Source organism: Frateuria sp. GZRR35 (genome assembly GCF_051900415.1).
GTDB lineage: Bacteria > Pseudomonadota > Gammaproteobacteria > Xanthomonadales > Rhodanobacteraceae > Frateuria_A.
Genome location: NZ_JBHZGL010000004.1, coordinates 1 through 57,671, shown reverse-complemented (window position 1 = coordinate 57,671; position 57,671 = coordinate 1). Strand labels below are relative to the sequence as shown.

The following is a 57,671-nucleotide window of genomic DNA, read 5'->3' as shown; positions in this document are numbered from 1 at the left end:
GTTAGCCCTTGGAGATGCTCCAGCGCGTGCCCTGCGCGCCGTCTTCGATCGCCACGCCCATGTCGGCCAGCTCGTTGCGGATGGCGTCGGCGCGAGCGAAGTCGCGGGCCGCGCGGGCAGAGCGGCGCTCCTCCAGCAAGGCTTCGACGCGGGCTGCATCCACGACATCGTCGCCGGGCTTGAACCATGCCTCCGGCTCCTGCTGGAGCAGGCCGAGCAGCGCGCCACCGCCGAGCAGCGCAGCCTTGGCGTCGGCACTGCCGTTCTGCCGCGCCGCGTCGGCGAGCAGGGCCAGTTCGGCCAGCGCCTGCGGGGTGTTGAGGTCATCGCATAGCGCCGCTTCCACCCGCACGGGTACCGGCAGCTCGCCCTCGACGCGCACGTCGGCCAGGTCGCGCAGCACGCGGTACCAGCCGTCCAGCGTACTCACTGCCTGCGTGAGCGCGGCGTCGGACCAGTCCAGCGGCTGCCGGTAATGGCCGCGCAGCAGCAACAGGCGCAGCGCCTCGGGCGGGTGACGCTTGAGCAGTTCGTGCACCAGCAGCACGTTGCCCAGCGACTTGGACATCTTGCGCCCGTCGAAGGTGAGCATGCCGTTGTGCAGCCACCAGCGCGCGAACACCTCGCCGCCATGGGCGCAGGTGGACTGGGCGATCTCGTTCTCGTGGTGCGGGAAGGTCAGATCCACGCCACCGGCATGGATGTCGATCGTCGTGCCCAGGTGCGCCGCGCTCATCGCGGAGCATTCGATGTGCCAGCCCGGGCGGCCGCGGCCCCACGGGCTGTCCCAGCCGGGCAGCTCCGGCGTGGAGGGCTTCCACAGCACGAAATCGGTCGGGTTCTTCTTGTACGGTGCCACCTCGACACGCGCGCCGGCGATCAGCTCGTCCGTATCGCGGCCGGAGAGCTGGCCGTAGGCGGCATAGGTGCCGACGTCGAACAGCACGTGTCCCTCGGCCGCGTAGGCGTGGCCGTTGGCGATCAGCGTTTCAATCATGGCGATGATCTCGCCGATATGCGCCGTGGCGTGCGGCTCGATGTCCGGCGGCGCGATACCCAGTGCCGCCATGTCCTCACGGTAGGCAGCCGTGAAGCGGTCGGTGATCGTGCCGATCGGCGTGCCCTGGGCCAGCGCCGCGGCGTTGATCTTGTCGTCCACGTCGGTGATGTTGCGGGCGTAGACCACGTGCGGGTAATGCCGCCGCAGCAGCCGCACCAGAACGTCGAATACCACCGGGCCGCGTGCATTGCCGATATGCACGTAGTTGTAGACCGTCGGCCCGCACAGATACATGGTCACCCGCTGCGGATCGAGCGGCACGAAGGTGTCGGTGCGGCGGGTAAGGCTGTTGTAGAGGGTGATCGGCATCGGACGTGTCGGTGGCGCAGCCAAGCCGCGCATCTTAGCAGGCCCCACCCATGGCCCCTTTCCCCTCCGGGGAGAGAAAGTTGGAGGGCCGGGGTTCGCGGGGAAAAATCGGACGAGCGGGGCTTTTCCCGGGAAACCGACAGACGCTGAACGGACCCGACACCCCCGGTCATCCTCCGGAGGCTCTAAGCGTTGATTCAGCGTGAATTTGTTGCAATGACAATCGCGCAGAAGCGCTTTTCGGACCATGCTGGAGGTCCCATGAACAAGATGTTGCTCCCTGTCCTCGCGCTCGTCCTCGCCACCGGCGTCGTGCAGGCGCAGGACGGTCGTTACGCCGAAGGCGACGATGCCAACACGCACTACGGCTGGGCCGACGTGTTGCGGGTCGATCCGGTGTACGGCGTCGCCCGCACCGAAGTACCGCGGCAGGAGTGCTACGACGAGCCGGTCGTGCGTCGCGAGGGCGGCGGCAATACCACCGCCGGGACCGTGCTGGGCGCGGTGATCGGCGGCGTGCTCGGCAACACCGTCGGCAAGGGCGATGGCCGCAAGGCGGCCACGGTCGCCGGCGCGGTGGCCGGCGGCGCGGTCGGCCACGGCGTGGCCGGTCGGGGCGGGCGAGAGTACGACGACACGGTCACCCGCTGCCGTCAGGTCAGCTCGGTCAGCGAGCAGCGCCGCCTGATGGGCTACGACGTCGAATACCGCTATCACGGCGACGTCTACGTCTCGCGCCTGAACTACGATCCCGGCGAGCGGCTGCGGGTACGCGTGAGCGTCGCCCCGGCCGAGTGACGGGGTGTTCGCCGCGAAACCGCCGCCTCCGGGCGGCGGTTTTTCGTTTTGGACGTCCGTTCGTATGGACGTCCAGAAAAAGTTGTTGCGCCGCCACAGGAATGCCGGCATGATGCCGGCTCCCTACCCGGAAGTCCCATGTCCGCAGCCGTCTACACCGCTACCGTGCTCACCAGCGCCCGCATGGCCGCTGGCATGACCTCGCGTGCGCGCCGACCGCTGGTCCGACATTCGGCCGGGTAGGCTGTCGCTGCACGCGCATCAAGCGCAACGACGAACAAACCCGGCCACCGCGCCGGGTTTTTTGTTGCATGGAACTCGTCGCGGTCCACCCCAGACCCAGTAGTTTGTGCGCAGGTCCATCTGCGCAGAAGCAAAAAGCGGCCATCCATGGCCGCACTCCTTAAAGGAGCTTCCAGCATGGCCCTTCGACACTTCCTCACCACCCAGGATTACAGCCGCGCAGAGATCGACGCCCTGCTGGACCAGGCTGCCGCATTCAAGCGTTCGCCGCGCGGCCAGCAGCTGGCCGGCAAGTCCATCGCGTTGCTGTTCTTCAATCCCTCGATGCGCACACGCACGAGCTTCGAGCTGGGCGCATTCCACCTCGGTGGCCACGCGATCGTGCTCTCGCCCGGCAAGGACGCGTGGCCGATCGAATTTGAGGCCGGCACCGTGATGGACGGTGAAGCGGAAGAGCACATCGCTGAGGTAGCGCGGGTGCTCAGCCGTTACGTCGACCTGATCGCCGTGCGCGCCTTCCCCAAGTTCCAGGACTGGGCGGTCGACCGCGAGGACCGCGTCATCAAGGCCTTCGCCCGCTACGCCACCGTGCCGGTGATCAACATGGAAACGATCACCCATCCCTGCCAGGAACTCGCACATGCGCTGGCACTGAGGGAACACCTGGGCGATCTGCAGAACAGGAAGTACGTCCTCACCTGGACCTACCATCCCAAGCCGCTGAACACGGCCGTCGCCAACTCGGCGCTGCTGATCGCCACCAAGCTCGGCATGGACGTGACCCTGTTGTGTCCGACGCCCGAGTACGTGCTGGACGAGCGCTACATGGAGGCCGGCCGGCAGAACGCCGCCCGCAACGGCGGCTCGCTGAAGGTCAGCCACGACATCGAGGAGGCCTACAGCGGCGCCCACGTGGTCTACGCCAAGAGCTGGGGCGCACTGCCGTACTTCGGCCGCTGGGAGCAGGAAAAGCCGATCCGCGAGGCGCACCGGCACTTCATGGTGGACGAGGCCAAGATGGCGCTCACCGACCATGGCCTGTTCAGCCATTGCCTGCCGTTGCGCCGCAACGTCAAGGCGACCGATGCGGTCATGGACGCCCCGTATTGCATCGCCATCGACGAAGCGGAAAACCGCCTGCACGTGCAGAAGGCCGTGATGGCCTCGCTGCTCGCTTCCTGACCGCCCGCCGAAAAGAGACAACCATGAGCCAGCAAGACATCGTCCTCGCCTTCTCCGGCGGCCTCGATACCAGCTTCTGCGTGCCCTACCTCAAGGAACAGGGGTGGAACGTGCACACCGTGTTCGCCGACACCGGCGGCGTGGACGCCGAGGAGCGCGCCTTCATCGAACACCGCGCACACGAGCTGGGCGTAACCAGCCACCGCACCGTCGACGGCGGCCCCGCCATCTGGAACGGTTTCGTCAAACCGTTCGTCTGGGCGGGCGAGGGTTACCAGGGCCAGTACCCGCTGCTGGTGTCCGATCGCTACCTGATCGTGGAAGCGGCGCTCGCGCGTTGCGCCGAACTGGGTACCCACGCCATCGCGCACGGCTGCACCGGCATGGGCAACGACCAGGTGCGCTTCGACCTGGCGGTGAAGGCGCTGGGCGATTACCGCATCGTGGCGCCGATCCGGGAAATCCAGAAGCAGCACACGCAGACGCGCGCCTACGAGCAGAAGTACCTGGGAGAGCGCGGCTTCGGCGTGCGCGCCAAGCAGCAGGCGTACACCATCAACGAGAACCTGCTCGGCGTGACCATGTCCGGCGGCGAGATCGACAAGTGGCAGGCGCCCGGCGAGGGAGCGCGCGGCTGGTGCAAGCCGCGCGCTCAATGGCCGTCCGAACCGCTGGCGGTGAAGCTCGGCTTCGAGCGCGGCGAGGCGGTGAGCCTCGACGGCGAGCGCCTGCCGGGGCATCAACTACTGGCCAAGCTCAATGCACTGTTCGCGCGCTATGGCGTGGGCCGCGGCATGTACACCGGCGACACTACCATCGGGCTCAAGGGACGGATCGTGTTCGAAGCGCCCGGCTTGATCGCGCTGCTGGCCGCGCACCGCGCGCTGGAGGAGGCGGTGCTTTCCAAGCAGCAGAACCGCTTCAAGCCCGAGGTGGCGCGCAAGTGGGTCGAGGTGGTCTACGAAGGCTTTTTCCACGATCCGCTGAAGACCGACCTGGAAGCCTTCCTGGCCTCGAGCCAGGCGACCGTCAACGGCTTCGTGACGCTGCAAACCCACGGCGGGACGGTCGAGGCGGTGGCGGTGGAGTCGCCGAACATCCTCAACGCCAAGGGCGCCACCTACGCGCAGTCGGCCGATTGGGGCGTGGAGGAGGCCGAGGGCTTCATCAAGCTGTTCGGCATGAGCTCGACGCTGTGGGCGGAAGTGAATCGGAGCGCGAAGGGATGAGCAACACGCTCGCCATCACTTCGCTCGGGGAAAGGGTTGGCCCTTGCGGGAGCACGGCATGAGCACGTTGCTGGATGCCACGCTGGACCACCTGCGCGCGCTGGTCGCCTTCGACACGCGCAACCCGCCGCGGGCCATCGGCACGGGCGGGATCTTCGACTACCTGCGTTCGCAGTTGCCCGACTTCGAGGTGACGTTGACCGATCATGGCGCCGGCGCCGTGACCCTGCATGCCGTGCGCGGCCAGCCCAGGCTGCTGTTCAACGTACATCTGGACACCGTGCCGGACTCGCCGGCGTGGAGCGCCGATCCGCACGAGCTCCGCATCGAGGGTGATCACGCGATCGGCCTGGGCGCTTGCGACATCAAGGGGGCGGCCGCGGCGCTGCTGGCGGTGGCAAAGGCCACCGACGGTCCGCTGGCGCTGCTGTTTTCCACCGACGAGGAAGCCAACGATGCGCGCTGCGTCGCCGGTTTCCTGCGCGCTTTCCCCGCGTTCCCGGCAAGCCCGTACGAAGCCGTGATCGTGGCCGAGCCCACGCGCGGCGAGGCGGTGCTGGCACACCGTGGCATCCAGTCGGTACTGATGCGCTTCGCAGGCCAGGCAGGCCATGCGTCGGGCGAGCAGAAGCCGACCGACAGCGCGCTGCACCAGGCGGTGCGCTGGGGTGCGGCGGCACTCGATTTCGTCGCCGCGCAGTCGCACGAACGCTTCGGTGGACTCACTGGACTGCGCTTCAACATCGGCCGCGTGGAAGGCGGCATCAAGGCCAACATGGTCGCACCGGCTGCCGAGGTGCGCTTCGGCTTCCGCCCGCTGCCGACCATGGAGCCCGGCCGCTTGCTCGAAGGTTTCCGCAGCCTGGGCGACGCGGCACCGGCGCACTTCGAGGAAACCTTCCGTGGCAACTCGTTGCCCGCTGGCGACACCTCGAGCGCTGAAGCGAGGCGCCTGGCGGCGCGTGACCTGGCGGACGAGCTGGAGATCCCCATCGGCAACGCGGTCGACTTCTGGACCGAGGCTGCGCTGTTTTCCGCCGCCGGTTACACGTCCTTCGTCTACGGACCGGGCGATATCGCGCAGGCGCACAGCGCCGACGAATGGGTCGCCCTGGACCAGCTCCAGCACTACGCAGAAACCCTCTACCGGATCGTCAGCCGTGGAAACGCATAGCGGAGTCTGTGGTCAGGGCTCAAATGATTCGCGTTGCGAGGCAACCCTTCGGGCAGGGGCTGTTTGCCCTCGGGCCTGCGTCATCGCTCGGTCATGTATCGACATACATTCCCTCTCTCTTCCTTGTCCTGCGGGCAAACAGTCCCTGCGCGAACCATTTGAGCCATGACCACAGACTCCAAGACCCGCCAGACCATCGTCCGCCTGCTTTCGGCGATGGGCAGCGCGAAGGAAATCCAGCAGTACCTCAAGCGCTTCTCGCAGGTCGACGCCAAGCGCTTCGCGGTAGTGAAAGTCGGCGGCGCCGTGCTGCGCGATGACCTGCCGGCGCTCGCCTCCTCGCTGACGTTCCTGCAACAGGTCGGCCTGACGCCGATCGTGTTGCACGGCGCCGGCCCGCAGCTCGACCAGGAGCTGGCCGCGGCCGGCATCGCCAAGCAGACGGTCGGCGGCCTGCGCGTGACCTCGCCGCAGGCGATGGGCGTGGTGCGGCGCGTGTTCCAGCAGCAGAACCTGCGTCTGGTCGACGCTCTGCATGCGATGGACACCCGCGCCGTGTCGGTAGCGTCGGGCGTATTCATGTCCGACTACCTTGACCGCGAAACGCTGGGCATGGTCGGCAGGACGACCGGCATCGAGCTCGCGCCCATCGAAGCGGCGCTGCGGGCCAACGCCATTCCCGTCATCGCCAGCCTGGGCGAAACGTCCGAAGGCCAGCTGCTCAACATCAACGCGGATATCGCCGCCAACGAGCTGGTGCGCGTGCTGCAGCCGTACAAGATCGTGTTCCTCACCGGCACCGGCGGCATGCTCGATGCGCAGGGCCAGGTAATCGACTCGATCAACCTCTCCACCGAGTACGAGCACCTGATGGCGCAGCCGTGGATCGACGGCGGCATGCGCCTGAAGATCGAACAGATCGCCGACCTGCTGGCCGACCTGCCGCTCACCTCGTCGGTGTCGATCACGCGGCCGGCGGAGCTGGCCAAGGAGCTGTTCACCCACAAGGGCTCGGGCACGCTGGTTCGGCGGGGCGAGAAGGTGCTCAGCTTCGATTCGTGGGAGGGCGTGGATCGGGCACGTCTGCGCGTGCTGATCGAGTCGAGCTTCGGCCGTGCGCTGGTGCCGGACTACTTCGAGCGCACCCGGCCGTACCGTATCTACGTAAGCGAGAACTACCGCGCCGCGATGATCCTGACGCAGGAAGAGGGCATGGCCTACCTGGACAAGTTCGCCGTGCTGGACGAAGCGCAGGGCGAAGGCCTCGGGCGTGCCGTGTGGCTGGTGATGCGCGAGGCCAACCCGCGACTGTTCTGGCGCTCGCGCCACGGCAACAGCATCAATCCGTTCTACGACGCCGAATGCGACGGTTCGCTCAAGCAGCCGCGCTGGAAGGTGTACTGGTATGGCATCGATGACTTCCGGTTGATCGAGCGCTGCGTGGCCCACTGCGCGCACCGCTTGCCCACGCTGGCCGATGCCCTCCCCCTGACGAATAACGCAGCGTGAGGCTGGAAAAAATGGACAAGAAGACCGTAGGCATCGTCGGCGCACGCGGCCATACCGGTGCGGAGCTGGTCCGCCTCATCGCGCGGCATCCGGCGCTGCAGCTGGCCTATGTCTCCTCGCGCGAACTGGAGGGCCAGCGCGTGGACGCGCACGTGCCCGAGTACACCGGCGAGCTGCGCTACAGCGCCCCGGCGCATGAAGACCTGCCCGCGCTGGGCGCCGACGTGGTGATCCTGGCGCTGCCCAATGGCAAGGCAGGCGCCTGCGTGGAAGCCTTCGACAAGGCCGGCGCCGATCCGCTGATCGTGGACCTGTCGGCGGACTATCGCTTCGACGAGCGCTGGTACTACGGCCTGCCCGAGCTGACGCGCGGCCGCTGGCGTGGCCAGCGGCGCATCAGCAATCCCGGTTGCTACGCCACCGCGATCCAGCTGGCGGTCGCGCCGCTGAAGGACCTGCTCGCCGCGCCGCCGGTGTGCTTCGGCGTGTCGGGCTACTCGGGTGCCGGCACCACACCCTCGGACAAGAACGATCCGGAGAAGCTGCGCGACAACCTGATGCCGTATTCGCTCACTGGTCACATGCACGAGCGTGAGACCTCGGCGCGCCTGGGCGTGCCGGTGGAGTTCATGCCGCACGTCGCGCCGCACTTTCGCGGCCTCACCGTCACCTGCAACCTCTACCTCGCACGGGCGATGAAGCGCGAGGACGTGATGGCCCGGTTCAACCATGCCTACGAGGACGAGCCGCTCGTGCGCGTGCAGGACGAGGCGCCGTGGGTCAGCCGTATCGCCGGCAAGCACCACGCGGAGATCGGTGGCTTTGCCATGGCCCTCGACGGACGTCGCGTGGTGGTGGTCGCCACGCTGGACAATCTGCTCAAGGGCGCCGCCACACAGGCCATGCAGAACATCAACCGCGCGCTGGGGCAGGGCGAATTGACGGGTATTCCGGTGACGCCTGCAGCGCGACCGTGAGGCGAGGCCGCGTCGCCTTTGCCCTGTTGTCCGCTACCGAGACACTGCCATGCGCCTGACCCGCTACCTGCTCCCCACGCTCAAGGAAAACCCAGCCGAGGCGCAGATCGCCTCGCATCGGCTGATGCTGCGCGCCGGCCTGATCCGGCAGGAAGCGGCCGGCATCTACGCCTGGCTGCCGCTGGGCCTGCGCGTGCTCAGGAACATCGAGCGCATCGTGCGCGAGGAAATGGATCGTGCCGGCGCGGTCGAACTGCTGATGCCTACGCTGCAGCTGGCCGACCTGTGGCGCGAGAGCGGACGCTACGAGGCCTATGGCCCGGAGATGCTGCGCATCCGCGACCGCCACGAGCGCGAGCTGGTGTACGGTCCGACCAACGAGGAAATGGTCACCCGGATCTTCCGCAGCTACGTCAACTCCTGGCGCAGCCTGCCGCTCAACCTCTACCAGTTCCAGTGGAAGTTCCGCGACGAGCAGCGCCCGCGCTTCGGGGTGATGCGCGGGCGCGAGTTCCTGATGAAGGACGCCTATTCGTTCGACCTGGACGAGGCCGCCGCGCGCCGTTCCTACCAGCGCATGTTCGTGGCGTATCTGCGCATGTTCGACCGGATGGGCGTCAAGGCGATCCCCATGCGTGCGGAAACCGGCCCGATCGGCGGCGATCTCTCGCACGAGTTCCTTGTGCTGGCGCAGACCGGCGAGTCGGCGGTGTTCTGCGACCGGGCCGTCCTGGACTTGCCGGTGCCAGGCGCCGACGTCGACTACGGTAGTGACCTGACGCCGCTGGTCGAGGCATGGACGGCGCCCTATGCCGCCACCGAGGACGTGCATGAGGCGGAACGCTTCGAGCGCGACGTGCCAGTGGAACGACAAGTGCTCGCACGCGGCATCGAGGTCGGCCAGATCTTCTACTTCGGCACCAAGTATTCGGTGCCGATGAACGCCATGGTGCGCCACGCCGACGGTGTCGACCGGCCGGTCCATGGTGGCTGCTACGGTGTGGGTGTGTCGCGACTGATGGGCGCGATCATCGAGGCCAGCCATGACGAGCAGGGCATCGTCTGGCCGGACGGTGTGGCGCCGTTCCAGGTCGGCCTGCTGCATCTGAAGCACGGCGATGCCCGCGTCGATGCCGCCTGCGAGTCGCTGTACGCCCGCCTGCGCTCGGCCGGCCTGAGCGTCCTGCTCGACGATACCGACGAGCGGCCGGGCGCCAAGTTTGCGCGCATGGACCTGGTCGGCCTGCCCTGGCAGGTGCTGGTCGGCCCGCGCGGGCTGGATGCCGGCAGCGTCGAGCTGAAACACCGAGCCAGCGGCGAACGCCGCGAGATGGCCCCGGACGACGCGGTCGCGTTCCTGCGCCAGACCCTTTTCCCCCTCCAACCGGACGACCAGCCATGAGCGACCTCCTGTGGCAGAAGGCCGGCGTCGAAACCGACGCCCGGATCATGCGTTTCCTCGCCGGCAACGACGTGCTGCTGGACCGCGAGTTCTTCCTGTACGACATCACCGCGAGCAAGGCGCACGTGGAGGGCCTCGAACGCATCGGCGTGGTCAGCGCCGACGAGGCCGCGGCACTCGAACGCGAGCTCGACACGCTGGGACAGGATTTCCGTTCGGGCGCCTTCGTACTGGACGAGCGCTACGAGGACGGCCATTCGGCGATCGAGGCGCGGCTCACGGAGCGGCTCGGCGATGCCGGTCGGCGCGTGCATACCGGGCGCAGCCGCAACGACCAGATCCTGGTCGCCACGCGCTTGTGGCTGAAGGAAAAGCTCGACGCGCTGGCGACGCACTGCCGCGCCGTCGCGGCAGTGTGCCTCGACCGCGCGGCGCAGCCGGCCTTGCCGCTGCCGGGCTACACGCACCTACAGCGCGCCGTGGTGTCCTCCACGGCCATGTGGTTTGCGGGCTTCGCCGAAGGTTTCATCGACAACGCCCTGCGCGCCCGCCAGACGCTGGCCTGGATCGATGCCAACCCGCTCGGCACGGCCGCCGGCTACGGCGTGAACCTGCCGCTGGATCGCGCGCACACCACCGCCGCGCTGGGCTTCTCGCGCATGCAGCTCTCGCCGATCTACGCGCAGCTCTCGCGCGGCAAGTTCGAACTGGCCGCGCTGGAAGCCCTGGCCAGCGCGCTGCTGGACCTGCGCCGCCTGGCCTGGGACCTGTCGTTGTTCACCACCGCCGAATTCGGCTTCGTCAGCCTGCCGCCGGAGTACACCACCGGCAGCTCGATCATGCCCAACAAGCGCAACCCCGATGTCGTCGAACTGCTTCGCGCCAGCTATGCCACGGTCGCCGCGGCGCGCTGCGAGATCGAGCAACTCCTGTCGCTGCCGACCGGCTACCAGCGCGACCTGCAGTTTTCCAAAGGCTCGATCTTCCACGGCATGACCCACGGCCTTGCCGCGTTGGAACTGGTGCCGGATCTGGTGGGCCGCATGCGCTGGAACGAGCCGGCCATGCGCGCGGCGATCGAGCCGACGATGTACGCGACCGACGTTGCCATCGAGCAGGCGGCAGCCGGCGTGCCGTTCCGCGATGCCTACCGCGCCGCGGCCGAGGCTGCCGCCGCGGCGGGCGAGGGACGCACGCCCGAGCGGAGCCTGGCCGAACGCACCTCGCCGGGCGCTGCCGGCGACCTGCGCCTGGACTTGCTGCGCGCACGTTTCGAAACCCTATAGGACCCGCTGCCCCCATCGAGCCCTTCCCCGCCATCGGGGAAGGGTCGTCGGTCAGCCGTGCAAATGGCCCTGGTTGCCGAGGTCGCGCGGTTGTTCGTTCCACATGCCCCGGGCGAAATCCAGCGCGCGCTCCACGAAGTTGCCCGACGATTCCCAGTACATCGCGTCGCGTACCCGCACGCGCAGCACCGTCAGGTTGGGGTCGTCCTTGCCGGAGAAGAACACGTTCTGTGCGGGCGACCACAACTCGTCGATCAACGCCGGATCGCGGTTGATGCGTGCCCGCCCGCGTACCGAGACGTAGCATTTGTCGTCCTGGTTGGCGTAGGCGAGGTTCACGTCCAGGTCGTCGGTGAGCTGGTCGACCTTGGCGCTGTCGGCGGCGGTGAAGAACACCAGGTCACCTTCGGCGGTCAGCTTGAGCGTCTGCAGGGGGCGACTGACCAGCGAGCCGTCCTGGGCCAGCGTGGTCATCATGGCCACCTCGATGTCGTCGATCAGCTCGCCTAGCTTGTTCAGGTCGGTATCGTTGTGGGGCGCGTCGTTTTTCATGCCGGTCTCCGGACAGCGGAGGTCCCACCCTGGCGCATCTGCAATCAAGCTGCGATGAAGCATTCCCCTGTTGTAGGAGCCCGCTTGCGGGCGATGCTCTTGTTGGCCAGTGCCCAAAGAGCATCGCCCGCAAGCGGGATCCTACCCGGGGCCGGTGCGGTCAGCGACGTTCGAGCAACGCGTAGGCGAAGGTCTGGGCGGTGCCTGCGGGTGTGGTGTGCCGCTCCGTGCTTTCGTCGACCAGACAAAACGCCGGCCCGAGCACGGAGGCGATGTCGGCAGGCGAGCGCCGCGCCACCGGCAGACCGCTGCAGCGCTCCGGACCCTCCGGCGCGAAGCCGCCGATGACCGCATGCCCGCCCGGACGCAAGGCGCGCATCACCTGTGCGGCGTAACGCGCGGTTTCCTCCGGCGAAGTGAGGAAATGCAGTACTGCCCGGTCGTGCCAAAGGTCGAAGGCGGCAGGGGCGAAGTCGGCTTCCAGGAGATCGCCGGCGATCCAGCGCACCGTCTTGCCGCGCATGCCCAGTCGCTCGCGCGCGACATCGAGCGCCGTCTGCGATAGATCAAGCACGGTGATGTCGGTCAGGCCCAGCACCTGCAGGTCGTCGACCAGCGTGGAAGCGCCGCCGCCCACGTCGACCAGACGCGAGGAAGCCTCCAGGCCCGCCTGGCGCAGCAGCGCGAGCGAGACGTCCAGGTGCGGGCGGTACCAGCTCACCGCCTGGGCCGAGCGGCTGCGATAGACCGCCTCCCAGTGCGTCGGGCTGGACACGTCAGCCGTTGGCCCAGCGGCGCACCGCTTCGGCGAAGGCCAGGCAGTCGGCGTGGCGGTTGTAGAGCGGGGCGGGGGAGATGCGGATCACGTCCGGCTCGCGCCAATCGCCGATGATGCCGTTGGCCATCAGATACTCGAACAGCGCACGTCCGCGCGTGCGGCCACCGAGCACGCGGATCGACAGCTGCGCGCCCCGGCGCGCCGGGGCGGCGGGCGTGACGATCTCCAGCACGTCCGGCAACTGCGTGCGCACCAGCCACTCCAGGTAGCCAGTCAGCGCCAGCGACTTTTCGCGCAGCCGCGCCATCCCCGCGCGGCGGAAAATCTCCAGCGACACGCGCAGCGGCGCCAGTGCCAGGATCGGCGGATTGGATAGCTGCCAGCCGTCGGCGCCCGCCGTGGGCACGAACTGCGGGCCCATCTGGAAGCGGGTGGCCTTGTCGTGGCCCCACCAGCCGGCGAAGCGCGGCAGCGTTTCGCGCGCGTGGCGCTCGTGGACAAAGGCGCCGCCGACCGCACCGGGGCCGGCATTGAGATATTTGTAGCTGCACCAGATGGCGAAGTCGGCGTCGCTGTCGTGCAATTGCAGCGGCAGGTTGCCGACCGCATGGGCGAGATCGAAACCGACCTGGCAACCTTGCGCATGTGCGAGGCGCGCGATCGCCTTGAGGTCGAAGGCCTGGCCGGTGCGGTACTGCACGCCCGGCAGCATCACCAGCGCGGTGCGCGCACCGTGCTCGGCCAGGGCCCGCTCGAAGGCCGCCTCGGAAATCGTGCCGTTGGGCTCGTCCGCTTCCAGTTCGATCAACGCGGTGGCCGGGTCATGGCCATGGAAGCGGATCTGCGATTCGACCGCATAGCGATCGGTCGGGAACGCGCCGGCCTCGATCAGGATCGCGTGGCGCTCGGGCGTCGGGCGGTAGAAGCTCACCATCATCAGGTGCAGGTTCACGCCCAGCGTGTTCATCGCGACCACTTCGGAGGGCAAGGCGCCAACCACCTGTGCCAGGTCGTCGCGCACGAACTCGTGGTAGTCCATCCAGGGCAGGCGGCCCTTGAAATGGCCTTCCACGCCCAGCTCGCCCCAGTAGTCCAGTTCCGCCGCGATGGCCTCGCGCACTGCCCGTGGCTGCAGGCCGAGCGAGTTGCCGCAGAAATAGTTCGAGTCGCGGCCTTCATGCGGGGGAATCAGGAACTCGTCGCGGAACGCGCGCAGCGGATCGGCTTCGTCGGCGGCAGCGGCCCATGCGGCGGAGGCCTGGTAGTCAGTCATTCCTTGAACCTCATCGAGCCAGATCGGTGGCGACCGCGTCGCAGCCCTTGTCGAACGCGGCCGCCCAGGCGGCACCGGCCTCGCTGCGGGCCGGGCGCGCGCAGCGCAGGCGGACCGCGTGGTTGTTCCGGAACCAGTAGCGTTCGTCGTAGTGGTAGGCGGTGCCGTGGTCCTGCGCGGTGTAGGCGTGGCTGTTGGGGCCGTCCGGGCTGCCAATCGCGTTGTAACCGTCCAGCGCCTTGGCCTTGCGGGTGGCGTTGGCCACGTAACCTTCGAAGGCGGCCAGGCCACCGACCGGTTCGACTTCCACCGTGACGGAAGCCAGGTTGTCGCGGGCGGTGGGGGAGGGGTCGGGCACCTGGAACACGCGCATTTCAGGCAGGCCCTGGGTCTCCATGATGGTGACCCAGTTGTCCGGCGTGCTGAAGGCGACCTCGCCACCGGCCATGCTGACATCGGTGGCACAGGCGGTGCCGGCCAGCAGCAGGGCGCCGGCCAGGAAGAAGCTGCGGAAAAGGGTCATGAACGCTCCGAAAGAGGTGCCGGGTTGACGAATCGCTGCAAGGGCAGGCCCAGCCATTCCAGTGCGGTGCCGTGGAACAAGCGCTCACGGTCCGCTTCATCCAGACCCAGGGCCTCGATGCCGCTACCGGGCTCCTGTTCGCCCAGCGGGAAAGGATAGTCGGTGCCCAGCATGACGCGATCGACGCCGGTCACATCCAGGAGATAACGCAGCGCCCGCTCGTCGTGCACGCAGGAGTCGAAGTACAGGCGCTTGAGGTACTCGCGCGGGTTGCGCGGGTTGTCGGTGGCGACCAGGTCCGGGCGCATGCGGAAGCCGTGCTCGATACGCCCGATCGACCAGGGGAAGCTGCCGCCGCCGTGGGCCAGCATGATGCGCAGCTTCGGCAGCCGCTCCAGCACGCCGCCGAAGGCCAGGCAGCAGCCGGCGCGCGACTGCTCGGCGGGCATGCCGACCAGCCAGGGCATCCAGTACTTGGGCATGGTGTCGGTGCCCATCATGTCCCACGGGTGCACCAGGATCGCTGCACCCAGGTCCGCCGCCGCCTCGAAGAAGGGGAACAGTTCCGGTGCGTCCAGGTTCCAGTCGTTGCAGTGCGAGCCGATCTGCACGCCCTGCAGGCCCAGCTCGTCGATGCAGCGCTCCAGCTCGCGAATCGCCAGCTCCGGTGCCTGCAACGGCACCGTGCCGATGCCGGCGTAGTGGCGCGGGAAGTCATGGCACATTCTGGCCATGTGGTCGTTCAGGTGGCGATGCAGTTCCAGCGCCTGGTAGCCCGGCGCCCAGTAGGAAAACAGCACCGGCACGGTGGAAATCACCTGCACGTCCACGCCGAAGCGGGCGTAGTCGTCGATCCGGGTCTGCGGATCGAACGCGGAGTCCCATACCTCGCGGAAGAACTTGCCGTCCTTGTAGATGCGGTGGCGGCCGTCGGTGTGGGTCATCACCGGGAAGCGGTCGTTGCCGTACTTGGCGGCCAGGTTGGGCCAGTCGCGGGGCAGGATGTGCGCGTGGGTGTCGATCTTGAGCATCGGGCGAGTCTAGCAGGGCGGTCGCGGCGTCCCCGTAGTGCGGAAAACCGGGCCGCTTCCTGTCGTCGTCGGGCTTTGGCCTATACTTTTCCCGCGGCCGAGTCTGGCCGCGATCCGGGGCGGCGCCAGCCGACCGGGCCAGATGGGCGGAAAGGACTACCCAAGCCGTGAACTCCAGTGTCGACGTGACGCGACTGCTGCATTCGGCGCAGGCGGGCGATACCGCCGCGCTGGAGGAAGCGCTGCGCCAGATGTACGCGGCGCTGCACCGGCTGGCCGGCGCCCAGCTGCGCCGCAACACCAGCGAGCGCACGCTGAGCGCCACGGCGCTGGTCAATGAGGCCTACCTTAAGGTGTTCGGCGGCAACTGCCCGCCACAATGGGAAAGCCGCGGCCATCTGCTCGGCGTTGCGGCCCGGGCGATGCGCGAAGTGCTGGTCGATTCGGCCCGACGCCGCCAGGCGGCCAAGCGCCCGCAGGACTGCGACCGCATCGAACTGTCGGAGATCTCCGGGTCGCTGAAGCCCGACGTCGACTACGTCGGCCTGCTGGATGCCCTGGACGCGCTCGAGCAGATCGACCCGCGCCAGGCGAGCATCGTCTCGATGCGCTTTTTTGTCGGCCTGAGCGCCGAGCAGATCGCCGCCGCGCTGGGCATTTCCGCCACTACCGTGCAGCGGGAATGGCGCCTGGCCCGCGCCTGGCTGCAACGCGAACTGCAGGCCTGAGCCGTCGCGCAAGCCGGATCGGCGCTTCCCGGCGGAGGTCACCTGCAAGTCCTGCCCCTCACGGAACGGGCAGGCCTTGGCCGATCGGCCTTCGAGGTACAACGTGTTTGTCAGGTGAACGCAGCCTGAACAGCGCATTCATCTCCGTGGCCGATCCGTGAAGACCTCCACGCACTAGAACAGTGGGAAGGCGTTAGTCCGCCCTTTGCCACGTGCGTCCAACCGAACCCGCGAGCGGAACGATCCCGTCGTTCCGCGCTGTCCGCGTCGGCTGCCGCGCGCTGCAGGGACGTGCGCTCGCCTGCGCCGCATATCCGCGGACGTGCCCTCAAGGCGTCGCGTTCCAACCGGAAGACCTCAAGCCCCAGGAGACAGCCGCAATGGCCAAGCAAAGCAGTCAGAAGTTCATCGCGCGCAACCGCGCGCCGCGGGTGCAGATCGAGTACGACGTCGAGGTCTACGGCGCACAGAAGAAGGTGCAGGTGCCGTTCGTGATGGGCGTGATGTCCGACCTGTCCGGGGCGAACAACGCCGAACTGCCGCCTATCGAGGATCGCAAGGCGCTGGAAATCGACGTCGACAACTTCGACAACCGCCTGCAGTCGATGAAGCCGCGCGTCTCCTTCGCGGTGCCCAACACGCTCACCGGCGAGGGCAACCTGAACGTGGATATCACTTTCGAGAGCATGGATGACTTCTCGCCCGCCGCGGTGGCGCGCAAGGTCGCCCCGGTCGCCAAGTTGCTGGAGGCCCGCACCCAGCTGGCCAACCTCAATACCTACATGGACGGCAAGGCCGGTGCGGAGAAGCTGATCGCCCAGGCGATCAACGACCCGGCCCTGCTGCAGTCGCTGGTTTCGGCCGCCAAGCCTTCCGACGCGGAGTAAGCACACATGTCCACCGAAACCGTTGCCGAGCGCGGCCAAGCCACCGAAACCCTCGAAGCCGGCGATTTCGCCGCGCTGCTGAGCCGCGAATTCAAGCCCAAGAGCGACCGCGCCAAGGAAGAAGTCGAATCGGCCGTGCGCACGCTGGCCGAGCAGGTGCTGAGCAAGTCGGACATCGTCTCCGAAGACGTCGCGCAGACGATCAACGCCTACATCGCCGAGATCGACCGCAAGCTCAGCGAGCAGGTCAACCAGATCATGCACCACGCCGACTTCCAGAAGCTGGAAAGCGCCTGGCGCGGCCTGCACTACCTGATCAACAACACCGAGACCGACCAGCAGCTGAAGATCCGCGTCATGAACATCTCCAAGAAGGAGCTGGGCAAGACGCTCAAGCGCTACAAGGGCACCGCCTGGGACCAGAGCCCGATCTTCAAGAAGATGTACGAAGAGGAATACGGCCAGCTCGGCGGCGAGCCGTACGGCTGCCTGGTCGGCGACTACTACTTCGACCACAGCCCGCAGGACGTCGAAATGCTGGGCGGCATCGCCCAGGTGGCGGCCGCCGCACACGCGCCGTTCCTGGCCGCAGCCAACTCCTCCCTGATGGGCATGGAAAGCTGGAACGAGCTGTCCAACCCGCGCGACCTGTCCAAGATCTTCTCGACGCCCGATTACGCCTCCTGGCGTTCGCTGCGTGAATCAGAGGATGCCAAGTACCTGGGCCTTGCGATGCCGCGCACGCTTTCGCGCCTGCCCTACGGTGCCGCCACCAACCCGGTGGAGGAGTTCGACTTCGAGGAAGACACCGCTGGCGCGGACTCCTCCAAGTACACCTGGCAGAACGCCGCCTACGCCATGGCGGTGAACATCAACCGTTCGTTCAAGACGTACGGCTGGTGCTCGCGCATCCGTGGCATCGAGTCCGGTGGCGCGGTGGAAGGCCTGCCGGTACACGCCTTCCCGAGTGACGACGGTGGCGTGGACATGAAGTGTCCCACCGAGATCGCCATCACCGATCGCCGCTCGGCGGAGCTGGACAAGATGGGTCTGATGCCGCTGGTGCATCGCAAGAACTCGGACATGGCCGCCTTCATCAGCGCCCAGTCGCTGGCCAAGCCCGAGGAGTACGACGACCCGGACGCCACCGCCAATGCCGCGTTGGCCGCGCGCCTGCCGTACATGTTCGCCTGCTGTCGCTTCGCGCATTACCTCAAGTGCATCGTGCGCGACAAGATCGGCTCGTTCAGCAGCCGCGAGCAGATCGAAAAATGGCTGACCAACTGGATCCTCAACTATGTCGATGGCGACCCGGCCAACTCCAGCGAGGAGTACAAGGCCAGTCACCCGCTGGCCTCGGCGGAGGTGGTGGTCGAGGAAGTCGAGGGTGCGCCGGGCTATTACAGCTCGAAGTTCTTCCTCAAGCCCCACTACCAGCTCGAGGGACTGACGGTCTCCCTGCGCCTGGTATCGCGTTTGCCATCCGAGAAGGCCTGAGGCCCAAAGCCTCGGGCGCCCGGGCGGCGGCCTTGGGTGCGCGGCAGGTCCGCCGCGCACCAGAAGCACATCCCGTTCCATCAAGTCACCTTAAGGAGTCTGTTTCATGGCATTCGACATGCATCTCAAGTTCGAGGGCGGCTCGGTCAAAGTCGAGGGTAGCTCCCTCCACAAGAAGCACGCCAAGGAAGTGCCGGTGCTGGCCTGGTCCTGGGGCGCCAGCAACAGCGCCGACCTGCACAACAGCAAGACCGGCGGCGGCGGCAAGGCCCACGTGCAGGATCTCTCCATCACCAAGTACGTCGACAGCAGCTCGCACGCGCTGCTGCAGGCCTGCTGCACCGGCGCACGACTGGAGAAGGCCACGCTTTCGGTGACCAACGCCACCGGCGAGCAGACCGACTACCTCACCATCGAGCTGAGCGAAGGCGTGATGATCACGTCGGTGTCCACCGGCGGTTCCGGCGGCGAGGATCGGCTGACCGAGAACATCACCGTGCACTTCGGTAAGTTCGCCTACAAGTACCAGCCGCAGAAGCCCGATGGCTCGGCGGACGGTGCGGCCAAGCCGTTCACCTACAACATGCAGGAAGTGTCGGCCTAACCGACCGGCACTGGGCGCGCACCTGGGGAGTACACGATGGGCATCACAGCAGATGGCCTGCTCAAGGCAGGCCAGGTCGAAGAGGCCCGGCAGGCGCTGGTGGCCCAGGTGCGCAAGGACCCTGGCGATGCACGCGCCAGGGTCTTCCTGTTCCAGTTGTTGGCCGTGCTGGGGCAATGGCGACGCGCTGGTGAACAGCTCGTCGCCAGCCGCGAACTGGATCCAACCAACGTGTTGCTGGCGCAGACCTATGGCGTGCTGGCGCGGGCCGAGATCGATCGCGCGGCGGTGTTCGCCGGACAGCACCTGCCCACGGTGGTGGGTGAACCGGCTGCCTGGCTGGCGCAGCTGCTGCAGGCCCTGAAGCTTTCGCTGGATGGCAACACCACGGCAGCGGCGCAACTGCGCATGCAGGCACTGGAGGAAGCGCCTGCGATCGCCGGTCACATCGACGAGGTTCCCTTCGAATGGATCGCAGACGGGGACATGCGCTTCGGACCGTGCCTGGAAGCGGTGATCAACACCGGTTACGTCTGGGTGCCGATGTCGCAATTGAAGGAAATCCGTTTCGAGGCGCCCAGCGACCTGCGCGACATGGTGTGGCTGCCGGCTGAGCTGGTGTGGCGCCATGGCGGGCGCACGGTGGGATTCGTGCCTGTGCGCTATCCGGGCAGCGAATGCAGCGAAGAGGGCGAGCTGCTGCTGGCGCGGCGCACCGAGTGGCAAGCGGTCGGCGACGGGGAGTACATCGGACTGGGCCAGCGCATGTTTGCCACCGACGCCGGCGAGCACTCGTTGCTGGATACGCGCCTGATCTCCTTCGACTAGGTCCCGGGGAACGCGTCGTGGCCGAACTCACCACCCAGGAGCGCCTGCAGCCCTCGCTGCTCGACCGCCTGACCGACGACGAGCCGGGCAAGGCGGAAGAGAGCCGCGAGAAGCGGGTGATCTCGGCAAACCGCTTGCGCGATTGCGTTTCCCGAGACATTTCCTGGTTGCTCAACTGCGTGAACCTCGGTACCAGCGTGCCACTTGACGACTATCCGGACGTCGCCCGCTCGGTTCTCAATTTCGGCATTCCCGACCTTACGGGCGCGGCGCTTTCGGGCGTCGACGCCGACGCGCTGCAGCGGCTGATTCGCGAGGCCATCCTGGCGTTCGAGCCGCGGCTGACGGCAAGCACGCTGCAAATCTCGGTCAAGGTCGATGACCAGCGCATGGATGGCCAGTCGCTGACCTTCCATATCGACTCCCAGATGTGGGCCCAGCCGATCCCGCTTAACCTCTACCTCAAGACCGAGGTGGACCTGGAGACGGGCAACTTCCGTGTCTCCGAAAGCTTCGGTTAGAACACCATGAATCCCCATCTCCTGCGCTACTACAACCGGGAACTGCAGCACGTCCGTGAAATGGGCGCGGAGTTCGCGCGCGAGTATCCGAAGATCGCCGGACGCCTGGGCATGGAAGGCTTCGAGTGCGCCGACCCCTACGTCGAGCGCCTGCTGGAAGGTTTCGCTTTCCTGGCCGCGCGGGTGCAGCTGAAGCTGGATGCGCAGCAGCCGGTATTCACCCAGCACCTGATGGAGATGGTCTACCCGCACTACCTGGCGCCGGTGCCCTCGATGGCGGTGGTGGAGCTGGCGGCGGACCTCAAGGACAGCGCGCTCGCCGCCGGCCACCGGGTACCGCGCGATACCGCGCTGCGCAGCCTGATCGGCCGCGACGAGCGCACCGCTTGCGAGTACCGGACAGCGCATGACGTCACGCTCTGGCCATTGCGGATCACCGAGGCCAAGTATTTCGACACGCCCGCGGCGATCGCCGCGGCAGGCGTGGATATTCCTGCCGACGGCAGCGTGCGCGCGGGACTGCGCCTGAAGCTCGCAGTCACCGCGGGCGCCCAGGCAAGCGAGCTCGCGCTGGACGAGCTGCCGGTGTTCATCGCCGGCGCCGACGAACTGCCCAAGCGGCTGTACGAGCAACTGCTCGGCAACGCCATCTCGGTGGTGGTGCGCGGCAAGGACGGCGCAGGCATGCGCAGCACGGTATTGCCGGCAAACAGCATCCGTCCCAAGGGGTTCGACGACGCCGAGGCAATGATTCCCTACAGCGGTCGCTCGTTCAGCGGCTACCGGCTGCTGCAGGAATACTTCGCCTGCCCTGAGCGCTACCTGTTCGCGGTGTTCACCGGGCTGCGCCAGGCGCTGTCCCGGGCACAGGGGAGCGAGTTCGAGATCGTGGTGCTGTTCGACCGCGGCGTGAGCCGCCTCCACAACGCGGTGGACGCGGGCAACTTCCGCCTGTTCTGCACGCCGGCAGTGAACCTGTTCCCGCGGCGCGCCGATCGGATCCACCTGCAGCAGGGCAGGTCGGAGTACCACGTGCTGGCCGACCGCACGCGGCCGATGGACTTCGAAATCCACTCGATCGGGCAGGTCGAAGGCTTCGGCGACAGCCAGGAGCCCGAGCAGCGATTCCAACCGTTCTACGGCTGCGACGAACGCAGCTGGCAGAGCGGCCATGGGGCCTTCTACACACTGCGCCGCGAGCCGCGCCAGCTGTCATCGCGACAGAAGCTGCAAGGCGCGCGATCGAGCTATGTCGGCAGCGAGCTGTTCATTGCGCTGGTCGACTCGAACGAGGCGCCCTACGCGAGTCGACTGCGACAAGTCGGCATGCAGCTGATGTGCACCAACCGCGACCTGCCGCTGCAGATGCCGGTGGGCAAGGCCAATACCGACTTCACCATGGACGTCGGCGCGCCGGTCGAGTCGATACGCTGCGTGGCCGGCCCGACCAAGCCGCGCGCGTCGGTTGCCAGCGGCGAAACCGCCTGGCGACTGGTCAGCCACCTGCAGCTCAATTACGTCTCGCTGCTGGGCGAGGGCAATGCCGAGGGCGCCGCCGCGCTGCGCGAAATGCTGACGCTGTACTGCGACGAGTTTGATCCGGCCGCGCGCCGGCAGATCGACGGCATCAAGACGGTAACCTCCCAGTCGATCGTGCGGCGCATCCCGGTCCCCGGGCCGATCAGCTTCGGTCGCGGACTGGAGATCACCCTGACCTGCGACGAGGGTGCCTTCGAGGGCACCGGCGCCTTCCTGCTCGGTTCGGTGATGCAGCATTTCTTTGCGCGCTACGTATCGATCAACTCCTTCACCGAGACGGTGCTGCGCACCCTCGAACGCAACGAGGTAGCCCGATGGCCGGCACGGCTGGGCACGCGCCAGACGCTGTAGTGCTCGAGCGGGCACTCGAAGAGCGGCCGGGCGACTTCGACTTTTTCGAGGCGATCCGGCAGCTCGAATGCGCGCACCCGTCACGGCCGCGGCTGGGCGAGTCGACCAAGCCGTCGGAGGACTTCGTGCGGTTGTGCCAGACGCCTTCGCTGGCGTTCGCACCACGCGCCATCGATCGCTACCAGCGCGCCACCGAAGGGCGTCCGGCACGTCTGCACGCGCTGTTCTTCGGCCTGTTCGGGGTCAATGCGCCGTTGCCGTTGCACCTGACCGAGTACGCGCTCGACCGCGAACGCAATGCACGCGATACCACGCTGACCGCATTCGCCGACATCTTCCACCACCGCATGGCCAGCCTGCTGTACCGCACCTGGGCCAACGCCCAACCCACGGTGCAGGCCGACCGGCCGGCACAGGACCGCTTCCGGCTCTACACCGGCGCACTGGTGGGCATGGCCACCCCCGGACTGGAAGGCCGCGATGCGCTCCCGGACGACTACAAGCGCTACTTCGCCGGACGCATGGTGGCGCAGACGCGCAACGCCGAGGGCCTGCGCAGCCTGCTGCAGCACTTCTTTGCCGTCTCCGTGCGAGTGCTCGAATTCGTCGCCGAGTGGATGCGCCTGCCGCACGAGGCATACCTGCGGCTGGGTTGCTCCACCGACGTGGCGTGCCTGGGCCGCACCGCGGTCATCGGCGCCAATGTCTGGGGGGCGCAGCAGCGGTTCCGCCTGCGGATAGGCCCGTTGGATCGCGGCCAGTTCGAGCATTTCCTGCCTGGCGGCCTCGCGTTGGCGCAACTGGCCGCCACGGTGCGGAGCTACGTCGGCGATGAAAAATGCTGGGACGTGCAACTGGTGCTCAAGCGTGAAGCGGTGCCGGTGGCCCGGTTGGGCAGGGCGGGTCGGTTGGGCCTGAGCACCTGGATGGGAAAACCACAGCGTACCGACGACAGCGACGATGTCGTGTTGTCGGTCGCCTAGGCGGAAGGGGCGAGCACGCGGACTCTGGATGCATGACGATCAGCGCACACAGCTTGACCATGGCGGTTCTCGCGGTCGACGCCAGGGTCAACGAACTGAAAAAACAAATCGCCGGCTCTCGCGATCCGGATCTGTCGGACCTGGAGCAGCAACTGCTTTCCTATTCGAAGGCAAAAATGGAGCTGAAACGCATGTATGTCCAGATGCACAAAGCCTCGGACAACCTGCCTCCTTACGAAGAGCTTGTCGAATAACCGGAAAGTTTGACGCCATACCGCCACACATTGGCAGATAGCCCTCGCCGGTGCGGCGAGGCAAAAGCTACAACTCTCACGTTCTTTTTCGCGCAGCGAAGAGACCACTGGAACAAGGAAAACGTGTCATGGCCGAGATCAGTCGCAGCGCCCTGTTCGGGAAACTCAACAAGCTCGCCTACCGGGGCATCGAAAGCGCGACCGTGTTCTGCAAGCTGCGCGGCAACCCCTACGTGGAGCTGGTGCACTGGATCCACCAGATCCTGCAGCTGCAGGACTCGGACCTGCACCGCATCGTCAAGCAGTTCAACATCAATCCGTCCAACCTCGCGCGCGACGTCACCGACGCGCTGGACAAGTTGCCGCGCGGCTCGACCACCATCACCGACCTGTCCTCCAACGTCGAGGAAGCGGTCGAGCGCGGCTGGGTGTTCGCCACGCTGATGTTCGGCGAGGCGCAGGTGCGCACCGGCTATCTGATGGTCGGCGTGGTGCGCACGCGTCACCTGCGCAACGCGCTGGTCGCCATCTCGCCGGAGTTCGACAAGATCAAGCCCGAATCGCTGGTGGAGAAGTTCGCCGAAGTGGTGGCCGGCTCGCCCGAGGACGGACAGGGCGCCAGCGACGGGTTCCAGATGGGCGGCGCGGTGCCTGGCGAGGCCAGCGGCGCGATGGGTCCGGCGCAGATGGGCAAGCAGGAGGCGCTCAAGCAGTTCACCGTCGACCTCACCGAGCAGGCGCGTAGCGGCAAGATCGACCCGATCGTCGGGCGCGACGAGGAAATCCGGCAGGTTGTCGACATCCTGATGCGCCGCCGGCAGAACAACCCGATGCTGGTTGGCGAGGCGGGGGTCGGCAAGACCGCGGTGGTCGAAGGCTTCGCGCTGCGCATCGCACAGGGCGACGTGCCGCCGCAGCTCAAGGATGTCGAGCTGCGCACGTTGGACGTAGGTCTGTTGCAGGCCGGCGCCAGCATGAAGGGCGAGTTCGAGAACCGCCTGCGCCAGGTGATCGAGGAAGTGCAGTCATCGCCGAAGCCGATCATCCTGTTCATCGACGAGGCGCACACCCTGGTCGGCGCCGGTGGCGCGGCCGGTACCGGCGACGCAGCCAACCTGCTCAAGCCGGCGCTGGCGCGCGGCAACCTGCGCACGGTCGGCGCCACCACCTGGGCCGAGTACAAGAAGCACATCGAGAAGGACCCCGCGCTGACCCGGCGCTTCCAGACCGTGCAGGTCGACGAGCCGAGCGAGGAGAAGGGCATCCTGATGATGCGCGGCGTCGCCAGCGTGATGGAGAAGCACCACCGCGTGCAGATTCTGGACGAGGCGCTGGAGGCGGCGGTCAAGCTCTCGCACCGCTACATCCCCGCGCGCCAGTTGCCGGACAAGGCCGTCAGCCTGCTCGACACGGCCTGCGCCCGCGTGGCGATCAGCCAGCACGCCGTGCCGCCGGAAGTGGACGACACCCGCAAGCGCATCCAGGCGCTGGAAACCGAGCTGGCCATCATCGCCCGCGAGAAGACCATCGGCGTGGATGTGGCCGAACGCGAGGCCGCCGCCGGCGAAAAGCTGGCCGAGGCGAAGGCGCGCCTGGAAACGCTGGAGGTCAACTGGCAGGTCGAGAAGGGCCTGGTCGAAAAGATCCTCGCCATCCGCGCACGCCTGCGTGGCGACACCGCACCCGTCGAGGGTACCGGGAGCGCACTGGAGCAGGCCGCCAACGCCGAAGCCGGCGAGGTCGCCGTGGCCAGCGCCGTGCTGACCGACGCCGAACGCGCTGCCGCGCTGGAAGAGCTCAAAGGCCTGCAGGTGCAGCTGTCCGAGCTGCAGGGCGAAAGCCCCTTGATCCTTCCGACTGTCGACTACGTGGCCGTCGGTTCGGTGGTTTCCGACTGGACCGGTATCCCGGTCGGCCGCATGGTCAAGAGCGAACTCGAAACCGTGATGAACCTGGCCGGCCTGATGGGCAAGCGCGTGATCGGCCAGGACCATGCGATGGAGATGATCGCCAAGCGCATCCAGACCAGCCGCGCCGGTCTGGATAACCCCAACAAGCCGATCGGCGTGTTCATGCTCGCCGGCACCTCCGGCGTGGGCAAGACCGAGACCGCGCTGGCGCTGGCCGAAGCGCTTTACGGCGGCGAGCAGAACCTGATCACCATCAACATGAGCGAGTTCCAGGAGGCGCATACCGTCTCTACGCTCAAGGGTGCGCCCCCGGGCTATGTCGGCTACGGCGAAGGTGGCGTGCTGACCGAGGCGGTTCGTCGCAAGCCGTACTCGGTGGTGCTGCTGGACGAGGTGGAGAAGGCGCACCCGGACGTCCACGAGATCTTCTTCCAGGTGTTCGACAAGGGCGTCATGGAAGACGGCGAAGGCCGCCAGATCGACTTCAAGAACACCCTGATCCTGCTCACCACCAACGCCGGCACCGACCTCATTGCCAGCCTGTGCGCCGACCCCGAACTGATGCCCGAGCCCGAAGGCATGGCCAAGGCGCTGCGCGAGCCGCTGCTGAAGGTGTTCCCGCCGGCGCTGCTCGGCCGCCTGGTCACCATCCCGTATTTCCCGCTCAGCGAGGCGATGCTGGGCGAGATCGTCAAGCTGCAGCTCAATCGCATCAAGAAGCGCATCGAGGCGCGCTACCGCATCCCGTTCGAGTACGACCAGGACGTGGTGAAGCTCGTGGTCAGCCGCTGCACCGAGAGCGAATCGGGCGGCCGCATGATCGACGCCATCCTGACCAATACCATGCTGCCGGACATCAGCCGCGAGTTCCTCAACCGGATGATCGATGGCAGGCCGGTCCAGGGCGCCAGGGTTGGCGTGGACAACGGTGACTTCTCGTACGCATTCGACTGAGCCCCGTCGTGACCGACGCGTTGAAAAACATCTATCGCGACGCCGGGCGTTCGAAGTACTACTTCGACGATACGACTCCGCGCGATCTCTATCGTGGACAGAGCAAGAACGAGGCGCGCCAGGGCAGGCCCGTGCTCCATCCCAACCCGGGCTTTCGCCGGAGGGACGGCTCCGAGCGGTTGCCCGACGTAAAGATCGTCGAGCGGGACGGAAGGCAGATCGTCATCGGGTGCCGTTGCGTGTCCGGTGATTATCGCGGCGTTTCGACATTCGACCGGACCACGGCGCTGGGTGGATTCCGCTGGTACAGGCTGCCCAAGGGAACTGCCATCCCGGAAGCGATCGCGGTCACTCAGGACTCGGACTTCAGCGACCGCGCCAACCACTTCACTCTGGCGCCCAAGGACGACATGCCGCTGGAGCTGTTCCAGATCTGGCTCAACGCCCTGGCCAAAAACCTGCAGCAGGAATGAGAACGTCCATGGATATATCGATACAGACGCTCATGCTCGCCATCAAGGCCATGCAACGCGACGCGGCGTGGCACGAGCAGCGTGCATGCGACGACCAGATCACTGACGAGGATGCCGAGTACTACGGCCAGTACGCGCTGGACCTGTCGCGCGCCTTGAGCGAACTGGGCACCGTTTACGAAGTGGCAAGGAAGCAACATCCCGATAGCCCTTCCGTCGACGACCTGTTGGCCGGATAGCTCATGGGATCCGCTTATTACTTCCGATATCCAACACTCAACCACTAGAAGGGGAGCGTCATGCCTGGACACGGCAATTGTTATCTGGTGATCAACGCGGGGGCCAATACGTACTACCGCTACATCAAGAAATATTCCGACGCGCAGGAAAAGGCATTCATCGTGGATGCAAAGCTGGCCGAAGTGGGCGGCAATGCGGGGCTGGCTGCCACTGTGCGTGTGGGAGCCATCCAGCGCAAAGCCGTGGAGCCGACCAACGGCACGGAGATCTGAAATCTTTGGTGGCAGCGATGGCAGGCGGCGGTTGCGACGCGCCTGTGGTCTCTGCGTTGGGACGCGGCCCGTTGCCCTTGCTGTTGGTCGGGATAGCGATATCCCGACGACATGCAGACGTACGGATCACGGCATTTCGGGGTCTTGGCCATTGGCCTGCGGTGCCGCGCCGCCCGCTTCGGATCTTCGTGGGCCGATCGGGCACGGTCCACTTCAACTGCGTTAGGAGAAAGCGATGTGGGGTTGGGACGACTGGTCGAAGAAGCGATTGATGATTCAGCGGGAACAGTTCCAGCAGGCGGGGCGTTTCCGGTTGCGGCCGGCCAAGGTGCTGGGCTTGATCCACCTGACCGGCAAGAAGCGCAGCGCGGCGAACGCGCAGCCATTGGCCTACAACTTCCAGGCTGACCAATACGAAGGGCGCCTCTTCAATACCGAGGCGGGCCACATCTTCGGCTTGAGGCTGGGCGGGGTCAACGAGTCGGAAAACGTCGTTCCCATGTTTGCACACGTCAACCGCCGTGATTTTCGCGAGCTGGAGCGTCAGGTGGAGACCCGTTACAGCCCCGGAAGCGGCCACGGCTTGTGCATCAGCCTGGCTTACGGCGACGCAGACGAGCCGCGGATGCCGACGCAGATAAACGTGCAGATGCTGCGCGACATGGCGATCCGCGACGACGGTACCTTCGACGGCCATACCGTCTATTCGACCGGCATCCGGCAGGACGTGCCGGTGGTGACGCGGATCGCGATCGATGCGCACATGCAAGCGGCCTTCGAACAGGCTCGGTCCAAGGTGGCGCAAGGGTGGTGCTTGGAGCAAGTGGAGAACGTCAACAGCGCGGGGTTGCCGCCGAAGGAACGCAGGCCCTATGCATTCCTGGACTACCTCATGTTCAATCCGAACGATTCCGTCCCCTTGGACGGCATCGGCCAGGTCGGTCGATTCCAGAAATTTTCCAAGGCGCAACGCAGCCTGGTTGCGCTGGGCAATCGCTATTCGCAGCAAGGGGCGCGGCTGGGCGAGTGCTGGAGCGACGAGGCCGACGATCCGGTGAAAACGGCGCTGCTCGACCTGGGGTCGGATTCGGGCGTCGAGATCGATCATATCGTCCCGATGAGTCGGGGTGGCTACAACGCCTTCAGCAATGCCCAGGTGACCAGTCGGAAGTTCAACGGTTCGAAGAACAACAACGTTTAGATCCTTTCGGCTGAGGAAAGGAAACACCCGGTTCGTACCCGAAAGCTATCGCGCGTTTCACGCGCGACGCTTCGTGGCAGCAGAGGAGGGCGCGCGCCCGCACGAACGTTCAACTACTGGGATATCGGTACCCAGGCACGATAACCACCGACGCACCACAAACCGGGAAGGCCCAGCCGTGAACCATGACAAACCCAGCTCCAGCCGTCCTTCGCCTCCGCTGGTCGAGCCGATCGTCCACGACGGTGTGCGCTACGAACAGGACATGCACGGTTATCGACATGGCGGCACCCAGTCCGGCGGTTATCTGGTAGCTGTCGATCAGGCGACCGGAGACCACTTGTGGGCGCTCAAGGTCTATGACGTGCCGGACCAGGATGCCGCCGGCGTGAGCACGCCAGGGCGCTATTTCAAGAGCATGCGGCTGCTGCCCGGTGGCGGATCGATCGAGGTTCATAGCGAAACCGGCGGTAGATATGCGGTGGATCTGAAACAGCGGACGTCGACGTGGATCAGCGGCCCGGACAGCCTGCACAAGGCGCAGGACGGGTAATGAGATCCCCACGGCCGGTCCCCTGTTCGCCACGGCCACACACGGCCTTGCGTGCGCAATGCGCCACACAGTCCACTCGCGACAACGTGCGCAACTGTATTGCCGGTTATCTGTCCGGTTCGTTCGCGGCGAGGTTCTACAAGTAACGGCGGGCCGGGTGCGGGCAACCGCGCAGTCCATGGCACCGGCCGCACAGAACGGCCCGCTCGCAAGCGGTGACCGAAACGCATCAACACAGCGGGAACCACCTATGCCGACCACGACTTTGAGCATCGAGGAATTCCGGGCGCTGGGCGAATTGGCCAAGGCGCGCCGCACGCTGCTGGTGAACATGTTCGCCGGCACCCAATTGAAGTTCGGCATGACCAGCCGGCTCTCGTCGGCCAAGCAACTGCTGTCCAGCGGCAAGAAGGTCGTGTCCTCGACCGAGAAACTGGTCAAGGGCGGCAAGGCCGCCGGCAAGCTGGCCAGTCTGCCGGGCATGAAAGAGGCCGTCAGCGACTTCATCGTCGAATGCGCGGATGTCTCCGGCATCGAGGACGTCATCGAGGCAGTATCCGGCGATGTCCTGTCCGAACTGATCGCCGAGATCACGCCGTTCCTGGGCGTGGTCACCAGTGGCGTGAAACTGGTCAAGGCAGGCAAGGCCGTCGCCCAGGACGGTTACAACCTCTACAAGAGTGCGGACTACAAGCAGGGTTTCCGTCCCGGCGATCCTTATGCGGCGGCGGAGGCCATCCAGGTCATCATCAAGCGCGACCTGGCGCGGCACTCGGTCAAGCTGGGGCAGCAAAGCGTGGCCACCGGCGCCAAGATCGCAGGCCTGTTCGCCGACTTCGGCACCGCCACCACCGCCGGTATCGGCGCGGCCAACGCGCTCGCCAGCCTGGGCCTGCAGTTGTTCTCGCTTGGTTTGGACATCAAGGACATGCGTGCAGGCAACAAGCGCCTGGCCACGCCTAACAGCCTCGACCTGACGGTGTTCAACGAATGCCCGGTGCTGGGTTGCTACCTGCTCACCTGCGCCGATACCTCCTCGGTGGCAAACATGTTCGTGGCGGATATCGGCCTGCCGGGGTGGATGGACCGGGTCGAGCAGATGAAGAAGAAGCAGATGGACCCAATGCTCAAGATCGCCAGCAAGAACATCCAGGGCTCGCGCCTTCAGCTTGAGGGGCTCAGCAGCAACAAGGGCACGCATTCGAAGAAGGGGTTCTTCGCGGGCGTCAAGAGCAAGGCGCTCAAGCAGGTCGGGCTGGCCTGAACCCCGGCGTGAAGAGGGCGTGACCAGATTCGCCGCGTTTTTACGGATTCACCTATAGGCAACGCTGGCCGGCCCGGCCGGCGTGCCGCCACCAGGGGGAGCCCGCCGGCGTCGACGGCGGCACGAAATCCAGGCTGGAAGCCGTTCCCTGTGGGTCCGGACTGCCGATGGAAGCTATCGGCAGCCGGCGCGGCGCGTCGCCGCATGATCGGGCCGGTCACCTTCAGCCGAGGAATTGCATGCAGCCCGCCGCCCGCCTCACCGACATGCATGTCTGCCCGATGGTCACCGGCGTGGTGCCCCACGTGGGCGGCCCGATCGCCGCGCCCGGCGCCCCCACGGTGCTGATCGGCGGCTTGCCTGCGGCTCGCATGGGCGACATGGCAACCTGCGTGGGCCCGCCCGACAGCATCGTCCTGGGCTCGCCCAAGGTGCTGATCGGCGGCCAGCCGGCCGCGCGCATGGGGGACAGCTGCGCGCACGGCGGCACGATAGTGCTCGGCTGCTTCAAGGTTTTGATCGCTTGATGGACGCCGCGGCCGTGCGAGCAGTGTCGTCCACGCTTTCGGCCCAGCTGCGGGGCGATATCGCGGCGACCTCTTCAGGCGGGCGCTCCCTGGCCCAAGGACTGCACCGTGAGGGTGGACAGGTGGCGCCCCCCGCGAACGGGCTGGCCGCGCGCTCAGGGGCAGTCGCCACCGTTGAGCGCGTTGTCCGCATCGCAGCGCAGGCTCTTGCCGAGCGCATCCAGGCGGCCCTCGACCGGCCCGTCGCAGGGCACTTCGTGATCGGTACCGTCGGCGGTGGTCACGCGCACGCCGGCGCTGCGGTGGCCGTCTTCGGTGTAGTCGAACACGGCGTAGTCGACCCCGCCGCGGCTGAAGCCGACTTCGCTGCGCTCGGTCTGGTAGCGCGTGTAGTGCGCGTAGCCCAGCTGTTGCGCGCCTTGCGAGGCATCGTCCGGAAAGGCCAGTTCCAGCTTGTCCGGCTTGCCGTAGCGGTACTGCACCGCGGGCAGGCTTCCGCACAGGCTGATCGTCTTGTGTCGCGCGGTCGGGCAGCTGAAATAGGTGGTTTCGCCGACGCGGCACAGGCCCGCCGCGAGCGAGCTGGCCGGTCCGGCGCAGGAGCCGGCGAGCAGCGAGGCGATCGAAAGAACAACAACGCGTTGCATGGTTTGGACCTGCGGTCGGGATGGATCGGTCACGGGCGGGAGGTCAGCGCGTGATAAGCCTTCTGGAGCTTGCCGTCGTAATCGTTGGCCTTGTAGCCGGGGCCGTTGCAGGCCTTGGCGAAGGCGGCGCAGTCGCGCTTCTTCAAGGCCGCATGCATCGCCTTGTTCGTGCCGACGAAACTCGCGAAGGCGCAAAGGTGTTCGGTTCCCGAGCGCGACAGCGCAAGCACGAACGTCTGCACCGGCCGGTGGCGAACCACGGCATGGCATCGGTCGGGCGGCGCAGCCATCCGGCAACCAGGGGATCGGGAATGCAGGAATGGAACACGGCGGTTTCGCTCGCGGGAAAGGGATCGGGAAACCCCGCCGGCGCGTATGCGTGGGCGACACGGCGGTCATCCCTGCTGCCGGGCGTGCGCCGCTCTTATAGCAGTTTTCCTGCCGCGGTCGCGCCCGGTGCGCGCGCGGCAACCATGACGTCGCGTTGTGCGCAGAGGAAGGACCCATGAGCCAGCAGATCACGCTTTCCTCGCCCCAGTGCGAAGGCCTGCTCTTCACCAGCATGGTGGCCGAGGAACAGCTCGGGCGCATGTTCTCCTATCACGTCGATTTCGTGAGCCGTGACGAGAAGATCGACCTGAACGGCCTGCTCGGCACGTCGATGACGGTGGGGCTGGAAGCCGACGGTTTCTTGCGCCACTTCAACGGCATCGTGTGCGAGGCGGCGCAGACCAGCGCCGAAGTCATCGACGGGCTCAACTATGCCCACTACACCGTGCGCCTGGTGCCCAAGCCCTGGCTGCTGGTGGACAAGTTCGACTGCCGCATCTACACCGAAATGACGGTGCCGGACATCGTCAAGCAGGTGCTCGCCGAGGCCGGCTACACCGACGTCAAGCTGAGCCTGAGCTCCAGCTACGTGGCGCGCGACTACTGCGTGCAGTACCGCGAAAGCAGCCTGAACTTCATCAGCCGCCTGCTGGAGCAGGAGGGCATCTACTACTACTTCGTCCACGATGCGGGCACGCACACGATGGTGCTGGCCGATGGCATCGGTGCGCACCTCAAGGCCGCGCACTTCGACAAGGTGGCCTATTCGACCACCCGCGACAGCGCGTTGCGGACCGAGGCCACGATCAGCGACTGGGACGCCTCGCGCGGCCGCGACGTGAGCAAGGTACAGCTGACCGATTACGACCCGCTCAAACCCAAGGCTTCGTTGCTGGGCAACGGCACCGGTGGCGCGCAAGGCGTGAAGGGCCCTGACGGATTCGACTTCCCCGGCGGCCACTTCGATGCCCGGGTCGGTCAACACTTCGCGCAGGTGCGCGCCGAAGCGCTCAGCGCGTCGCGCTCGCACTACAACGGCAACACCTCGGCGTGCGGCATCGAGATCGGCGGTCTGTTCTCGCTGACCGGCTTTCCGCGCAGCGATCTGAACCAGGAATACCTGGTGATCGGCACCGCGATGCAGCTCCATGGCGGCAGCTATGCATCCGGTGCCGGAGCGGACGCGCCATCTTTCAGCTGCGGCTTCCAGGCGATCGAGAGCAGCCGACCGTTCCGCACCCTGCCCACGGCCGTAAAGCCGTCCATCGTGGGCCTGCAGACCGCCGTGGTCACCGGCAGCGAAACCGACGAGGACATCGCGATCGACGACCACGGTCGCGTGCAGGTGACCTTCCACTGGAACAAGCCGGACAAGCCCAATGCCAAGAGCTCCTGCCCGGTGAGGGTGGCCTCGACCTGGGCGGGCAAGGGCTGGGGCGCGGTCAGCCTGCCGCGCGTGGGGCAGGAGGTGGTGGTCAGCTTCCTCGAGGGCGACCCGGACCGCCCGTTGATCATCGGCAGCGTCTACAACGGCGATAACGCGCCGCCCTACGGCCTGCAGGCGACCAAGACGCAGAGCGGCATCAAGAGCCGCAGTCTGCTCGGCGGCGCGGCCGACTTCAACGAACTGCGCTTCGAGGACAAGAAGGGCGAGGAGGACTTCTTCATCCACGCCCAGAAGGACATGCACGAGGAGGTCGAGAACGACCACGTCGTCACCATCGACCACGACGAGACCGTAACGGTCAAGCACGACCAGACGCTCACCGTGGAAAACGACCAGACCGAGACGATCAAGCACGACCGCAAGCTCACCGTGCAGAACGACGACAAGCTGGACGTCACCAACAACGGCACCACCACCATCGGCCAGAAGTTCAAGCTCTCGGCCGGCACCGAGATCGAGCTGGTCACCGGCGCGTCCAGCATCGTGCTCAAGAGCTCGGGCGACATCGAGATCAAGGGCATCAACATCAAGATCACCGGCAGCGTCGGGGTCAAGGTCGAGGGCCAGGTGGAGGTCGGCGTCAAGGCGGGCGCCACCATGGACCTGGGCGCAGGCGCCAGCCTCAAGGTGCATTCGGACGCGATGGTCGAAGTCGCCGGCAGCGCCATGGCCACCGTCAAGGCACCCATGCTCACGCTCAAGGGCGATGGCATGAACCAGGTGTCCGGCGGCGTCGTGATGATCGGGTAAGGGGAGAGCGCCATGTCGATCGTCATTCAGGCTGCCGAACAGATGGAACTGGGTGCGCCCGCGCGCGCCCGGCTGGAACCGGGAATGAGCCCGCGCGAGGCCGTGCAGGTCCTGCTCGAGGGCGGCGATACGCAGGACGCGCTGAAGCTGCTTGCGCGCCTGCTGCCCAAGCGCTACGCAGTGGCGTGGGCCTGCCAGTGCGCGCGCGACGCGGCATTGCCGCTGGAGGACCGGGCCGGCGCTGCACTCGCCGAACAGTGGGTGCGCGAACCGGAGGAACCCCACCGCCGCGCTGCGTTCGAGTTCGCCAATGCCGGTGGCTACAAGAGTATCGGCGCCTGGCTGGCCGCCTGCGCCGGCTGGGCCAGCGGCAGCCTGGCGCCGGCGACCCAGGAAACCCCCGTGCCCCCGGCCGAACACCTGACCGCCTGCGCCGTGGTCGCGGCGATCAACCTGATGGCCGGGCTCGAGCCCGAACGCTTCGAGCAGCGGCGTGCCGGCTTCATGGCGCGCGCCATGAGCCTGCTCGGCGCCGGCGAAATGCAGACCAGCTGAGGAGCCACGCGTGCCTATTCCACAGACACTCGTCCTGGCCGTGCTCGGCCCGCACGCTGCGCAGTTCGGTGCCCGCAGCCAGAAGTCGTTCGAAGGCCGCGACGGCAGCATCGGCCGCGCGGAGGACTGCGACTGGGTGCTCGGCGCCGCCGGCGTCTCGCGCGTGCACGCCATGGTGCGCTGCCTCAACGGCATGTACTTCATCGAGGACCGCAGCACCAACGGGATGCTGCTCAACGGCCGCCCGCTGGTGAAGGGCGATCCGGCCTCGCTCAAGGATGGCGACCGCCTGCAGATCGACACCTTCGAGGTGGCCGTGCGGCTGCAGGCCGATAGCGCCACCCTGGTGCAGCCGACCCCGGCACCGGCGCCGGCGATCGCAGCGGCCGCGCCGCTGCCCGGTGGCGACTTCCTCGACGAAATGCTGGGTGGTCCGTTTGGCGCGCCGCAGCCGCCCGCACGCGGCCTGCCGGACGAACCGCTGATCCCCGTCTCCGGTGGCTCGGCCGCCGCGCTCGATCCGTTGGCGTTCCTGGACGAGCCGTTCGGCGCGCCGCCCGCGCCCGCGCCGGCGCCAGCCGCCGACTGGAACCATTCCAGCAGCATCGCCGATCACTTCCACCCGCCGGGCGTTGCCGGCCAGCGCCAGGCGCTGCCGGAAAACTGGGATCTCACCATGGGCGATTTCGCGCCCAAGGGGCCGTCGGCCCCGGCCCCCGCCCCGGTCCCCGCGCCACCGCCCGCGACCCCGGTGGCGCCGCCAGCCATGTCTGCCGCCGCGATGGCACCGGTCGCCGGCGTGCCGCCCGAACTGGACACGATTTTCCGCATCGTCGTCGACGGGGTGATGGACGTGTTGCGCGCCCGTGCCGAGATCAAGAACACCTTCCGCCTGCCGGTCACGTTGATCCAGCGTTCGGAAAACAATCCGCTGAAGTTCGCGCCGACCGCCGACGAGGCGTTGCAGAAGTTGCTCGCCCCGGCCAACGGCGCGTTCCTTTCCGGCACCGACGCCTTCCAGGACGCCTTCGACGACATCCGCTGCCACCAGATGGCGATGCTGGCCGGGGTGCGCGCGGGCTTCGAGGCGGTGCTGGCGCATTTCAATCCGGACCGCCTGGAGCAGGAAGTGGACGGCAGCAAGCGCTCGGCCTTCGGCGGCAAGGGCCGTTACTGGGAGCGCTACCGGGAGAATTTCGAGAGCCTTGCCAAGGACCCGGACGAGTGTTTCCGGCGCCTGTTCGGCGACGAGTTCGCGCGCGCCTACGAAGAGCAGTTGGCGCGGCTCAAATCGGCGCGGATACGGCAGCGGTGAGCGGGCATGGCGCCTTTCACGTGAAAAACACGCACTAGAAGAAGGGCCTCCTACGCCAGGGGATCCCTGCAGGAGCGCCTTTGGGCGCAACCGCGGGATTTGGGGGCAGGCGCCCGCAGGGAGCTCGAAGCCGCCATCGCGTCCAGGGGCGCAGGACGCCGCAAAGCAACCACCAGCAGACAGGTCGGTCATGACGCAAAACAACAAAGTGGTATGGAGCGAAGGCCTGTTCCTGCGCCCGCAGCACCTGCAGCAGCAGGAGCGCTACTTCGAGCGCTTCGTCGAGCTGCGCGCCGGTGCGCTGCGGCCCTACGCCTGGGGCTTCCAGGAGCTGGAGCTGGAGCCCGACCTGCTGGCCATCGGCAAGCTCGGCATCCGCCGCGCGCGGGGTATCTTCCCCGACGGCACGCCGTTTTCGATGCCCGGTGACGATCCGCTGCCGGCGGCGCTGGAAGTCGACGCCAACTGGCGCGACCAGACCGTCTACCTGACCCTGCCGCTGCGCTCGCCCACCCAGCCGGAAAGCGGCCGGCCGGAAGCGCCGGCCGAGCGGCTGTTCCGCTACCGCGTGCGCGAGACCGAGGTGCGCGACAGCTCCGGCAGCGTCGAGGGCATGACACCGCTGGAAGTCGGCGGCATGAGCACGCGCCTGCTGCCGCAGTCGCAGCCGATGGAAGGGCTGGCGCAGATCCCGGTCGCACGGATCGTCGAATGCCGCGCCGACCGCCGCGTCATGCTGGACGAAACCTTCATGCCTACGGGCTTGAGCTGCCAGGCCGTGCCGCGGCTGGTGACCTTCCTCACCGAGCTGCTCGGCCTGCTGCACCAGCGCGGCGAGGCGCTGGCCAGCCGCGTGGCGCTGACCGATCGAGGCGGCGCGGCGGAGATCGCCGACTTCCTGATGCTGCAGGTGGTCAACCGCTACCAGCCACTGGTCGCGCACCTGGCCGAGGCGCCGCTGGAACACCCGGAAGCCTTCTACCGCACGCTGGTGGCGATGGCCGGCGAACTGACCACCTTCACCGCGCCGGGCAAGCGCCCGCCGATGTTCCCGCCGTACCGCCACGAGCTGCTGCGCGAGAGCTTCGAGCCGGTGATCGTCTCGCTGCGCAACGCACTCAGCGCGGTGATGGAGCAGACCGCCATGCCGATCCCGCTGCAGCAGCGCAAGTACGGCGTGTGGGTGGCGGTGGTGCCGGACCTTACGCTGATCGACACCGCCGCGTTCGTGCTTTCGGCCAAGGCCGACATGAAGTCCGAGGACCTGCGTCGGCAACTGCCCGCACACGCCAAGATCGGCCCGACCGAAAAGATCCGCGACCTGGTCAACCTGCAACTGCCCGGCATCGCGGTGCAGCCGATGCCGGTGGCGCCGCGCCAGATTCCCTACAACGCGGGCTACCTCTACTTCGAGTTCGACAAGCACTCGCCGATGTGGCGCGAGCTGAAGACCTCCGGCGGCATCGCGTTCCATTTCGGCAGCGAGTTCGCCGGCCTCGACCTGCAACTGTGGGCCATCCGGAGTTGATGCCATGAGCGGTCCCTTCGACGAGGACATGCGCGACGCCACCGTGGTGCGCCCGCGCGCGGCCCCAGCCCCGGCCGCGCCCGTGGCGCCGCCACCGGCCGCCCACGCGGCACCACCGGCTGCCTACGCGGCCGCGGCCCAGCCGGCACGCGAGGAAGACATCAGCGGTTTCCTCGGCGGCGGCATGAACCCGCTGGTGCAGGCGGCCAGCCCGCTGCTGCTGCTGGCCGTGCAACTTCGCCACAGCGCCACCGCGCCGGACGCCGCGCGCCTGCGCGAGCAGGCCACCACGCAGGTGCGCCGTTTCGAAAGCCGCGCGCAGGCGTCCAACCTGCCGCAGCAGACCGTGCTCGCGGCGCGCTACGTGCTGTGCACCATGCTCGACGAGTCGGTGCTCAACGCGCCCTGGGGCGAGCACAGCGGCTGGGCGCAACAGACCCTGCTGGTGGCGTTCCACAGCGAGTCCTATGGCGGCGCCAAGTTCTTCCAGATCCTCGAGCGGCTGTGCGCGGATTTTTCTAAGCACATCGACCTGATCGAGCTTATGTACATCTGCCTGGCGCTGGGCTTTGGCGGGCGCTACCAGATCGAGGCGGGTGGACGCGCCCGGCTTGCCGACATCCAGGAAGATCTCTATCGGCGCATCAAGGAACAGCGCACGCCCGCCACGCAGGAACTGGCGCCGCACTGGCGCGGCGTGGAAGACCGGCGCAACCCGCTGGTGCGTTACGTACCGTTGTGGGTGATCGCCACCGCCGCTGCCTGCGTGCTGCTGGCGGCCTTCCTGTTCTTCTACACCCGGCTCAATGACGCGGCTGCACCGGTCAATGCGCAACTTGCCCGGGTCGGGCTCGAAGGCGCGACGCCGCCGGATACCGCGCACCGTCCCACCCCCGAGCGCAAGCGCCTCAAGCAATTGCTGGCGCCGGAAGAGCAGGCGGGGATGCTGACCATCGACGAGCAACCTGACGGGCAGGCGATGCTGCGCCTGTCCGGCAACGCGATGTTCGCCTCCGGCGGCGTCGACGTGAACGATCGCCAGCTGCCGCTGCTGCAGAAGATCACCGCCGCGCTCAACCAGGTGCCCGGCCGTGTGATCGTGATCGGCCACACCGACGACCAGCCGATCCACTCGCTGAAGTTCAAGGACAACTTCGCGCTGTCGGCCGCGCGCGCGCAGTCGGTGCGGCAGATCCTGACGCAGGGGCTGGACAGCCCGGGCCGCATCGAATCGACCGGCGCCGGCGCCTCGCAGCCGATCGCGCTGCCGCCGGACCTGCCGGAAAACCGCACGCGCAACCGCCGCGTCGAAATCAAGTTCATCCCGGAGACCTGACGCCGTGGCGAAGTTGCTGAGCCTTTTGAAGTCCGCCTGGTTCGTCACGCTCATTGGCGTGCTGCTGCTCTCGGTGCTGGTGTGGCTGGGTGGCCCGTACCTGGGTATCGGAGACTCGCAGCCGCTAGCCAGCCCGGTCGCGCGGTTGCTGCTGATCATGCTGATCGTGCTGGCCTGGGGCGCCTGGCTGCAGGTCCAGGCGCTGCGCGCGCGCGGCAAGGCCAACAAGATGTCCGGCGAGCTGGCCGGGCAGGGCGGCACGGCACCCGCCGACGCCGGCGACAACCGCAGCGTGGGCGAGCGCTCGCAGCTGCAGGGCCGCTTCGCCGAGGCGGTCGAGATGTTGCGCAAGCGCCGTCGCGGCAATTTGTACGCGTTGCCCTGGTACGTAGTGATCGGCCCGCCGGGCTCGGGCAAGAGCACGCTGCTGCAGAACTCCGGGCTCAACTTCCCGCTGTCCGAGCGCTTCGGCAAGGAAGCGCTGCGCGGCGTCGGCGGCACCCGCAACTGCGACTGGTGGTTCACCGACGAGGCGGTGTTCCTCGATACCGCCGGGCGCTACACCACGCAGGACTCGGACCGCTCGGCCGACGCCACCGCCTGGGGCGAGTTCCTCAAGCTGCTGCGCCGCTACCGCAAGCGTCGCCCGATCAATGGCGTGATCGTGGCGATGAGCCTGTCCGACCTGATGGTGCTGGACGAGAATGGTCGGCAGGAACATGCCCGCGCGATCCGCCGGCGGCTGGACGAGCTCGCCGAACATCTCAAGATCGGCGTGCCGGTGTACCTGGTGCTGACCAAGTGCGATCTGGTGGCCGGGTTCGGCGAGTTCTTCGACGACATGAACCCCGAACTGCGCAGCCAGGTCTGGGGCGTGTCGTTCCCGCTCGGCAAGACCATGGACGGCAGTGCCGCCAAGGCCTTCGCCGACGAGTACCGCCTGCTGCTCGACCGGCTCAACACGCGCACGCTCGACCGCCTGCACGCCGAGCGCGACCGCGGCCGTCGCGCCGCCGTGCTGTCCTTCCCGCAGCAGCTCGCCTCGCTGGGCGAGACCGCGCGGCAGTTCGTCGAGGGCGTGTTCGCCGGCCACGCCTACGGCACGCCGCCGTTGCTGCGCGGCGTCTACCTCACCTCCGGCACGCAGGAAGGCACGCCGATCGACCGCATGATGGGCGCGGTGGCGCGCACTTTCGGCCTGGATGCCGCGCGGGTGAATCCGCAGGGCGCGCAGCGACGCACGTTCTTCGTGGAGCGGTTGCTGAAGGAAGTGCTGTTCCGCGAGTCCGGGCTCGCGGGCACCAACCCCGCGATCGAACGGCGCAAGGTCGCCGTGCAAATGGCCGCCTACGCCGGCATGGCGCTGTTCTCCGTGCTGCTGTGCTTCGGATTCGCCACCAGCTATGCGCGCAACCGCGCTTACCTGGGACAGGTGCAGGATGCGCTGAAGGGCTACCCCGCCGGCGTCGACCTGCCGGCCAGCGCCACGCCGAAGGAGTACTTCGCCAAGGTGCTCGACCGGCTCGAAGCGCTGTCGGCCGTGCAACAGACCGCCACGCCCGAGGGCGGCGTGCCGATGTCGATGCGCCTGGGCCTTTACCAGGGCAACGCGGTCGGCGAAGACCTGCACGCGGCCTACCTGCGCGAGCTCAACGCGCTGCTGCTGCCCGGCGTGGGTGCGCAGTTCCGCGGTGGCCTGGCCGCCAGTGCGTCCGATCCGCAGGCGCTCTACTACTACCTGAAGGGCTACCTGATGCTGGGCGAGCCCAAGCATCTGGATGCCGACGAGCTGGTGGCGCTGGCCAACCTGGAATGGCGCAAGGTGTTCCCGGACGAGCCGGTGCTGCAGCAGGCGCTGGCGAAGCATTTCCAGGCGCTGGTGGAGGAGCCGGGCCAGTTGCGCGCGCTGCCGCTGGATGCGGCGCTGGTGGAGCAGGCACGCACCACGCTGCGCACCGCCGACCTTTCCACGCTTGTGTACGGCAGCATGAAGCTGTCGGCCGAAAACGCCGGCAAGCCGCTGCAACTGGACAAGGAGCTGGGCCTGCTCGGCAACGTGTTCCGCCGCCAGAGCGGCAAGCCGCTGTCCGCACCGTTGCCGGCGGTGTACACCCAGCCGGTGTTCGCCATCGAAGCGGACAAGGGCGTGGGCGAGGCGGTCAGGCAGTTCGCCGCTGACGACTGGGTCTTTGGCGCCGAGCCGATCGACGCGCTGGCGCAGGCACGCCTCTCGCGCCAGGTGCTGGCGCTCTACGAGGCCGACTACATCAAGGCCTGGGACACGCTGCTGACCGACCTGCAACTGCAGCCGGCCGCCAGCATCCAGGACGCGAGCACGATCGCCGCCAAGCTTTCTGGCCCGAGCTCGCCGCTCAAGTCGTTGCTCAAGCTGGTGCGCGACAACACCAGGGACATGCTGCGCGCGGCCACGCCCGACGGCGGCGACAAGGCGCTCGATGCGGCCAAGGACGCCGCCGCCAAGAAAGCCACGCAGAATGCGTTGGGCCGCGCGCTGGCCAAGGCTGGCGGTGCCGGGGCGGATGAGGCGCCGCCCGGGAGTGCCATCAGCGCGCACTTCGACACGCTCAACAAGCTGAGCGAAGGCGCGCCCGGCGCTGCGCCGATCGACCAGACCCTGGCCGCGCTGGACCAGTTGAGCAAGACGCTGCTCACCATGACCGACTTCAGCGACGCGGCCGGCCAGCCCAACCCGCAACTGCTGATGGCGCAGCAGGCCGCTGCGCAGTTGCCGCCGCCGGTGTCCGGCTGGGTCGCTTCGCTCACCGGCAAGAGCCAGGCGCTGGTCGCCAGTGGTACCAAGGGCGCGCTGGACGAGCAGTTCCAGCAGGCCGCGGCGCAGGACTGCGCGGCCTTCACCCAGGGCCGTTTCCCGTTCTCCCCGACCAGCCGCAACGACATCCCGGTACAGAACTTCGGCGAGATGTTCGGCTACGGCGGGCGCTACGACGGCTTCTTCAAGCAGACCCTGGCCAAGCTGGTCGACACCAGCGGGCGCAGCTGGCAGTGGAAGAGCGGCCCGGGCGCGGTCAGTGGTTCGGCCTCGATGCTGGCGCAGATGCAGCTGGCCGACAGCATCAAGCAAATGTATTTCCGCAACGGCAGTCCCACGCCGGAAGTCGGTTTCACCCTGCTGGCGCCAGTGCTTGCGCCCGGCATCGGCCACTTCGCCATCGCCGTCGACGGGCAGACCTTCGACTACAAGCCGGGCGGCAGCACCAGCATGGCGATGAAGTGGCCGGGGCCGACGCCGGGGCAGGTGAAGGTCTCGGCGTGGGATACCTCCGGCAACCTGCTCAGCAGCTACGACTACCAGGGCGACTGGGCGTTCTTCCACGCGCTGCAGGCGGCCAAGCTCTCCCGCCAGTCGGACCTGCGCTACCAGGCACACTTCGATTTCGGCGGCCAGGCGGTGCAGCTGGTCGTCCAGGCCAGCAACCTGAAGAATCCGTTCCTCAATACGCAGGTGCAACGCTTCCGGTGCGGAGGCTAGCCATGTCCGGGCCGACAGGGGGCGGGACGGCGAGCGTGGGGTTCTTCGGCAAGTTGCCGGGGGCGGGGGATTTCGTGCAACGGCGGTTGCCAGGCGCGTTCGTCGAACGTTGGGACCGGCATTTCGAGCAGGCGGTGTTTGCCAGCCGCGAGGCCTTGGGCCAGGACTGGGCATCCGCCTATCGCGCCAGCCCGACCTGGCGCTTCGTGCTGTCGCCGCAGGCCTGCGGCGAGGGCGCGTGGGCCGGCGTGTTCGGTCCTGCCGACGACCGCGTCGGCCGCAGCTTCCCGATGGTGTTGACCGCGGCGATCTCGCCGGGGGAGGTCGAACCACTGCTGCGCGAGGGGGCCGGTTGGTTCGACGCGCTGGCGCGCGTGCATGCACAAGGCCAACGTGGCGCTCCCGTGGACGCCGAAGGTTTCGACGCCCTGGTGGCGGCGTTGCCAGATCCCGCGACCGCCGCGCCTGCGGCCGTCGACCTGTGCGAGGGTATCGATTTCAGTCGCGCGACGCATTGGCGCCTGCCACTGCCGGCGCGCGCCATCGATACCCTGGCGCTGGTGGGACTGTGGCGACGGCTCGCCGGCCACGGCGGCCCGTGGTGCTTGTGGTGGAGCGAGGGCGCCGGCCGCGTGCCGGCCGGGATACTCGCCACCCGCGGCCTGCCTGCGCCGGACGCTTATGCAGGTTTCCTCGATGCGGCCCGGGCCGGTGCATGGCTGACTCCGGGCGTTGCCGCTGCACCGCTGCCCGAGCCGGCGGCGCCTGCCGCGACCGAGCGGGCGCCGCTGCCTGCGCCGCCGCCGGCACCGGCGCTAGCGCACGAGTCGGATGACGACGTGACCGTGCCGGGCTTCGTGCGCAAGGTGCAGGCAGCGGCGCCCCTCGTGGGCGCACCCGTGTTCAACACCGAGTTGTCCGTCCAAGCGGCGCCCGGCGCCGCCGTGGTCCGCCATCCGGCCTGCGCCCTGACCCTGGTGGCGGCGGATCTGGGCCTGGCCGACCCGCGCCGCCGCGCCGCCTCCGCGGCAGCCAGCGTCGGCGCGGAGATGAGCCCCGCGGACGAGGCGGCGCCCGGCACGCACGCGCTGCGTGCCCGCTTGATGGCGCTCCATCCGCTGCTGCGCCACGGGCGCGTGACCGAAGACGGCGCCGTGGTCGCAGCCCGCCTCGCGGGCAACCAGGCCGGTCTGCTGCGCGTGGGAGCCGCCGGTGCCTGGCACTGGCGCAGTGGCCGGATACGCCCGCTGTTCGCCGCCGCGCCGGTGCAGCCGACGCTCCCCGGTAGCGGCGAACTGGACGATCTGCTGTTCGGCGGCAACGACGCTCCCTCACTTCCAGGCCTGGGTGCCGAAGGCATGCCCGGCTGCGAGCAGATCGCCTGCGAGCTCATGCCCGGCGATCGCCTGCTGCTGCTGGCCGGCGTGGCACATACGCAGCTCTCGCAGGCCACGCTGGCCCAGGCGCTGACCGCCGTCACGCCGGAGGACGCGCAGGCGCGCCTGGCCCAGGCGCTGGGTCCCGATCCTTTGCGGCCCTGGCCGCTGGCCGTCATCGAGGTGCAGCCATGACCGTGCGTTACCAGTCCGCGGGGCATACCCATACCGGCAAGGTCCGCAAGCACAACGAAGACGCGATCCTGCTGCGCGAGGACATCGGCCTGTGGGTGGTCGCCGACGGCCTGGGCGGCCACTCGGCGGGTGATTACGCCAGTGGGCTGATCGTCGAGCGACTGGGCTCGCTGCCGCGCAACGGCGACGTGTTCGAGTTCATCGAGTCGATCGAGGACACGCTGGCACAGGTCAACAGCGAGCTGCGCCAGGTGGCGATGTCGCGCGGCGTCGACCTGATCGGCTCGACCGTGGTGCTGCTCGTCTACGACCCGGACTTCATGCTGTGTGGCTGGGTCGGCGACAGCCGCGCCTACTGCTTCGAAGACGGCCGCCTGCGCCAGATCACCCAGGACCACGTGCACGGCGTCAAGGAAGAGATCACCCAGTTCGCCGGCGGCCCCGCACCCGCGCGCCCGCAGCCCGGTGCGGGCGTGCTGACCCGCGCGGTCGGTGCGGAGGAGCGGCTGTTCGTCGACTGGGTCGTCGCCGGCAACCGCCCGGGCATGCAGTTCGTGCTGTGTTCCGACGGCATCAACAAAGAAATGTCCGACGAGGAAATCGACGCGCAGTGCGCGCGTCCTCAGCCACCAGCCGACCTGTTGCAGGGGCTGTTCGCGCTGGCCATGGGGCGGGCCGCGCGCGACAACGTGTCGGCCGTGGTCGTGCGACTGCAGGACTGACGCGACAACCATGGCTACCTCATCGCTAAGCGCCCTCGTCGAGGCCTACCGGGCCGGCGAGCTGTCGTTGCCGGCGCTGCTCGTCGATGCGCTGGCCGAGCGCGGCGCGGTGCCTGCGGACCAGCACGCGGCCGAGCTGCAGTGGCTCGCGCGCATGCGCGAGGATGGCAACATCGACGCCGGCGTGGCGCAACTGGTCTGCGAGCGCCTGGACGTGCTGCAACGCGCGGGCGAGGAGCTGGCGCCGGTGCTGGCCGCGTCCGAGGTCGACGGGGCGACTCGCGTTGCACCGGCCAAGCGATCGACCCCGGTCGCCTCTCACGCCGACGAGGCCACCCGGGTCGCGCCGGCCCCGCGGCCCGCAACCGACGATGCGCCAGCGGACCAGGCGACCGTGGTCACGCCGGCGTCCGCCCGGCCGGGGGCGACCCGCACCGGCGTCACCGGTTCGCGCACCGCGGGCGGCACCGGCAGCATCGACGCCGCCGGCTGGCAACAACTGGCCGACGTGGCCGGCAGCGACCAGGCGACCATCGGCATGCTGCTCAAGGGCCGGTTCCTGATCGAGCGCGAGATCGGGCGCGGCGGCATGGGCGTGGTATTCCTCGCACGCGACGAGCGCAAGGTCGAGGCACGCGACCGCGACCCGTACGTCGCGGTGAAAGTGCTCAACGACGAATTCCGCCGTCATCCCGATTCGCTGATCGCGCTCCAACGCGAGTCGCGCCGCTCGCAGCAACTGGCGCACGACAACATCGTGCGCGTCTACGACTTCGACAAGGACGGCACCATCGTCTTCATGACGATGGAATACGTCGACGGTTCGGACCTCAAGACGCTGATCCGCGAGAGCGCCTCGCGCGGTTTGCCGCTGGCCAGGGCCAGGCCGCTGATCGAGGGCATGGCACGGGCGCTCAAGCGCGCCCACGACGCCGGGGTGGTGCACTCGGACTTCAAGCCCGGCAACGTGATGGTCACCCGCGAGGGGATGCCCAAAGTGTTCGACTTCGGCATCGCGCGCGCCGGCAAGCAGCCCGGCGAGGCGGCCGAGGACCAGACGGTGTTCGACGCAGGCCGCCTTGGCGCGCTGACCCCGGCGTATGCAAGCCCGGAGATGATCCAGGGCCGGCCGCCGCAAGCCACCGACGACATCTACGCACTGGGTTGCGTTGCCTTTGAACTGCTCACCGGGAAGCACCCCTTCGACAGGGTGAGTGCCGAAGTGGCCATGCGCGAGGGGCGCAAGCCGCCGGCGGTGCCCGGACTCACCCGCCGCCAGTACAGGACGTTGTGCGACGCCGTCGCCTTCACCGCCGACAAGCGCCTGAAAAGCGCGGATCGGCTGGTCGAGGGCTTGCGCGATGTCGGCCTTGGCGAGCGCCTGGGCCGGCCGCTCGCCTGGACGCTGGTCGGCGTCCTGCTGCTGGCGGTTGCCGGCTGGGGTGCGCTCGGGCAGTGGCGCGCGCGCCAGGTGGCGGAAGTCGCCTCGCGCTTCCACTCCGCCAATCCGCTGCACTTCGGCGACGAAGCCCAGGCGGCTGCCGCGCTCGAGCAACTGGGCGAGGACGGACGCAAGCGCTTGATGCTCGACCAGGGCGACCTGGTGCAGCAATTCCTGCTCGACCGCGTCGATGTCTACTGGAACCCGGCCCAGGGTCGGCACGATTACGCCGCGGCGGAGCGTGTGTTCGAGCTGCCCGCGCGGTTGCATCTGTTCCTGCCGCGCCTGGATCTCAAGCGCGCTGCCGTGGAGAAGGAAAAGCAGGAGCGGGAGCGGCCCATCGTGGCAAAGGCGTCGCCGGTACCCGTGACCGCGCCGCCCCCACAGAGCACGCCTGTGCGCACGTCGGTGCCGGTTGAAGAGGCACGGGCCACGCCGACGTCGGCAGCGACGCCAGCCAAAACGCCATCGACCGAAAAGCACCAGGCCGCAGGTCCTTCCCGTCGCATGCAGGAAGTCGCGGCCGGCCTGCTGCGCGAGGGCGAACGCAACTTCGCCCAGCAGAACTACTCGGCCGCCATCGCCAATGCCAGGGCCGCGCTTCAGGTGAACCCGGGCGACGCGGCCGCCAGGCGCCTCCTGCGCCGCGCCCAGCAGGCGCAGCAGCAGGCCATGAACAGCATCTCGATCAACTGAGGAGGGACTCGCCATGTATCAAGGATTCCGCGGTATCAGCCTGTTGGGTGCGGCCTGCACACTCGCCCTGGTGAGTGGTTGCGCGCAGATGCCCGGCATGGGCATGCCCAACGACGGCGCCCGCACGAACGCCAGCGAGACCGCATCGCACACATGCAATCCGGCCGTCGGCGGCGCGATCGGCGCGCTGGCCGGTTCGATGTTCGGCAAGGGCAAGGGCCATCTGGCCGGCGCCGCGATCGGCGCAGGCATCGGCGTGTTCGCCTGCATGGCCTACAACTACCACGCGCGCAAGGTGCGCGACGCGCGCTCGGTGGAAGACCAGTACCGGCACGACCGCGGCGCCTTGCCGGCGAACAACACCATCAGCGCCTACCAGACCGCGCTGCTGCCCGGCGAAACCATCCGCTCCGGCAGCAAGGCGGCGATGCAGTCGCGCGTCACGCTGGTGCGCGGCACGACCGACGTGGTGCCGCAGCTCAAGGAACAGTTGACCCTGTTCGCGCCGGACGGCCGCCAGCTGACCACCGTGACCAAGGACGCCACCGCCATCGACGGCACCGGCGAGTACGAGACCAACTTCGACTTCAACCTGCCCAAGGGCATCCAGGACGGCCGCTACACGATGCGCTCGGCGCTGTACATGGACGGCCAGCAGGTGCGCACCAACGAAGTCCCCATGCTGGTGGTCAGCTGACCGCACCGGCCGCCATCGCCGGTTGCCTTGATGCAGCCGCCGCACCGACGAAGAGCTTTGCATGAACACGCTTGCCGAACTGATCGCTGCCTTCCGAAACGGCCACCTGCCGCTACCCGTGCTGCTCGATGCGCTCGGCCGCCGCGGCGCAGTGCCGGAGGATCGCCACCACGACGAGCTCGCGCTGCTGCACCGCCTGCACGACGAGGGCGAGCTGGACGCGGAGATCGGCCGCGTGTTGCTGGAGCGGTTGATGGCCGTGCAGGCCGTGGCCGAGGAAGTGGCGATGGCCGGTGATGCGACCGTCGTCGTACCGGCTGGGAGCGCGGCCCTGGAGGACGACGCCACAAGAGTGGCGCCGCCACCGTTCGTCCGTGCCGCGCCCGAGGACATCGGCGACGCGACCGTGGTGATGCCGGCCTCGCGTCCGCCCGCACCGCCCGTGCCAGTCGACGAGGCGACGGTGGTCATGCCCGCGTCGCACGGTCGCGCTACCGATGATGCGCAATCCACCGGTACCCAGTCCGGCACCGGCACGCACTCGGGTAACAGCGCCAGTTGGGAACGCCTGGCCGGCGCCGAGGGTGGCGACCATGCGCACGTCGGCATGCTGCTCAAGGGCCGCTTCCTGCTCGAGCGCGAGATCGGCCGCGGCGGCATGGGCGTGGTGTTCCTTGCGCGCGACGAGCGCAAGGTCGAGGCCCGCGACCGGGATCCGTACGTCGCGGTGAAAGTGCTGAACGACGAATTCCGCCGCCATCCCGACTCGCTGATTGCGCTGCAACGCGAATCGCGCCGCTCGCAGTCGCTGGCGCACGACAACATCGTGCGCGTCTACGACTTCGACAAGGACGGAACCATCGTCTTCATGACGATGGAATACGTCGACGGCTCGGACATGAAGGCGCTGATCCGCGAGCGCGCCTACAACGGCATGCCGCTGGCCAAGGCCCGCCCGCTGATCGAGGGCATGGCCTGGGCGCTCAAGCGCGCGCATGCCGCCGGCGTGGTGCACTCGGACTTCAAGCCCGGCAACGTCATGGTGACGCGCGAGGGCGTGCCCAAGGTGTTCGACTTCGGTATCGCGCGTGCCGGCAAGCACATGGGCGACGCGGTGGGCGAGCAGACCGTGTTCGACGCCGGCACGCTGGGTGCGCTGACGCCGGCCTATGCCAGCCTGGAGATGATCCAGGGCAGCGAGCCGACGCCGAGCGACGACATCTACGCACTCGGTTGCGTCGCGTTCGAGCTGCTCACCGGCAAGCATCCGTTCGACAAGGTCAGCGCCGAAGTAGCGATGCGCGAGGGGCGCAAGCCGCCGGCGGTACCGGGACTCACCCGGCGCCAGTACAAGGCGCTGTGCGACGCGGTCGCGTTCCGCGGCGAGGATCGCCTGCACACCGCGCAGGCATTCGTCGAGGGCCTGCGCGAGGTCGGCCTGCGCGAGCGCATCGGCCCGTACCTCGCCTGGGGCGCGGGCGCATTGGCCGTGCTGGTGGCCGGAGGCTGGGGCGGCGCGCACTACCTGCACCAGCGCAAGGTGGCGCAGGTGATCGCCCGCTTCGCGCCGGACGACGCGCACCGCTACACCAACGAAGCCCAGGCGATGGCCGCGCTGGACACGCTCGGCGACGAGGAGCGCAAGCGCCTGGTGCTCGACCAGGGCGACCTCATCCAGCGTTTCCTGCTGGCCCGCCTGGACGCCTACTGGAACCCCGCGCAGGGCCGCTACGATTATGTCCACGCACAGCAACTGTTCGCCCTGCGCGACCAGCTCAAGCTGTACTCGCCGGAACTGGACATCCGTCGCAGCGCGATGGACCAGCAGAAGAACGAGCTGCTCAACAGCCTGGACACCCAGCTGTCCCAGCGCATCGAGACCGGCGCGATCTTCGCCGACCAGCCGGGCAACGCGATCGAGACGCTGCAGAAGATCCGCGCCATCGACCCGGCCAGCAGCTTGCTCAAGAACGCCGAGCTGGAGCTGAAGTACGACATCGCCATTGGCGATGCGCTGGCGCAGCACCACGGCGACCAGGCCGCCGCGCATCTGAAGGAGGCACTGGCGGTGTTCCCCGATTCGGCGCGCCTGCAGCGCCGCCAGGCCCAGCTCGGCGCGATGGTTGCCGGCACCACCGTAACCGCCACGGCGACCGCCGCGAGCGCGACCAGCCTGCCCGAGGCGCGGGCCGCCCTGGCCGGGCTGATCGCGCACCCGGAAGCGAGCGCCGACTGGCAACGCCAGGTGGCCGCCGCGATGGCGCCGCTCAAGGGTGACGCCTCACCGCAGACCCGCGCGCTCATCGATCAACTGGCAGCGGCCATCGCCAGGGTCGCCGACCAGCAGACCGACGCGCTGCACCTGCCCCAGGACCAGGCGCTGGTGGACTTCGGCCTGGCCGTCGCACCGCAGTCGGCCGCGCTCAAGACCGAGCACGATCGCCTGGCCGCCCTGGACAAGCAGCAGCAGGACCGCCTGGCGCAGGAGAGCGCCGCCGCCGAGGTCACCGCGCGTATCGAGTCGGTCAAGCGCGCCGCTGCCGCGGGCGACACCGCCAAGGCGCAGGAATCGCTGGCGCGCATCCGCACGCTGGCGCCGCAGCATCCGTTCCTGGGCAGCGAAGGCCCGCAGCTGCTCGCCGATGCCTATCTGGGTCAGGCACGCGAGGCGTTCCGCAAGGGTCGCTACCAGGCCGCCGCCGATGTGCTCACGCGCGCCACCGGCCTGCTCGGTCAGCGTGCCGACCTGGTCAAGGCCAGCGCACGCTACGGCCTGGCGGCCGACCTGGTGAAGGCGCGCGGGCAGGCGGTGTCCTCGTCCGAACTCGATCGCATGCGCCACCAGCTGACGCAGGCACGCCACGCGGATGCCGACGCGCTGGCTGCACTCGAGGCGGACATGAAGCTGCGCGGACAGCTCGGCGAAGGTTCGCTGTCCGCCCTGCTGGACTCGCTCAAGCCCGCCAGCGGCACGCCGCCGACGCCGGTTTCGCCCACCGCCTTGCCGGCGCCCGCCGAGGGCAATGTCGCACCCCCTCCCACCGGCCGTGCACCGGCCACCGCGGCGGGGAAGGGCAGTCCGGCGGTGATCCGCCCGGCGCCGGCCACGGTTGCCGCTGGCGCCACCTCCGACCCCTGCGCCGCGCCCGACCTGATCGGCGCCGGCCGCGCCTGTTTCGACACCATCGACGGCAAGCGCGGTCCCGCGCTGGTGGTGGTGCGCGCGGGGGGCAAGACGTTGGCCATGACCCGCTCGGAAATCACCATCAACGAGTACAACCGCTATTGCGCGACCACCGGCAAGTGCAGCGCCATCGCACTGGACGACCGCTCCGCCGGCAGCCTGCCGGTGAGCAACATCAGTCTGGCCCAGGCGCGCGCTTATGCGGCATGGCTGGGCAGCGCCAGCGGCCACGTCTATCGCCTGCCGACCGACGCCGAATGGCTGGCGGCCGCGCGCGCCGGCGGCGGCTGGAAGCAGGCGCCGGACAGCAACTGCATCCCGCCCACCGCCGGTGCCGACGACGGCAGCGGTGCCCCGATCGCCGCACGCGGTCGCAGCCCCAACCCGTGGGGCCTGATCAACCTGACCGGCAATGTGTGGGAATGGGTAGACGATGGCGCGGCGGTGCGCGGCGGCAGCTACACCAGCTACTGGTCCGACTGCACCGTCGACAGCCGACGCCCCGACAGCGGCGGCGCGCAGAAAGACGTCGGCCTGCGCCTGGTGAGGGAGCTGCCATGAACGAACGCGAACGCATCGTCAATCGCGACCTGAACCTCCTTGACGAGGCCCATTACGGCGGGCGCATCGCCCGTGCCGAGTACCGCGCTCGCCGACGCAACGTGCTGTCCGCCCTGCGCGACAGCCACGGCATCACCGCCCGCAAGGCGGTGGTGCGGCCGTCCCGTCCTGCCGACGTGCCGGATGCCGACGTACTGCCGGCCTTGCTGGGCAGGACGACGCGTTCGAGTCGGATGCTGCTGGCCCTCTTTGCCGCCGGAGCGCTCGCTTGCGCCGTACTGCTTGGCCTGCTGTTCGTCACTTCCTGAAATGTGAACGCCTGATGAGTAATTCGTGAATGAAAGTGCCTCTGGATGGGCGTTTTCATTGACGGACTTCGCACTACAGGGTGAGACCGCGCGTTTGCGCGGCTGCCGGCGGCCGGGTCGGACCCGCCCGTCGCGTTGATGCGGCCCGGCAACCGGCGCCGCGCCAAGGAAACGGTCATCAAAGGGGAATGTCGTGCGGATTGCTTGCCTCGCAGCAGCGGTGGCCCTTGCCCTGGCGGGCGGGAACGCGTCGGCCCAGGCTTCGCCACCGGCACCGGCCGCGCCGGGTGCCCCCGCACAGGACATCCTGGTCAGCGGCGTCCCGACGGCAGGGCCGCAGGCCGCCCAGGTCCAGGCGCTGATCCAGTCCGAATACCAGCAGGCACTGGCCACCGCGGGCGTCTCGTCGCTGGACGCGGGGCAATTGCAGGCCGCGGCCGTGCTGATCACCACCCGGCTGCACGAAGCCGGCTACCCCGACGCCCACGCCTACCTGCCGGGGCAGGTGCTGGCGGTACACCTGGGCGCCGGCGCGACGCCTGCCGCGACCGTGGCGCAGGCCCTTGCCACGCCGGCGGCGCCGGTGCCCGAGATCGCACCCGCGGCCGCTGTGCCGCCGGTGCGCGAACGCGAAGCTGACCCGGCACGGGAACAGACCCTGGCGGTGCACGGTTTTCGAGTGCAGGGCGTGGGCAACCATCCGGACGAGGGCATTACACCGGCCAGCGTGCAAGCGCTGGCGGACGAGCAGTTCGCCACTCTCTCCGGTGGCACTGGCAAGCCGGCGCAGGTTGGTTTCAACCAGTTGCAGCACGTCGCCGACCGCATCACGGACCTCTACCGCAAGGCCGGCTTCATCGTGGCCACCGCGTTCGTGCCGGCGCAGGACGTGGGTGGCGAGGGCATCGTGCGGCTGGAGGTGCTCGAAGGCACGATCGGCAAGGTCGTGGTCAAGGGCGCCCGGCGTTATCACCCTTGGGCGATCGCTGCGCCGGCCACGAAGCTGCGCGGCAAGGCGTTGCAGAAAAGCGCGGTGGACACCGCGCTGCTGTACGACCGCGACCTGCCCGGCGTGTCGGTGGCCTCGACCTTCCAGCCCGGCGAAAAGACGGGCGAAACCGACCTCATCATGGTGGCGCACGAAGCGAAGCGGCCGTTTACCTTCTCGCTAGGCGCAAACAACTACGGCACCGAGCTTACCGGGCGCTATCGCGCGGAGGCGGGCGTTACCTGGAACAGCCCGCTGGGCATCGGCGACAGTCTGGCCGCCAACGTCAACTACGCACTGGACCCCAACCAGAACGTCTACGGCTCGCTGGTCTATCGGGCGCCCACCGTGGCGGTGCGTGGTCTCAGCGCGGTGATCGGGGCCACCCGCAGCGAATTGCAAATCAATTCCGGCGCTTTCGCCAGGCTGGACGTAAAAGGGCCCAGTTCCTCCTACTTCGGCGGCGCCGATTGGAAGTTCGTCAACACTGACGATCTGAAGATGCTTGGCTCGCTGCACTACATCCGCGAAGAGTCGAAGCTCAAACTCGGTGGCTTCAATTTCCCGCTCTCGGACGAGCGCTTCGACCTGGCCGAGTTGGGCTTCGGCGTGGAGCATACCGACAGGCGCTTCCACGGTGTGGACCTGCTGCAGGTGGCTGTGCGCAAGTCCATCCACGACGACTCGAAGGAGCCGGACCTGGTCAGTCCTGACCACGCGAGCAGCTTCCTATCCACGCGGCTGTCGTACACACGCCTGCAGTTCCTTACCCGTACCCAGCGGCTGTACCTGAAGTTCAACGGGCAGTACAGCAACGACGTGCTGGTGCCACTGGAACAATTCGCGATTGGTGGTCCGGACAGCGTGCGCGCCTACCCGATCGCCGACGCGCTAAGTGCGCGCGGCTATTTCTCCTCGCTGGAGTACCACGTGGACGCGCCGTTCTTTGCCGACAAGGCATCGCCTTTCCGCGGCCGGCCGTGGCGCGAGTTGCTGGAAGTGGAAGCGTTCCTGGACTACGCGCGCGGCTTCCCGGTGGCCAAGGAGCGCGCCACCGGACTCAAGCCAGTGAGCTACAGCGGTGTCGGCGCGGGTTTCGTCTTCCGCCTGCCGTTCTGGCACCACCTGGAATTCCATTTCGATGGCGCCGTGCCATTGGGTAGCCAGAAGGCTTCCGACGACCACGGCTACCACCTGTACGCACGCTTCGGCCTCACGTTCTGACGGACAACGACATGAACACGACTCCCCGCACCTCTCAGCGTCTGTCCCGTCGGCCGGTCGTGCCGGCGCCGGACTTGCCGCGGCTGCGGCAGCAGCGGTTGGCGCTCAGTCTCGCGCTGGCGTTGGGTTCGATGGCATTCTGCAGCGGCACGATGGCGGCAAGCAGCAGCGTGGCGGCGAGCACCATGCCGGTGGGCGGCACGGTGGTGGGTGGCATCGGCTCGATCACGCAAAGCGGCTCCCAGACCGTAGTCAACCAGCAATCCGCGTTGCTGGCGTTGAACTGGCAGAGCTTCAACGTGGGCAAGGATGCCACGGTGCTTTTCAATCAGCCCTCGTTCAACGCGGTGGCCCTCAACCGCATCCTCGACCAGAACCCCAGCCAGATCTTCGGCCACATCCAGTCCAACGGTCAGGTGTTCCTGATCAACACGCACGGCATCATCTTCGGCAGCAGTGCGCAGTTGAACGTGGGCGGCCTGGTCGCCAGCACGCTGGACCTCACGCCGACCGATTTCCTGTCGAACCATTTCAACCTCGACGCGCACGGCGGCAGTGCCGGTGTCGTCAACCACGGCACCATCCAGGCGGCCAGCGGCGGGTCGGTGAGCCTGATCGGCAGCAACGTGCAGAACGACGGCCTGATCGTTGCGAACTACGGTCGCATCAATCTCGACGGCGCCGACCGTGCCGTGCTGGATTTCGATGGCAACGGACTGATCGGCGTGCAGGTCACCGGCGCCCTGCAGCAACGGTTGGCCGCCGACGAAGCCGCGGTGGCGAACAACGGTACGTTGCAGGCCAATGGCGGCACCGTGGTGCTGCAGGCCTCGGCCGCAAAGGACCTGTTCACCAATCTCGTGAACAACAGCGGTGTGATCGATGCCCACGGCATCAGCACCGACGGTGGCGTGGTACGCCTGGTTGGCACCGGCGGCAACGTCCAGAACAGCGGCAGCATCGCTGCCAGCGGAACCTATGGCGGGCGTATCGACTTGCTGTCGGACCGCGACGTGATGGTTACCGGCGGTGCCCTGGATGCTTCGGGCCGCCAGGGCGGCGGGGCCATCCGCGTCGGTGGCGGCGTCCGCGGCGGCGAAGGCCTCATGGTAGCGGCGCGCAGTTACGTCGCGTCGGACGCGACGCTCAACGTCGATGCGGCGGTCAAGGGCGACGGCGGCAGCATTGCAGTGTTTTCCCGGGACAACTCGATCGTTGCCGGTGGCTTGTCTTCGCGCGGAGGCGTCGACGGCGGGGACGGCGGCTTTGTCGAGACGTCGAGCCACGGTGCGCTCACGGTCACCGGCACGCCGCAGGTCACGGCGCGTGGCGTGAAGGGATCGGGCGGCAACTGGCTGATCGACCCGAACAACATCTCCATCGTCGCCGGCAGCGGCAATACCAAGATCAATGCCACCAACCCCTTCGTTACGAGCAACAACGGAGCGTCACTGGGCGTTGACCTGATCACCGCTGCCTTGACTGGCGGCGCCAACGTCACGGTCACGACCGGCAGCAATGGCGCCAACAGCGAACCGGGTGACATCACCCTCAACGCCGACCTCGACTACGACGGCAAAGGGACCAACGCGCTCACGCTCAATGCGGCGCACGACATCGTCCTCAACAACAAGATCTTCGATTCTACGCCGGGCGGCGACGTGCTGAACCTGTCGTTGCTCGCGGGCCACAGCATCTCGCTCAACAACGATATCGCCCTGGGCGGCGGGTCGGCCACGCTGACGGCAACGACTGGCAGCATCTCGCAGACGGCAGGGAAGCTGCTTTCCGGCGGCGCCCTCACGCTCGGTTCGGCTACCGGCATTGGCGCCGGCAGCGCACTGGAGACACGAGTGGATACGTTGACCTTCACCAACAGTGGTGGAGGCGGTGTGGCGCTCAACGATGCCGACGCCCTGACGGTAAGCGGCAACACCCTTTCGGGCGACGTCCACGTCACCGCACGAACCGGAGATCTCACCATCGGCGGTGACGTCAGTTCCGCCGACAAGGTCACTCTGGGTGCAGGGGCGGGCAATGTCGTGCACTCGTCCGGCACGGTCAGCGGCAACGTCGTGCATTTCGACGCCTGGGGAGCCAATGGTTCCATCGGCGCGTCCGGCGCCGTCCTGACCGACGCCTCCCAGCTCAGTTTCGAGGCCAGGGGCACCGGCGCTGTGCAGATCGTCGAAGCCGACGGCGCGGCCGTCAGCGGCACTGCCATCGACGGCGACGTCGCCATCAGCAGCACGAGCGGCGACCTTGCCATCAACGGTGTGCTGAGCACGACCGGCAACGTCACTCTCGATGCGCTCGCGGGCAATCTCTCGCACACTACTGGCTCGGTTGCCGGCAATGTGCTTACGTTCACGGCAGGTGGCGCCAACGGAGCAATCGGCGCTTCGGAGGCCATCCGCACCGATGCCGGCAGCATCGTGTTCAGCGCCAACGGTACCGGTGCCGTCCACATCATCGACGCCAACGGCACCCAGGTCAGCGGTACCGCCGGCAGCGGGGCGGTTGCCATTACCAGTACTGCCGGTGACCTCGGCGTGGCCGGCGCCGGCATCGTTACGCAGGGTGGTGGGGTGACCCTCGAGGCGGCCGGTGGCGATGCGCGCATCAGTATCGACGTGGGCGCCACGGTCGATGTCACCGATGGCAACGGCGTTCCTGCCGGCGCCAACATCAGTCTGGTCACGGATAACGCGGACATTCTCGGCACCCTCGATGCCGGTACTGCCGGCATCGTCGCGATCCGGCAAGCGACCGCGGGCAGGCAGATTTCGCTGGGCAGCGATGAATCGCTCCATCTTGGCGTTACCGATGCCGAGTTCGACCGGATCACGGCGAAAGCCATCGCTATCGGTGACTCCAGCAGCGGCGATCTGACGGTGTATGCGCCGATCGGACCAGCGGCATCGAGCAACCTGTCGTTGCAAAGCGGGGGCACCATCTCCCAGATGGCTGGCGCGACCATCACGACGGGCACGCTCAGCGGCAGTTCTGTCGGCAGCACGATGCTAGACCAGGCCAACCTGATCGGCACGCTGGGCAACTTCAGTGCGGCCGGGTTCGCCCTCACCAATGCGCAGGCGCTGGCAGTGAACGGTCCGGTCAACGGTGGCGCGAGCACTTCGCTGGTCACCACCACGGGTGACCTGGCGATCAACGGGGCAGTGGACGGCACGACGACCACGCTGACCTCGGCCGGCGCGATTACCGAGGGCGCTAGTGGCGTCATCACCGCCGACGCGCTGACTGGCAGTTCCGTCGGCAACACCACGCTGAGCCGATCCAACCAGGTGGCGGCACTGGACACGTTCACCAGCGGTGGCGACTTCGCCTTCAACGATGCGCAGACCCTGACGGTGAACGATGCGCCGTCGGTCAACGGCGGGCTGGGTAATCTCACCCTGACCACCACCGGGGCCGGTTCGGATCTGATCCTGGCCAGCGATCTGGTCGGCAACACGGTGACCCTGGGGGCGGGTCACGACATCAGCCAGAGCGTCGGCTCGATCACCGCGCTCACCCTGACCGGCAGTTCAGCCGGCAGCACGGCGCTCACCGGCATCAACCAGATCAGCACGCTGGGCAGCTTCAGTGCGGCCGGGTTCAGTTTGACCAATGCGGGGGCGCTGACGGTCACCGGCGGGGTCAACGGTGGTGCAAGCACGACGCTGACCACGACCACAGGTGACCTGGCGATCAACGGCGCCGTCATTGGCACCACGGTCACGCTGACCTCCGCTGGCGCGATCACCGAAGGCACCAGTGGCGTCATCACCACCGATACCCTGGCGGGCAGTTCGACCGGCGCGACCACGCTCAACGGCGCCAACCAGATCGGTACGCTGGGCAGCTTCAGTGCGGTCGGTTTCAACCTGACCAACGCGCAGGCCCTGGCGGTCGCTGGCCCGATCGACGGCGGCGCGAGCACCTCGC

At 67.7% G+C, this 57,671-nt stretch carries 46 protein-coding genes and 1 pseudogene; 39 read left to right on the top strand and 8 right to left on the bottom strand.

Annotated features, from left to right (window positions below; genetic code table 11):
• Position 1: 1 nt before the first annotated feature.
• The gene (gene cysS, locus ACFWZ3_RS06455; RefSeq protein WP_439706916.1) at positions 2-1,369 is read right to left on the bottom strand and encodes a cysteine--tRNA ligase; all 1,368 of its coding nucleotides are present in this window, start codon (positions 1,367-1,369) and stop codon (positions 2-4) included.
• A 261-nt stretch (positions 1,370-1,630) separates the two neighbouring features.
• On the opposite strand from cysS, the gene ACFWZ3_RS06450 reads away from it, so the two are divergent.
• From ACFWZ3_RS06450 to argH, 8 genes are all read left to right on the top strand, one after another.
• Positions 1,631-2,167: a glycine zipper 2TM domain-containing protein gene (locus ACFWZ3_RS06450; protein WP_439706915.1), complete on the top strand. Its 537-nt coding sequence runs from the start codon at positions 1,631-1,633 to the stop codon at positions 2,165-2,167.
• A 420-nt stretch (positions 2,168-2,587) separates the two neighbouring features.
• On the top strand, positions 2,588-3,592 hold the full coding sequence (locus ACFWZ3_RS06445) for an N-acetylornithine carbamoyltransferase (protein ID WP_439706914.1): 1,005 nt from the start codon (positions 2,588-2,590) through the stop codon (positions 3,590-3,592).
• A 23-nt stretch (positions 3,593-3,615) separates the two neighbouring features.
• Complete coding sequence (locus tag ACFWZ3_RS06440) at positions 3,616-4,821, top strand: argininosuccinate synthase (protein ID WP_439706913.1); 1,206 nt, start codon at positions 3,616-3,618, stop codon at positions 4,819-4,821.
• Between the two features lie 58 nt (positions 4,822-4,879).
• Positions 4,880-5,995: an acetylornithine deacetylase gene (locus ACFWZ3_RS06435; protein ID WP_439706912.1), complete on the top strand. Its 1,116-nt coding sequence runs from the start codon at positions 4,880-4,882 to the stop codon at positions 5,993-5,995.
• A 165-nt stretch (positions 5,996-6,160) separates the two neighbouring features.
• On the top strand, positions 6,161-7,504 hold the full coding sequence (locus tag ACFWZ3_RS06430; RefSeq protein ID WP_439706911.1) for an acetylglutamate kinase: 1,344 nt from the start codon (positions 6,161-6,163) through the stop codon (positions 7,502-7,504).
• A gap of 11 nt (positions 7,505-7,515) precedes the next feature.
• Positions 7,516-8,481: an N-acetyl-gamma-glutamyl-phosphate reductase gene (gene argC, locus ACFWZ3_RS06425; RefSeq protein WP_439706910.1), complete on the top strand. Its 966-nt coding sequence runs from the start codon at positions 7,516-7,518 to the stop codon at positions 8,479-8,481.
• A 49-nt stretch (positions 8,482-8,530) separates the two neighbouring features.
• A complete protein-coding gene (gene proS / locus ACFWZ3_RS06420) occupies positions 8,531-9,883 on the top strand; it encodes a proline--tRNA ligase (RefSeq protein WP_439706909.1) in 1,353 nt (450 codons plus the stop codon).
• Positions 9,880-11,169 carry an argininosuccinate lyase gene (gene argH, locus ACFWZ3_RS06415; RefSeq protein ID WP_439706908.1) on the top strand — a complete coding sequence of 430 codons (1,290 nt, stop codon included), beginning with the start codon at positions 9,880-9,882 and terminating at the stop codon, positions 11,167-11,169. Before proS ends, argH begins: the two co-directional genes overlap by 4 nt.
• A gap of 51 nt (positions 11,170-11,220) precedes the next feature.
• Here the strand turns inward: argH and ACFWZ3_RS06410 are convergent, their stop codons facing one another.
• The 5 genes from ACFWZ3_RS06410 to ACFWZ3_RS06390 form a co-directional block, all read right to left on the bottom strand.
• Positions 11,221-11,721 carry a pyridoxamine 5'-phosphate oxidase family protein gene (locus tag ACFWZ3_RS06410; RefSeq protein ID WP_439706907.1) on the bottom strand — a complete coding sequence of 167 codons (501 nt, stop codon included), beginning with the start codon at positions 11,719-11,721 and terminating at the stop codon, positions 11,221-11,223.
• Positions 11,722-11,881: 160 nt separating this feature from the next.
• Positions 11,882-12,496, bottom strand: coding sequence for a class I SAM-dependent methyltransferase (locus tag ACFWZ3_RS06405; protein ID WP_439706906.1), 615 nt, complete (start codon positions 12,494-12,496; stop codon positions 11,882-11,884).
• A gap of 1 nt (position 12,497) precedes the next feature.
• The gene (kynU, locus tag ACFWZ3_RS06400) at positions 12,498-13,772 is read right to left on the bottom strand and encodes a kynureninase (RefSeq protein WP_439706905.1); all 1,275 of its coding nucleotides are present in this window, start codon (positions 13,770-13,772) and stop codon (positions 12,498-12,500) included.
• A 10-nt stretch (positions 13,773-13,782) separates the two neighbouring features.
• The gene (locus tag ACFWZ3_RS06395; protein ID WP_439706904.1) at positions 13,783-14,295 is read right to left on the bottom strand and encodes a hypothetical protein; all 513 of its coding nucleotides are present in this window, start codon (positions 14,293-14,295) and stop codon (positions 13,783-13,785) included.
• Positions 14,292-15,326 (bottom strand): amidohydrolase family protein, encoded by a 1,035-nt coding sequence (locus tag ACFWZ3_RS06390; RefSeq protein ID WP_439706903.1) that lies wholly within the window; start codon positions 15,324-15,326, stop codon positions 14,292-14,294. Before ACFWZ3_RS06390 ends, ACFWZ3_RS06395 begins: the two co-directional genes overlap by 4 nt.
• Before the next feature lie 167 nt (positions 15,327-15,493).
• Between ACFWZ3_RS06390 and ACFWZ3_RS06385 the strand changes: the two genes are divergently transcribed.
• From ACFWZ3_RS06385 to ACFWZ3_RS06305, 17 genes are all read left to right on the top strand, one after another.
• Positions 15,494-16,054 carry an ECF-type sigma factor gene (locus tag ACFWZ3_RS06385; RefSeq protein WP_439706902.1) on the top strand — a complete coding sequence of 187 codons (561 nt, stop codon included), beginning with the start codon at positions 15,494-15,496 and terminating at the stop codon, positions 16,052-16,054.
• 380 nt (positions 16,055-16,434) lie between these two features.
• Positions 16,435-16,941 carry a type VI secretion system contractile sheath small subunit gene (gene tssB / locus ACFWZ3_RS06380; protein WP_209621210.1) on the top strand — a complete coding sequence of 169 codons (507 nt, stop codon included), beginning with the start codon at positions 16,435-16,437 and terminating at the stop codon, positions 16,939-16,941.
• 6 nt (positions 16,942-16,947) lie between these two features.
• The gene (gene tssC, locus ACFWZ3_RS06375) at positions 16,948-18,438 is read left to right on the top strand and encodes a type VI secretion system contractile sheath large subunit (protein WP_439706901.1); all 1,491 of its coding nucleotides are present in this window, start codon (positions 16,948-16,950) and stop codon (positions 18,436-18,438) included.
• A 106-nt stretch (positions 18,439-18,544) separates the two neighbouring features.
• Positions 18,545-19,042: an Hcp family type VI secretion system effector gene (locus tag ACFWZ3_RS06370; RefSeq protein WP_209621217.1), complete on the top strand. Its 498-nt coding sequence runs from the start codon at positions 18,545-18,547 to the stop codon at positions 19,040-19,042.
• A 36-nt stretch (positions 19,043-19,078) separates the two neighbouring features.
• Positions 19,079-19,870, top strand: a complete 792-nt coding sequence (locus ACFWZ3_RS06365) for a type VI secretion system accessory protein TagJ (protein WP_439706900.1) — start codon at positions 19,079-19,081, stop codon at positions 19,868-19,870.
• A 17-nt stretch (positions 19,871-19,887) separates the two neighbouring features.
• Positions 19,888-20,391 carry a type VI secretion system baseplate subunit TssE gene (gene tssE, locus ACFWZ3_RS06360; protein WP_209621223.1) on the top strand — a complete coding sequence of 168 codons (504 nt, stop codon included), beginning with the start codon at positions 19,888-19,890 and terminating at the stop codon, positions 20,389-20,391.
• 6 nt (positions 20,392-20,397) lie between these two features.
• Complete coding sequence (tssF, locus tag ACFWZ3_RS06355; RefSeq protein ID WP_439706899.1) at positions 20,398-22,281, top strand: type VI secretion system baseplate subunit TssF; 1,884 nt, start codon at positions 20,398-20,400, stop codon at positions 22,279-22,281.
• Positions 22,245-23,264, top strand: a complete 1,020-nt coding sequence (tssG, locus tag ACFWZ3_RS06350) for a type VI secretion system baseplate subunit TssG (protein ID WP_439706898.1) — start codon at positions 22,245-22,247, stop codon at positions 23,262-23,264. The genes tssF and tssG overlap by 37 nt, the downstream gene beginning before the upstream one ends.
• A 32-nt stretch (positions 23,265-23,296) precedes the next feature.
• Positions 23,297-23,518: a hypothetical protein gene (locus tag ACFWZ3_RS06345; RefSeq protein WP_439706897.1), complete on the top strand. Its 222-nt coding sequence runs from the start codon at positions 23,297-23,299 to the stop codon at positions 23,516-23,518.
• 128 nt (positions 23,519-23,646) lie between these two features.
• Positions 23,647-26,382, top strand: a complete 2,736-nt coding sequence (tssH, locus tag ACFWZ3_RS06340; RefSeq protein WP_439706896.1) for a type VI secretion system ATPase TssH — start codon at positions 23,647-23,649, stop codon at positions 26,380-26,382.
• A gap of 8 nt (positions 26,383-26,390) precedes the next feature.
• Positions 26,391-26,855 carry a hypothetical protein gene (locus ACFWZ3_RS06335; protein WP_439706895.1) on the top strand — a complete coding sequence of 155 codons (465 nt, stop codon included), beginning with the start codon at positions 26,391-26,393 and terminating at the stop codon, positions 26,853-26,855.
• 8 nt (positions 26,856-26,863) lie between these two features.
• A complete protein-coding gene (locus ACFWZ3_RS06330) occupies positions 26,864-27,094 on the top strand; it encodes a hypothetical protein (RefSeq protein WP_439706894.1) in 231 nt (76 codons plus the stop codon).
• A 60-nt stretch (positions 27,095-27,154) separates the two neighbouring features.
• Entirely contained in the window at positions 27,155-27,367 is a 213-nt protein-coding gene (locus ACFWZ3_RS06325) for a hypothetical protein (protein WP_439706893.1), read from the top strand.
• Between the two features lie 235 nt (positions 27,368-27,602).
• On the top strand, positions 27,603-28,568 hold the full coding sequence (locus tag ACFWZ3_RS06320; RefSeq protein WP_439706892.1) for a DNA/RNA non-specific endonuclease: 966 nt from the start codon (positions 27,603-27,605) through the stop codon (positions 28,566-28,568).
• 178 nt (positions 28,569-28,746) lie between these two features.
• On the top strand, positions 28,747-29,121 hold the full coding sequence (locus tag ACFWZ3_RS06315; protein WP_439706891.1) for a hypothetical protein: 375 nt from the start codon (positions 28,747-28,749) through the stop codon (positions 29,119-29,121).
• Positions 29,122-29,371: 250 nt separating this feature from the next.
• Positions 29,372-30,385, top strand: a complete 1,014-nt coding sequence (locus ACFWZ3_RS06310) for a hypothetical protein (protein ID WP_439706890.1) — start codon at positions 29,372-29,374, stop codon at positions 30,383-30,385.
• Positions 30,386-30,624: 239 nt separating this feature from the next.
• Complete coding sequence (locus tag ACFWZ3_RS06305; protein WP_439706889.1) at positions 30,625-30,912, top strand: PAAR domain-containing protein; 288 nt, start codon at positions 30,625-30,627, stop codon at positions 30,910-30,912.
• 155 nt (positions 30,913-31,067) lie between these two features.
• On the opposite strand, the gene ACFWZ3_RS06300 is transcribed toward ACFWZ3_RS06305, so the two are convergent.
• Together ACFWZ3_RS06300 and ACFWZ3_RS06295 are read right to left on the bottom strand one after the other, a co-directional pair.
• Positions 31,068-31,559 (bottom strand): hypothetical protein, encoded by a 492-nt coding sequence (locus ACFWZ3_RS06300; protein WP_439706888.1) that lies wholly within the window; start codon positions 31,557-31,559, stop codon positions 31,068-31,070.
• A 29-nt stretch (positions 31,560-31,588) separates the two neighbouring features.
• Positions 31,589-31,819, bottom strand: a complete 231-nt coding sequence (locus tag ACFWZ3_RS06295) for an N-acetylmuramidase domain-containing protein (RefSeq protein WP_439706887.1) — start codon at positions 31,817-31,819, stop codon at positions 31,589-31,591.
• Between the two features lie 245 nt (positions 31,820-32,064).
• Between ACFWZ3_RS06295 and ACFWZ3_RS06290 the strand changes: the two genes are divergently transcribed.
• The 14 genes and pseudogenes from ACFWZ3_RS06290 to ACFWZ3_RS06225 all read left to right on the top strand — a co-directional run.
• Positions 32,065-34,086: a type VI secretion system Vgr family protein gene (locus ACFWZ3_RS06290; RefSeq protein WP_439706886.1), complete on the top strand. Its 2,022-nt coding sequence runs from the start codon at positions 32,065-32,067 to the stop codon at positions 34,084-34,086.
• 12 nt (positions 34,087-34,098) lie between these two features.
• Positions 34,099-34,641, top strand: coding sequence for a DUF6931 family protein (locus tag ACFWZ3_RS06285; protein WP_439706885.1), 543 nt, complete (start codon positions 34,099-34,101; stop codon positions 34,639-34,641).
• Between the two features lie 16 nt (positions 34,642-34,657).
• Positions 34,658-35,956: a type VI secretion system-associated FHA domain protein TagH gene (tagH, locus tag ACFWZ3_RS06280; protein WP_439707112.1), complete on the top strand. Its 1,299-nt coding sequence runs from the start codon at positions 34,658-34,660 to the stop codon at positions 35,954-35,956.
• A 190-nt stretch (positions 35,957-36,146) separates the two neighbouring features.
• Positions 36,147-37,484 (top strand): type VI secretion system baseplate subunit TssK, encoded by a 1,338-nt coding sequence (gene tssK, locus ACFWZ3_RS06275; RefSeq protein ID WP_439706884.1) that lies wholly within the window; start codon positions 36,147-36,149, stop codon positions 37,482-37,484.
• 28 nt (positions 37,485-37,512) lie between these two features.
• Positions 37,513-38,820, top strand: coding sequence for a type IVB secretion system protein IcmH/DotU (gene icmH, locus ACFWZ3_RS06270; protein ID WP_439707111.1), 1,308 nt, complete (start codon positions 37,513-37,515; stop codon positions 38,818-38,820).
• A gap of 4 nt (positions 38,821-38,824) precedes the next feature.
• Positions 38,825-42,331 carry a type VI secretion system membrane subunit TssM gene (gene tssM / locus ACFWZ3_RS06265; RefSeq protein WP_439706883.1) on the top strand — a complete coding sequence of 1,169 codons (3,507 nt, stop codon included), beginning with the start codon at positions 38,825-38,827 and terminating at the stop codon, positions 42,329-42,331.
• A 2-nt stretch (positions 42,332-42,333) separates the two neighbouring features.
• Positions 42,334-43,902 carry a type VI secretion system-associated protein TagF gene (gene tagF / locus ACFWZ3_RS06260; RefSeq protein WP_439706882.1) on the top strand — a complete coding sequence of 523 codons (1,569 nt, stop codon included), beginning with the start codon at positions 42,334-42,336 and terminating at the stop codon, positions 43,900-43,902.
• Positions 43,899-44,624, top strand: a complete 726-nt coding sequence (locus ACFWZ3_RS06255; protein WP_439706881.1) for a PP2C family protein-serine/threonine phosphatase — start codon at positions 43,899-43,901, stop codon at positions 44,622-44,624. Before tagF ends, ACFWZ3_RS06255 begins: the two co-directional genes overlap by 4 nt.
• Positions 44,625-44,634: 10 nt before the next feature.
• Positions 44,635-46,395, top strand: a pseudogene (locus ACFWZ3_RS06250) (protein kinase domain-containing protein); the annotation flags it as partial.
• Positions 46,396-46,774: 379 nt separating this feature from the next.
• Positions 46,775-47,458 (top strand): hypothetical protein, encoded by a 684-nt coding sequence (locus ACFWZ3_RS06245; protein WP_439706880.1) that lies wholly within the window; start codon positions 46,775-46,777, stop codon positions 47,456-47,458.
• Positions 47,459-47,519: 61 nt separating this feature from the next.
• Complete coding sequence (locus ACFWZ3_RS06240) at positions 47,520-51,203, top strand: protein kinase domain-containing protein (RefSeq protein WP_439706879.1); 3,684 nt, start codon at positions 47,520-47,522, stop codon at positions 51,201-51,203.
• Complete coding sequence (locus ACFWZ3_RS06235) at positions 51,200-51,511, top strand: hypothetical protein (RefSeq protein ID WP_439706878.1); 312 nt, start codon at positions 51,200-51,202, stop codon at positions 51,509-51,511. Before ACFWZ3_RS06240 ends, ACFWZ3_RS06235 begins: the two co-directional genes overlap by 4 nt.
• A 520-nt stretch (positions 51,512-52,031) precedes the next feature.
• Positions 52,032-53,723, top strand: coding sequence for a ShlB/FhaC/HecB family hemolysin secretion/activation protein (locus tag ACFWZ3_RS06230; RefSeq protein ID WP_439707110.1), 1,692 nt, complete (start codon positions 52,032-52,034; stop codon positions 53,721-53,723).
• An 11-nt stretch (positions 53,724-53,734) separates the two neighbouring features.
• Positions 53,735-57,671, top strand: a 3,937-nt coding sequence (locus tag ACFWZ3_RS06225) for a beta strand repeat-containing protein (protein ID WP_439706877.1), incomplete at its 3' end; no start/stop codon positions are given.

Coding starts and splice junctions, on each gene's coding strand:
- ACFWZ3_RS06430 (WP_439706911.1), top strand. CDS start 6,161: ATGACCACAGACTCCAAGACCCGCCAGACCATCGTCCGCCTGCTTTCG.
- ACFWZ3_RS06235 (WP_439706878.1), top strand. CDS start 51,200: ATGAACGAACGCGAACGCATCGTCAATCGCGACCTGAACCTCCTTGAC.
- ACFWZ3_RS06445 (WP_439706914.1), top strand. CDS start 2,588: ATGGCCCTTCGACACTTCCTCACCACCCAGGATTACAGCCGCGCAGAG.
- ACFWZ3_RS06325 (WP_439706893.1), top strand. CDS start 27,155: ATGCCTGGACACGGCAATTGTTATCTGGTGATCAACGCGGGGGCCAAT.
- tssG (WP_439706898.1), top strand. CDS start 22,245: ATGGCCGGCACGGCTGGGCACGCGCCAGACGCTGTAGTGCTCGAGCGG.
- tssC (WP_439706901.1), top strand. CDS start 16,948: ATGTCCACCGAAACCGTTGCCGAGCGCGGCCAAGCCACCGAAACCCTC.
- ACFWZ3_RS06345 (WP_439706897.1), top strand. CDS start 23,297: ATGACGATCAGCGCACACAGCTTGACCATGGCGGTTCTCGCGGTCGAC.
- cysS (WP_439706916.1), bottom strand. CDS start 1,369: ATGCCGATCACCCTCTACAACAGCCTTACCCGCCGCACCGACACCTTC.
- kynU (WP_439706905.1), bottom strand. CDS start 13,772: ATGACTGACTACCAGGCCTCCGCCGCATGGGCCGCTGCCGCCGACGAA.
- ACFWZ3_RS06310 (WP_439706890.1), top strand. CDS start 29,372: ATGCCGACCACGACTTTGAGCATCGAGGAATTCCGGGCGCTGGGCGAA.
- ACFWZ3_RS06450 (WP_439706915.1), top strand. CDS start 1,631: ATGAACAAGATGTTGCTCCCTGTCCTCGCGCTCGTCCTCGCCACCGGC.
- ACFWZ3_RS06330 (WP_439706894.1), top strand. CDS start 26,864: ATGGATATATCGATACAGACGCTCATGCTCGCCATCAAGGCCATGCAA.
- ACFWZ3_RS06285 (WP_439706885.1), top strand. CDS start 34,099: ATGTCGATCGTCATTCAGGCTGCCGAACAGATGGAACTGGGTGCGCCC.
- ACFWZ3_RS06245 (WP_439706880.1), top strand. CDS start 46,775: ATGTATCAAGGATTCCGCGGTATCAGCCTGTTGGGTGCGGCCTGCACA.
- ACFWZ3_RS06300 (WP_439706888.1), bottom strand. CDS start 31,559: ATGCAACGCGTTGTTGTTCTTTCGATCGCCTCGCTGCTCGCCGGCTCC.
- tssH (WP_439706896.1), top strand. CDS start 23,647: ATGGCCGAGATCAGTCGCAGCGCCCTGTTCGGGAAACTCAACAAGCTC.
- ACFWZ3_RS06365 (WP_439706900.1), top strand. CDS start 19,079: ATGGGCATCACAGCAGATGGCCTGCTCAAGGCAGGCCAGGTCGAAGAG.
- ACFWZ3_RS06395 (WP_439706904.1), bottom strand. CDS start 14,295: ATGACCCTTTTCCGCAGCTTCTTCCTGGCCGGCGCCCTGCTGCTGGCC.
- ACFWZ3_RS06435 (WP_439706912.1), top strand. CDS start 4,880: ATGAGCACGTTGCTGGATGCCACGCTGGACCACCTGCGCGCGCTGGTC.
- tagF (WP_439706882.1), top strand. CDS start 42,334: ATGTCCGGGCCGACAGGGGGCGGGACGGCGAGCGTGGGGTTCTTCGGC.
- ACFWZ3_RS06305 (WP_439706889.1), top strand. CDS start 30,625: ATGCAGCCCGCCGCCCGCCTCACCGACATGCATGTCTGCCCGATGGTC.
- ACFWZ3_RS06390 (WP_439706903.1), bottom strand. CDS start 15,326: ATGCTCAAGATCGACACCCACGCGCACATCCTGCCCCGCGACTGGCCC.
- tssF (WP_439706899.1), top strand. CDS start 20,398: ATGAATCCCCATCTCCTGCGCTACTACAACCGGGAACTGCAGCACGTC.
- ACFWZ3_RS06410 (WP_439706907.1), bottom strand. CDS start 11,721: ATGAAAAACGACGCGCCCCACAACGATACCGACCTGAACAAGCTAGGC.
- ACFWZ3_RS06240 (WP_439706879.1), top strand. CDS start 47,520: ATGAACACGCTTGCCGAACTGATCGCTGCCTTCCGAAACGGCCACCTG.
- tssK (WP_439706884.1), top strand. CDS start 36,147: ATGACGCAAAACAACAAAGTGGTATGGAGCGAAGGCCTGTTCCTGCGC.
- ACFWZ3_RS06320 (WP_439706892.1), top strand. CDS start 27,603: ATGTGGGGTTGGGACGACTGGTCGAAGAAGCGATTGATGATTCAGCGG.
- ACFWZ3_RS06370 (WP_209621217.1), top strand. CDS start 18,545: ATGGCATTCGACATGCATCTCAAGTTCGAGGGCGGCTCGGTCAAAGTC.
- proS (WP_439706909.1), top strand. CDS start 8,531: ATGCGCCTGACCCGCTACCTGCTCCCCACGCTCAAGGAAAACCCAGCC.
- tssB (WP_209621210.1), top strand. CDS start 16,435: ATGGCCAAGCAAAGCAGTCAGAAGTTCATCGCGCGCAACCGCGCGCCG.
- icmH (WP_439707111.1), top strand. CDS start 37,513: ATGCGCGACGCCACCGTGGTGCGCCCGCGCGCGGCCCCAGCCCCGGCC.
- ACFWZ3_RS06290 (WP_439706886.1), top strand. CDS start 32,065: ATGAGCCAGCAGATCACGCTTTCCTCGCCCCAGTGCGAAGGCCTGCTC.
- argH (WP_439706908.1), top strand. CDS start 9,880: ATGAGCGACCTCCTGTGGCAGAAGGCCGGCGTCGAAACCGACGCCCGG.
- argC (WP_439706910.1), top strand. CDS start 7,516: ATGGACAAGAAGACCGTAGGCATCGTCGGCGCACGCGGCCATACCGGT.
- ACFWZ3_RS06440 (WP_439706913.1), top strand. CDS start 3,616: ATGAGCCAGCAAGACATCGTCCTCGCCTTCTCCGGCGGCCTCGATACC.
- ACFWZ3_RS06255 (WP_439706881.1), top strand. CDS start 43,899: ATGACCGTGCGTTACCAGTCCGCGGGGCATACCCATACCGGCAAGGTC.